This window comes from Marivivens sp. LCG002 (assembly GCF_030264275.1).
Classification (GTDB): domain Bacteria; phylum Pseudomonadota; class Alphaproteobacteria; order Rhodobacterales; family Rhodobacteraceae; genus Marivivens.
Genome location: NZ_CP127165.1, coordinates 2399578 through 2454998, shown reverse-complemented (window position 1 = coordinate 2454998; position 55421 = coordinate 2399578). Strand labels below are relative to the sequence as shown.

The 55421-nt window shown below is 60.4% G+C and carries 57 protein-coding genes (2 of these 57 only partly in view); 30 read left to right on the top strand and 27 right to left on the bottom strand.

All coding sequences use genetic code 11. The annotated features are described in order from the left end of the window. The 3 genes in view from QQG91_RS12075 to QQG91_RS12065 are tightly spaced (at most 60 nt apart) and all read right to left on the bottom strand, a layout consistent with a single transcriptional unit that may run on beyond the window. On the bottom strand, window positions 1-471 hold the 5' portion of the coding sequence (locus tag QQG91_RS12075; RefSeq protein ID WP_285770476.1) for a phytanoyl-CoA dioxygenase family protein. Its footprint begins 429 nt before the window's first position; 471 of the gene's 900 nt are visible here — the first part of the coding sequence; the start codon lies at window positions 469-471; the stop codon falls past the left edge of the window. 60 nt (window positions 472-531) lie between these two features. After that, window positions 532-1452 carry an NAD(P)-dependent oxidoreductase gene (locus QQG91_RS12070; protein WP_285770475.1) on the bottom strand — a complete coding sequence of 307 codons (921 nt, stop codon included), beginning with the start codon at window positions 1450-1452 and terminating at the stop codon, window positions 532-534. A 15-nt stretch (window positions 1453-1467) separates the two neighbouring features. After that, window positions 1468-2229, bottom strand: coding sequence for an SDR family oxidoreductase (locus tag QQG91_RS12065; RefSeq protein WP_285770474.1), 762 nt, complete (start codon window positions 2227-2229; stop codon window positions 1468-1470). Between the two features lie 121 nt (window positions 2230-2350). On the opposite strand from QQG91_RS12065, the gene QQG91_RS12060 reads away from it, so the two are divergent. The 3 genes from QQG91_RS12060 to denD are packed head-to-tail and all read left to right on the top strand — an operon-like array spanning window position 2351 to window position 5755. Beyond that, window positions 2351-3382, top strand: a complete 1032-nt coding sequence (locus tag QQG91_RS12060) for an L-idonate 5-dehydrogenase (RefSeq protein WP_285770473.1) — start codon at window positions 2351-2353, stop codon at window positions 3380-3382. Next, window positions 3379-4755 carry an FAD-binding oxidoreductase gene (locus QQG91_RS12055; RefSeq protein ID WP_285770472.1) on the top strand — a complete coding sequence of 459 codons (1377 nt, stop codon included), beginning with the start codon at window positions 3379-3381 and terminating at the stop codon, window positions 4753-4755. Before QQG91_RS12060 ends, QQG91_RS12055 begins: the two co-directional genes overlap by 4 nt. Before the next feature lie 31 nt (window positions 4756-4786). Further along, window positions 4787-5755: a D-erythronate dehydrogenase gene (gene denD, locus QQG91_RS12050; protein WP_285770471.1), complete on the top strand. Its 969-nt coding sequence runs from the start codon at window positions 4787-4789 to the stop codon at window positions 5753-5755. A 45-nt stretch (window positions 5756-5800) separates the two neighbouring features. On the opposite strand, the gene QQG91_RS12045 is transcribed toward denD, so the two are convergent. After that, window positions 5801-6739 carry a 2-hydroxyacid dehydrogenase gene (locus QQG91_RS12045; protein WP_285770470.1) on the bottom strand — a complete coding sequence of 313 codons (939 nt, stop codon included), beginning with the start codon at window positions 6737-6739 and terminating at the stop codon, window positions 5801-5803. Between the two features lie 235 nt (window positions 6740-6974). Between QQG91_RS12045 and QQG91_RS12040 the strand changes: the two genes are divergently transcribed. From QQG91_RS12040 to QQG91_RS12030, 3 genes are all read left to right on the top strand, one after another. After that, on the top strand, window positions 6975-7721 hold the full coding sequence (locus QQG91_RS12040; protein ID WP_285770469.1) for an SDR family NAD(P)-dependent oxidoreductase: 747 nt from the start codon (window positions 6975-6977) through the stop codon (window positions 7719-7721). Between the two features lie 12 nt (window positions 7722-7733). After that, window positions 7734-8486: an SDR family NAD(P)-dependent oxidoreductase gene (locus QQG91_RS12035; protein ID WP_285770468.1), complete on the top strand. Its 753-nt coding sequence runs from the start codon at window positions 7734-7736 to the stop codon at window positions 8484-8486. Window positions 8487-8547: 61 nt separating this feature from the next. Then, window positions 8548-10239, top strand: coding sequence for a glycoside hydrolase family 3 protein (locus QQG91_RS12030; RefSeq protein ID WP_285770467.1), 1692 nt, complete (start codon window positions 8548-8550; stop codon window positions 10237-10239). Between the two features lie 51 nt (window positions 10240-10290). Here QQG91_RS12030 and QQG91_RS12025 read toward each other — a convergent pair whose 3' ends face one another. After that, window positions 10291-12747, bottom strand: a complete 2457-nt coding sequence (locus tag QQG91_RS12025) for a beta-glucosidase (RefSeq protein ID WP_285770466.1) — start codon at window positions 12745-12747, stop codon at window positions 10291-10293. 220 nt (window positions 12748-12967) lie between these two features. Between QQG91_RS12025 and aroA the strand changes: the two genes are divergently transcribed. The 4 genes from aroA (at window position 12968) to QQG91_RS12005 (ending at window position 15901) form a co-directional block, all read left to right on the top strand. Further along, on the top strand, window positions 12968-14320 hold the full coding sequence (gene aroA / locus QQG91_RS12020; protein ID WP_285770465.1) for a 3-phosphoshikimate 1-carboxyvinyltransferase: 1353 nt from the start codon (window positions 12968-12970) through the stop codon (window positions 14318-14320). After that, window positions 14317-14727 (top strand): GFA family protein, encoded by a 411-nt coding sequence (locus QQG91_RS12015; RefSeq protein ID WP_285770464.1) that lies wholly within the window; start codon window positions 14317-14319, stop codon window positions 14725-14727. The genes aroA and QQG91_RS12015 overlap by 4 nt, the downstream gene beginning before the upstream one ends. Continuing rightward, on the top strand, window positions 14724-15329 hold the full coding sequence (locus QQG91_RS12010) for a (d)CMP kinase (RefSeq protein ID WP_285770463.1): 606 nt from the start codon (window positions 14724-14726) through the stop codon (window positions 15327-15329). Before QQG91_RS12015 ends, QQG91_RS12010 begins: the two co-directional genes overlap by 4 nt. Window positions 15330-15403: 74 nt before the next feature. Next, entirely contained in the window at window positions 15404-15901 is a 498-nt protein-coding gene (locus tag QQG91_RS12005) for a BLUF domain-containing protein (protein ID WP_285770462.1), read from the top strand. A gap of 46 nt (window positions 15902-15947) precedes the next feature. On the opposite strand, the gene QQG91_RS12000 is transcribed toward QQG91_RS12005, so the two are convergent. Further along, entirely contained in the window at window positions 15948-16115 is a 168-nt protein-coding gene (locus QQG91_RS12000; protein WP_285770461.1) for a hypothetical protein, read from the bottom strand. Between the two features lie 16 nt (window positions 16116-16131). Between QQG91_RS12000 and rpsA the strand changes: the two genes are divergently transcribed. From rpsA to QQG91_RS11960, 8 genes are all read left to right on the top strand, one after another. Beyond that, a complete protein-coding gene (rpsA, locus tag QQG91_RS11995) occupies window positions 16132-17793 on the top strand; it encodes a 30S ribosomal protein S1 (RefSeq protein ID WP_285772351.1) in 1662 nt (553 codons plus the stop codon). A gap of 273 nt (window positions 17794-18066) precedes the next feature. Further along, window positions 18067-18348, top strand: coding sequence for an integration host factor subunit beta (ihfB, locus tag QQG91_RS11990; protein WP_285770460.1), 282 nt, complete (start codon window positions 18067-18069; stop codon window positions 18346-18348). A 9-nt stretch (window positions 18349-18357) separates the two neighbouring features. Next, window positions 18358-18705, top strand: coding sequence for a LapA family protein (locus tag QQG91_RS11985; protein ID WP_285770459.1), 348 nt, complete (start codon window positions 18358-18360; stop codon window positions 18703-18705). Then, entirely contained in the window at window positions 18706-19347 is a 642-nt protein-coding gene (locus QQG91_RS11980) for a phosphoribosylanthranilate isomerase (protein ID WP_285770458.1), read from the top strand. Window positions 19348-19415: 68 nt separating this feature from the next. Beyond that, a complete protein-coding gene (trpB, locus tag QQG91_RS11975) occupies window positions 19416-20642 on the top strand; it encodes a tryptophan synthase subunit beta (RefSeq protein ID WP_285770457.1) in 1227 nt (408 codons plus the stop codon). A 174-nt stretch (window positions 20643-20816) separates the two neighbouring features. Then, window positions 20817-21287 carry a hypothetical protein gene (locus tag QQG91_RS11970; RefSeq protein WP_285770456.1) on the top strand — a complete coding sequence of 157 codons (471 nt, stop codon included), beginning with the start codon at window positions 20817-20819 and terminating at the stop codon, window positions 21285-21287. 93 nt (window positions 21288-21380) lie between these two features. Beyond that, entirely contained in the window at window positions 21381-21920 is a 540-nt protein-coding gene (locus QQG91_RS11965) for a hypothetical protein (protein ID WP_285770455.1), read from the top strand. Window positions 21921-21953: 33 nt separating this feature from the next. Further along, on the top strand, window positions 21954-22511 hold the full coding sequence (locus tag QQG91_RS11960; RefSeq protein ID WP_285770454.1) for a helix-turn-helix transcriptional regulator: 558 nt from the start codon (window positions 21954-21956) through the stop codon (window positions 22509-22511). Here the strand turns inward: QQG91_RS11960 and QQG91_RS11955 are convergent. The 4 genes from QQG91_RS11955 to QQG91_RS11940 form a co-directional block, all read right to left on the bottom strand. Further along, window positions 22441-22815: a DUF2237 family protein gene (locus QQG91_RS11955; RefSeq protein WP_285770453.1), complete on the bottom strand. Its 375-nt coding sequence runs from the start codon at window positions 22813-22815 to the stop codon at window positions 22441-22443. The two genes, QQG91_RS11960 and QQG91_RS11955, sit on opposite strands and share 71 nt — an antisense overlap. Before the next feature lie 47 nt (window positions 22816-22862). After that, window positions 22863-23546, bottom strand: a complete 684-nt coding sequence (pth, locus tag QQG91_RS11950; protein WP_285770452.1) for an aminoacyl-tRNA hydrolase — start codon at window positions 23544-23546, stop codon at window positions 22863-22865. Window positions 23547-23718: 172 nt separating this feature from the next. Next, window positions 23719-24327 (bottom strand): 50S ribosomal protein L25/general stress protein Ctc, encoded by a 609-nt coding sequence (locus tag QQG91_RS11945; protein WP_285770451.1) that lies wholly within the window; start codon window positions 24325-24327, stop codon window positions 23719-23721. A 173-nt stretch (window positions 24328-24500) separates the two neighbouring features. Then, window positions 24501-25664, bottom strand: a complete 1164-nt coding sequence (locus QQG91_RS11940) for an alpha-hydroxy acid oxidase (RefSeq protein WP_285770450.1) — start codon at window positions 25662-25664, stop codon at window positions 24501-24503. A gap of 136 nt (window positions 25665-25800) precedes the next feature. Between QQG91_RS11940 and QQG91_RS11935 the strand changes: the two genes are divergently transcribed. After that, window positions 25801-26574, top strand: coding sequence for a ZIP family metal transporter (locus tag QQG91_RS11935; protein ID WP_285770449.1), 774 nt, complete (start codon window positions 25801-25803; stop codon window positions 26572-26574). A gap of 69 nt (window positions 26575-26643) precedes the next feature. On the opposite strand, the gene trpA is transcribed toward QQG91_RS11935, so the two are convergent. Beyond that, window positions 26644-27435 carry a tryptophan synthase subunit alpha gene (gene trpA / locus QQG91_RS11930; RefSeq protein WP_285770448.1) on the bottom strand — a complete coding sequence of 264 codons (792 nt, stop codon included), beginning with the start codon at window positions 27433-27435 and terminating at the stop codon, window positions 26644-26646. Window positions 27436-27579: 144 nt separating this feature from the next. Between trpA and ychF the strand changes: the two genes are divergently transcribed. Both ychF and QQG91_RS11920 read left to right on the top strand, forming a co-directional pair. After that, window positions 27580-28677, top strand: a complete 1098-nt coding sequence (gene ychF, locus QQG91_RS11925) for a redox-regulated ATPase YchF (protein WP_285770447.1) — start codon at window positions 27580-27582, stop codon at window positions 28675-28677. Window positions 28678-28837: 160 nt separating this feature from the next. Then, the gene (locus QQG91_RS11920) at window positions 28838-29947 is read left to right on the top strand and encodes an SEC-C domain-containing protein (RefSeq protein WP_285770446.1); all 1110 of its coding nucleotides are present in this window, start codon (window positions 28838-28840) and stop codon (window positions 29945-29947) included. Window positions 29948-30036: 89 nt separating this feature from the next. On the opposite strand, the gene trxB is transcribed toward QQG91_RS11920, so the two are convergent. Next, a complete protein-coding gene (trxB, locus tag QQG91_RS11915) occupies window positions 30037-30978 on the bottom strand; it encodes a thioredoxin-disulfide reductase (protein WP_285770445.1) in 942 nt (313 codons plus the stop codon). A gap of 188 nt (window positions 30979-31166) precedes the next feature. Between trxB and QQG91_RS11910 the strand changes: the two genes are divergently transcribed. Continuing rightward, the gene (locus tag QQG91_RS11910; protein WP_285770444.1) at window positions 31167-31667 is read left to right on the top strand and encodes an Lrp/AsnC family transcriptional regulator; all 501 of its coding nucleotides are present in this window, start codon (window positions 31167-31169) and stop codon (window positions 31665-31667) included. On the opposite strand, the gene QQG91_RS11905 is transcribed toward QQG91_RS11910, so the two are convergent. From QQG91_RS11905 to lgt, 5 genes are all read right to left on the bottom strand, one after another. Beyond that, the gene (locus QQG91_RS11905; protein ID WP_285770443.1) at window positions 31668-32414 is read right to left on the bottom strand and encodes a Hint domain-containing protein; all 747 of its coding nucleotides are present in this window, start codon (window positions 32412-32414) and stop codon (window positions 31668-31670) included. Window positions 32415-32717: 303 nt separating this feature from the next. Next, window positions 32718-32873 carry a hypothetical protein gene (locus QQG91_RS11900; protein WP_285770442.1) on the bottom strand — a complete coding sequence of 52 codons (156 nt, stop codon included), beginning with the start codon at window positions 32871-32873 and terminating at the stop codon, window positions 32718-32720. Between the two features lie 225 nt (window positions 32874-33098). Beyond that, a complete protein-coding gene (gene pgeF / locus QQG91_RS11895; protein WP_285770441.1) occupies window positions 33099-33854 on the bottom strand; it encodes a peptidoglycan editing factor PgeF in 756 nt (251 codons plus the stop codon). Further along, window positions 33851-34909 carry a class I SAM-dependent methyltransferase gene (locus tag QQG91_RS11890; RefSeq protein ID WP_285770440.1) on the bottom strand — a complete coding sequence of 353 codons (1059 nt, stop codon included), beginning with the start codon at window positions 34907-34909 and terminating at the stop codon, window positions 33851-33853. Before QQG91_RS11890 ends, pgeF begins: the two co-directional genes overlap by 4 nt. Then, window positions 34906-35790 (bottom strand): prolipoprotein diacylglyceryl transferase, encoded by an 885-nt coding sequence (gene lgt, locus QQG91_RS11885; RefSeq protein ID WP_285770439.1) that lies wholly within the window; start codon window positions 35788-35790, stop codon window positions 34906-34908. Before lgt ends, QQG91_RS11890 begins: the two co-directional genes overlap by 4 nt. Window positions 35791-35895: 105 nt before the next feature. Here lgt and QQG91_RS11880 point away from each other — a divergent pair, with 105 nt between their 5' ends. After that, window positions 35896-36135 (top strand): accessory factor UbiK family protein, encoded by a 240-nt coding sequence (locus QQG91_RS11880; RefSeq protein WP_285770438.1) that lies wholly within the window; start codon window positions 35896-35898, stop codon window positions 36133-36135. Window positions 36136-36215: 80 nt separating this feature from the next. Further along, on the top strand, window positions 36216-37262 hold the full coding sequence (locus QQG91_RS11875; RefSeq protein ID WP_285770437.1) for a DUF475 domain-containing protein: 1047 nt from the start codon (window positions 36216-36218) through the stop codon (window positions 37260-37262). Window positions 37263-37266: 4 nt separating this feature from the next. Here the strand turns inward: QQG91_RS11875 and QQG91_RS11870 are convergent, their stop codons facing one another. The 8 genes from QQG91_RS11870 to QQG91_RS11835 all read right to left on the bottom strand — a co-directional run bounded on the left by QQG91_RS11870 (window position 37267) and on the right by QQG91_RS11835 (window position 46935). Then, window positions 37267-39009, bottom strand: coding sequence for a hypothetical protein (locus QQG91_RS11870; protein ID WP_285770436.1), 1743 nt, complete (start codon window positions 39007-39009; stop codon window positions 37267-37269). A 42-nt stretch (window positions 39010-39051) separates the two neighbouring features. Beyond that, window positions 39052-40104, bottom strand: coding sequence for an Mrp/NBP35 family ATP-binding protein (locus QQG91_RS11865; protein ID WP_285770435.1), 1053 nt, complete (start codon window positions 40102-40104; stop codon window positions 39052-39054). Window positions 40105-40175: 71 nt separating this feature from the next. Continuing rightward, a complete protein-coding gene (locus tag QQG91_RS11860; RefSeq protein ID WP_285770434.1) occupies window positions 40176-41561 on the bottom strand; it encodes a glutamine synthetase family protein in 1386 nt (461 codons plus the stop codon). Continuing rightward, window positions 41558-42907 (bottom strand): aspartate aminotransferase family protein, encoded by a 1350-nt coding sequence (locus QQG91_RS11855; RefSeq protein WP_285770433.1) that lies wholly within the window; start codon window positions 42905-42907, stop codon window positions 41558-41560. The genes QQG91_RS11860 and QQG91_RS11855 overlap by 4 nt, the downstream gene beginning before the upstream one ends. Continuing rightward, on the bottom strand, window positions 42904-43722 hold the full coding sequence (locus tag QQG91_RS11850) for an ABC transporter permease (protein ID WP_285770432.1): 819 nt from the start codon (window positions 43720-43722) through the stop codon (window positions 42904-42906). Before QQG91_RS11850 ends, QQG91_RS11855 begins: the two co-directional genes overlap by 4 nt. Further along, window positions 43719-44609 (bottom strand): ABC transporter permease subunit, encoded by an 891-nt coding sequence (locus tag QQG91_RS11845; protein WP_285772350.1) that lies wholly within the window; start codon window positions 44607-44609, stop codon window positions 43719-43721. Before QQG91_RS11845 ends, QQG91_RS11850 begins: the two co-directional genes overlap by 4 nt. Before the next feature lie 16 nt (window positions 44610-44625). Then, a complete protein-coding gene (locus tag QQG91_RS11840; RefSeq protein ID WP_285770431.1) occupies window positions 44626-45783 on the bottom strand; it encodes an ABC transporter ATP-binding protein in 1158 nt (385 codons plus the stop codon). Between the two features lie 66 nt (window positions 45784-45849). After that, window positions 45850-46935: a polyamine ABC transporter substrate-binding protein gene (locus QQG91_RS11835; RefSeq protein ID WP_285770430.1), complete on the bottom strand. Its 1086-nt coding sequence runs from the start codon at window positions 46933-46935 to the stop codon at window positions 45850-45852. 502 nt (window positions 46936-47437) lie between these two features. Between QQG91_RS11835 and QQG91_RS11830 the strand changes: the two genes are divergently transcribed. Beyond that, window positions 47438-48832: an aspartate aminotransferase family protein gene (locus QQG91_RS11830; RefSeq protein WP_285770429.1), complete on the top strand. Its 1395-nt coding sequence runs from the start codon at window positions 47438-47440 to the stop codon at window positions 48830-48832. Then, complete coding sequence (locus QQG91_RS11825) at window positions 48832-50133, top strand: NAD(P)/FAD-dependent oxidoreductase (protein WP_285770428.1); 1302 nt, start codon at window positions 48832-48834, stop codon at window positions 50131-50133. The genes QQG91_RS11830 and QQG91_RS11825 overlap by 1 nt, the downstream gene beginning before the upstream one ends. Here QQG91_RS11825 and QQG91_RS11820 read toward each other — a convergent pair. Next, a complete protein-coding gene (locus QQG91_RS11820; RefSeq protein WP_285770427.1) occupies window positions 50117-50770 on the bottom strand; it encodes a GntR family transcriptional regulator in 654 nt (217 codons plus the stop codon). The two genes, QQG91_RS11825 and QQG91_RS11820, sit on opposite strands and share 17 nt — an antisense overlap. A 72-nt stretch (window positions 50771-50842) precedes the next feature. Then, window positions 50843-51409 (bottom strand): hemerythrin domain-containing protein, encoded by a 567-nt coding sequence (locus QQG91_RS11815; protein ID WP_285770426.1) that lies wholly within the window; start codon window positions 51407-51409, stop codon window positions 50843-50845. 236 nt (window positions 51410-51645) lie between these two features. Here QQG91_RS11815 and QQG91_RS11810 point away from each other — a divergent pair, with 236 nt between their 5' ends. The 4 genes from QQG91_RS11810 to QQG91_RS11795 all read left to right on the top strand — a co-directional run. Further along, the gene (locus QQG91_RS11810) at window positions 51646-53289 is read left to right on the top strand and encodes a peptide ABC transporter substrate-binding protein (protein WP_285770425.1); all 1644 of its coding nucleotides are present in this window, start codon (window positions 51646-51648) and stop codon (window positions 53287-53289) included. Between the two features lie 76 nt (window positions 53290-53365). Beyond that, window positions 53366-54289 carry an oligopeptide ABC transporter permease OppB gene (oppB, locus tag QQG91_RS11805; protein ID WP_285770424.1) on the top strand — a complete coding sequence of 308 codons (924 nt, stop codon included), beginning with the start codon at window positions 53366-53368 and terminating at the stop codon, window positions 54287-54289. Window positions 54290-54298: 9 nt separating this feature from the next. Further along, a complete protein-coding gene (locus tag QQG91_RS11800; RefSeq protein ID WP_285770423.1) occupies window positions 54299-55222 on the top strand; it encodes an ABC transporter permease subunit in 924 nt (307 codons plus the stop codon). 3 nt (window positions 55223-55225) lie between these two features. Next, window positions 55226-55421 carry the beginning of an oligopeptide/dipeptide ABC transporter ATP-binding protein gene (locus tag QQG91_RS11795; RefSeq protein WP_285770422.1) on the top strand. Its footprint extends 773 nt past the window's final position, so 196 of the gene's 969 nt are visible here — the first part of the coding sequence; its start codon is at window positions 55226-55228; its stop codon lies off the right edge, out of view.

The window sequence follows — 55421 nt, the reverse complement described above, 5'->3', positions numbered from 1 at the left end:
CCTATGCGTTCCGGGCACCACCATGAGCGGCCCGTTGTCCTCGTCCACATCCTCAAGCATGAGCCCGAACGCCAGAAGATCGTCGTTCGTGTGCGGATAGAACATCCAGTCCTGATGCCACTCCACCGCCGCCCCGCCACCCGGTGCCTTGGTATTGAGCTTGGACGTCAGGATGGTCGTGTCGGGTCCGAGCAAATCGTTGAGAACCTCGGTGATCCCCGAATTGCGCAAAAGCTCCCAGAAATAGGGGTCGCGCTTATGCGGGATCTTGATGCGGGTAAGACGCGGAGTTTCCGCGCTATGTCCACGGTCGAGATCATAAACCTCGTTGCTCTCGGTCACGCTCCGTGATGCCTCGATCAAAGCGGCCGTAATCTCGCGCAGTTTGGCCAACTCGTCGGGCGTCACCACGTTTTCGACCATGAGATAGCCGTTCGTTTCGTAGAATTCCTTTTGCTCGCTCGTCAGCATGTCGCGCCCTCCCGCCGCGCATATGAAAAAGGCGCGGGCTCCTCTGCCCGCGCCTCCAATTCAGCGTCCCTTTTTGACCTCTTCTTCCATATCGAGGCCATTGAGCCGCGCGATGTGGTCCCCGACCATCGGGACATAGTCCCCGCCGTGGCCCGTCGCTTCGGCGTGGACATAGTATTGCCGCACCGCGCTTGCCATCACCGACGTCACGCAAGCATCCGCCGCCATCGCATTCACATAGCGCACATCCTTCGAGGCATTGGCGATGGTGAACTTATGCGCGTCCCGATCCCGATCCACGGTGTATTTCATAAAGGTCTCGAAGAACCCGTTGTTCAGACGGCTCGACCCGATCACATCGCGCACCTTGTTCGGCGACACGCCGACCTTGGCGGCCAGAACCGTGGCTTCGGCATAAAGAGCGCCGTAGCCCATCGCGATAAAGTTCATGATGAGCTTCATCTTGTGCCCGCTGCCCGTCGGGCCGAGATGGTTGATGTTCCCCGCCCAGCACTGGATCACGGGGAGCACCTTGGCAAAGGTCGCGTCATCCGCGCCGACCATCGCGTCGAGCGTGCCTGCCTCTGCCTCTTTGGGCGTGCGGCCCAGCGGCGCATCGACCAGAGTGACCCCGTGTTCGGCCATCTCGGCGGCAAGCGCCATGGTCGAGGTCGGATCGGCCGTGGTCGTGTCGATCACGATCAGCCCCTTGCGCGCGCCCGCCAAAATCCCGTCCGGCCCCCGCACGATCGCTTCGACCTGAGGCGAATTGGACAGACAGATATGGATGATGTCGCACTGCTCCGCCATCTCCTTGGCCGAAGCGGCTTCCTTTGCCCCCATCCCGACAAGGCTCTCGATCGGCTCGCGGTTGCGGTTGCCCTTGATCCAGAGCGGATAGCCCTTTTGCACGATGTTCTTGGCCATCCCGTGACCCATGAAACCGACGCCGATAAAGCCGATTACCGGTTTTCCTCCCATGCCTTTCTCCTCCTCTTAAAGGCTGGCGGTGATCCCGCCATCGACAAACAATGTGTGACCGTTGACGAAACTCGACGCATCGGAGGCAAGGAAGATACAAGCCCCGACAAGCTCTTCGACCTTGCCCCAGCGCCCTGCGGGGGTGCGCTTTTCGAGCCATGCGCTAAAATCCGCATCCGCGACGAGCGCCGCATTGAGCGGCGTGTCGAAATACCCGGGCGCAATGGCATTACAGTTGAGCCCGTATTTGGCCCAGTCGGTCGCCATCCCTTTGGTCAGATTGGTAATCGCCCCCTTGGACGCGGTATAAGGTGCAATCGCAGGACGGGCGAGTTGGCTTTGCACCGACGCGATATTGATGATCCGTCCCGCCCCGCGTTTGATCATGTGCCGCGCAACCGCCTGACCCACATAGAACGCCGAATTGACGTTGGTCCGCATCAAACGGTCAAAGGCTTCGACGGGGAAATCCTCTAGGGGCGTGCGGTGCTGCATCCCCGCGTTATTCACCAGAATGTCGATCTGCCCCTTTGCGGTTTCATAGGCATTGACGGCCTCTTGCACGGATGCCGCATCCGTCACGTCAAAGACAAGCTTGTCAACCTCGGCGCCCTTGGCCCGAAGCCGATCCGCCGCCTCCCCGAGCCGCGCCGCATCCCGCGCATTGAGCACGATTTTCGCGCCTGCCTCGGCCAAACCTTGGGCCAGAGCAAAGCCGATACCCATCGAAGAACCGGTCACAAGCGCCGTGCGGCCGGTCAGATCGAACAATTTCATGGAACCTCCAAAAGCTATGCGCGCAAGAGTTGACAATCCCTCTCAAACCCGCCTTGATAAAATGGTATACCATTTTCGGACCATTGCAAGCGTAAGGGTCCAAAGGGGAGGGGACCCTATAATGAAAGCGCTCTACGTCCACGGCAAGCATGACCTTCGCCTCACCGAAATCGAGACCGAGGCCCCCGCCGCAGGCGAAGTTCAGGTGACTTTGGCACGGGGTGGAATCTGTGGCTCCGACCTTCATTACTTCAATCACGGCGGCATCAATGCGATCCGTATCCGCGAACCCATGATCCTCGGGCACGAGGTGTCGGGCGTCGTTTCCGCCATCGGCGAGGGTGTCACAAATCTCAAGGAAGGCGACCTTGTCGCCGTCTCGCCCTCGCGTCCCTGCGGGAACTGCGAGGAATGCCATCGCGGTCTTCCCAATCAATGCCTCAACATGCGGTTCTACGGCTCGGCGATGCCGTTTCCCCATATTCAGGGGGCGTTTCGCGAAACCCTCACCGCCATGGCCTCGCAATGCGTCAAGGCCGACGGGATCAGCGCGGCCGAAGCGGCGATGGCCGAACCCCTTGCCGTTGCCCTCCACGGGGCGCGCCGCGCGGGTGAACTCCTTGGCCGCCGCGTCCTCGTGACGGGCTGCGGTCCCATCGGTCTCTTGTGCATTCTCGCCGCCCGCCGCGCGGGTGCGGGCGAGATCATCGCCACCGATGTCTCTGACGGCGTGATCCCCTTTGCCAAGGCCGCTGGCGCCGATGTCGTGATCAACACGCTCAAGGACCCCGAGGGCCTTGCTCCCTATACCGCCGGCAAAGGCACCATCGACGTGATGTTCGAAGCGTCGGGCGTCGAACCTGCCCTTCGCGGCGGCATGGCGACCCTTCGTCCCCGTGGCCGCATTGTTCAGCTCGGCCTCTCCAACGACATGTCCCTTCCGATGGTGATGATCACCGCCAAGGAACTGGAACTCGTCGGCTCTTTCCGCTTCCACGAGGAATTCGCCGTTGCCGTCCGCATGATGCAGCAGGGCCTGATCGACGTAAAACCGCTCGTCACCCACAGCTTTGCCCTTGCGGATTACGAGGCCGCCTTTGCCGTGGCCTCCGACCGTTCGCAAGCGATGAAAGTGCAATTGGAATTCGCATGAGCATCGCGTCAGCCATCGCGGCGATTTCGGAACGTCTCGGGGATCGCCTGAGCACGTCCCGAGCCGTGCTAGACCAGCATGGCCAGAACGAAACCTATTATCCGCATACGCCGCCCGATGCCGTTGCCTTTCCCGAAACGACCGAGGACGTCTCGGCCATCGTCAAAATCTGCAATGACGAAGGCTGCCCCATCGTCGCCTATGGCGCGGCCTCATCGCTAGAAGGCCAGCACCTCAATACCCAAGGCGGCATCTGTCTGGACATGTCGCGGATGAACCGCATCCTGCGCGTCTCGCCCGAGGATCTCTTGGCCGTCGTCCAACCTGGCATCACCCGTCTGGCCCTCAACGCCGACCTTCGCGCCACGGGCCTTATGTTCCCCGTCGATCCGGGGGCCGATGCTTCTATCGGCGGCATGACCGCCACCCGTGCGTCGGGCACCACCGCCGTGCGCTATGGCACGATGCGTGAAAACATCCTCGCTCTCGAGGCGGTCATGGCCGACGGCACGATCATCCGCACCGGCACCGAGGCGCGCAAATCCTCGACGGGCTATGATCTCACGCACCTTCTGATCGGCTCCGAAGGCACGCTCGGGATCATCACCGAACTGACGCTCAAACTCCAAGGCATCCCCGAGGCGATTTCCTCGGCCACCTGCCGTTTCGAGAGCGTCGAGGATGCGGTCAATTGCGTCATTATGACGATCCAGTCGGGTCTCCCCATGGCGCGGATCGAGCTTTTGGACGACATGATGGTCAAAGGTTTCAACGTCTACGCCGATGCGGGTCTCCCCGAGGTGCCGCATATCTTTGCCGAATTCCACGGCACCCCTGCGGGCGTTGCCGAACAGGCCGCGACCTTCGGCGAAATTGCTACCGAATTCGGCGCGACAGGCTGGAAAACCGCCGACACGACCGAGGATCGCAACGCGCTCTGGGCCATGCGTCACAAGGCGCATTACGCCTCTGCTGCGCTCGGCAAGGGCAAGCACCTTTGGCCGACGGACGTTTGCGTTCCGATCTCGAAACTCGCCGAAGCGGTGCTTCAGGCCCAGAAAGACGCGGTCGATCTGGGCCTCACAAGCACGATTGTGGGCCATGTGGGCGACGGGAACTTCCACGCAGGTATCAGCGTCGATCCGACCGATCCCGACGAAATGGAACGGGCCGAGCAGTTCACCAAAGCGCTCGCCATGACCGCGCTGCGCCTTGGCGGAACGGTGAGCGGCGAGCATGGCATCGGGCTTGGCAAGCAGAAGTTCATGGACATCGAACACGGCCCCGCCATCGCCTATATGCGCGCGATCAAAAAGGCGTTCGATCCGAATAACATATTGAATCCGGGCAAGCTTCTGCCGCCCGAAACCTAGGAGGAGACGCGTTCCGCGTCAGGAGGACCACATGAATATTCTCATCATCGGCGGCGGCGGTGTCGTCGGCCAGAAACTGGCCCGCAAATTGACCGAACGCGGCACCCTGCGCGGTCAGGCGATTTCCAAAATCACCCTCGCCGATGTCGTCGATCCCGCGATGATCGAGGGTGCGCCTTTTGCGATCGAGACCACGACTTGTGACATCTCGGACGCCGCATCCGTGGCCAAGGCTGTGACGGCAGAGACCAACGTCATCTACCTTCTGGCCGCCATCGTCTCGGCCCATGCGGAACAGGATTTCGACGCGGGCTATGCGATCAACATGATGGGCACCCTCAATGTGCTCAACCGCTGCCGCGAGCTTGGAACCAAGCCCGTCGTCGTCTTTACCTCGTCCATCGCGGTCTATGGCGGCGAGGTCCCCGATCCGATCATCGACCACACGTTCCTCAACCCCCAGACCTCGTACGGCGCGCAAAAGGCCATCGGCGAATTGCTCATCAACGACTTCTCGCGCAAGGGCTTTGTGGATGGGCGCGGCTTCCGTCTCCCGACGATTTCCGTCCGTCCGGGCAAGCCCAACCGTGCGGCCTCGTCCTTTATGTCCTCGATCCTGCGCGAGCCGCTTAACGGCCAAGAGGCCGTTTGTCCCGTGGACGACGATTACCTCCACTATTACCTCTCGCCGCGCAAATGCGTCGAGAACCTGATCAAAGCCGCAGAGATCCCCGCCGAAGATCTGGGCATGAACCGCTGCATGATGATGCCGGGTCGCATGTGGTCGATCCGTCAGCTTGTCGACGCGATGACCGCCGTCGCAGGCCCCGAGCCGGCCAAGCTGATCCGCTGGGACGCGCAGCCCGAGATCAAGGAAATCGTCAAAGGCTGGCGCTTCGATCTTCGCCCCGAAAAGGCGCTCAAGCTCGGTCTCACGGCGGACGAAAGCTTCGAGGACAACATCCGTTACTACCTCGAAGACGACAAACCCCAAGCCTGATAAAAAAGCCCCCGACATCGGGGGCTTTTCTTTTGGGTCGGTGTCTTAGTTGACCGCCGTCAAAAGCGGCTTGCCCGCGTGGAAGGCCGCCACATTGTCCCGCTGAAGCTGACCCATAGCGGCGCGGGTTTCCACGGTGCCCGAACCTTGGTGCGGCTGGATCACAACGTTGGGAAGCTCATAGAACCGCGGGTCGATGTTCGGCTCGTTCAGGAACACATCAAGCGCCGCCCCCGCGATCTTGCCTTGCTCGAGCGCATCGAGAAGCGCGGCTTCATCAATGGTCGTGCCGCGCGAAATATTCACGATGACCCCGCGCGGACCAAGCGCTTCGATCATCTCTTTGGTGACGAACTTCTCGGTGCTCGCCCCGCCGACCAGAGCGATGACGAGCACATCAACCGCCTTTGCAAGCGCGACAGGATCAGAGTGATATGTCCAACCCGGCGTCTCTTTTTCGCTGCGGGCGTAATAGTGCAGGTCCATCTTGAAGGCCGCCAGTCGATCCGCAATCTCGCGCCCTATACGGCCAAGCCCGACGATGCCGACCGTGCTCCCCGAGGCTTTTCGGTTCAGGCGGTATTCCCCCTTGGATTTCCAGTTCCCCGACCGCGCCCAAGCCGAGGCATGTTCCATCTCGCGCATCTGCATGAGGAGCATCGCAACAGCAAGATCGGCCACATCGTCATTCAGGACGTCAGGCGTATTCGTGACCTTGATCCCGCGTGCATCGGCTGCAGTCACGTCGATCGCATCATAACCCACACCGAAATTCGCAACGATCCCGAGGTTCGGGAGCAAATCCATCTCTGCCGCGCCAAAGGGGGCATGTCCCTTATAGGTCACGGCCTTGATCCCTTTGCGGACCGCTTCGGAAAGCCCCACAAGATCGGCAGGCCCCGCGATAAAGACGGGATCGAATTCCGCCCTAAGAGCGCTGAGATCGTTTTCGGCATAAGAGCCGATGGCAAGGGTCGCGGACATAGTAACGCCTCCAAGGTTCGCAGTGGGCTTGCTCGTCATCCATAGGCGATTATCGCCATTGTGCCGAGTCAAATTTGGTATACCATCTGGCGTGAAACCTACACGGCTTGACCAAAGGCGCAAGAGCAAGGGCAGGAGTTTCTTTAGGCACGATTGCAGAAGTGCTTAGGAGAGCTTGATTTTTTCCCGCGTCTCGCGCCCCTAGGCTGCACGGTGTCCTGAGGGGGAGAACACGATGAATGTCTACGATCTGAACGGCCAAGTCGCCGTTATCACGGGCGGTGCCCAAGGGATCGGACGCGCCGTTGCCGAACGTATGCTCGCCTCTGGGGCCAAAGTCGCGATCTGGGACCGTGACGCCGCTCTGGCTGAACGGACCGCCGCCGCGCTGGGCCCCGACGCCTTTGCTTATGCCCTTGATGTGCGCGATCTGGCCCAAGTCACCGCCACGGCGAACCGCACCGCGTCCGAGCTTGGCCGCATCGACGTTCTCGTCGCCAGCGCAGGCATCGCAGGCCCCAACCACAAGATCACCGATTATCCCGCCGAGGATTGGCAAGCGATCATCGACATCAACCTCACGGGCATCTTCAACACCTGCAAGGCGATCCTGCCGCATATGGTGAACGGCGGCTATGGCCGTGTCGTCAACATCGCCTCCGTCGCAGGTAAAGAAGGCAATCCGGGCGCAGGCCCTTACTCCGCGTCCAAAGCAGGCGTCATCGCCCTCACCAAGTCGCTCGGAAAAGAGCACGCGGGTCAGGACATCGCGGTCAACTGCGTGACCCCTGCCGCTGCCCGAACCGCCATTTTCGACCAGATGAGCCAAGAGCATATCGACTTCATGCTCTCGAAAATCCCCCGCGCACGGTTCCTTGAAACCGACGAGGCCGCCGAGATGATCACTTGGCTGTGCACCAAAGCGAATTCCTTTGCCACTGGGGCGGTCTTTGACCTCTCGGGCGGCAGAGCCACCTATTAACCCGAGGATTTCATGACCCAAAAAGTAGCACTCGTCACAGGCGCGGCCCGTGGCATCGGCCTCTCCGCCACCAAGATTTTCATTGAAGAGGGCTGGAAGGTCGCCATGATCGACCGCGACGCGGACGAGCTTCATGCCGCCGCCGCGGGTCTCTCAGAGGCCAAGCCCTTCATCTGCGACGTCTCGATCCCCGAGCAGGTGGAGGCGATGATCGCCGCCGTCCTCGCCGAATTCGGTCGCATCGACGCTGTGGTGAACAACGCGGGCGTAGCCGATTTCGGCCCCATCGAAGGCACCACCTTCGAGCGTTGGCGCCGCATCATGGACACCAACCTCGATGGCGTCTTCCTCGTGTCCCAAGCGGCCACGCCTGCGCTCAAGGACACCAAAGGCGCGATCGTGAACATCGGGTCCATTTCGGGCCTGCGTGCCTCGACCCTTCGTGTGGCCTATGGCACCTCCAAGGCCGCCGTGATCCAACTCACCAAACAACAGGCCGCCGAGCTTGGCGAATACGGCATCCGCGCGAATTGCGTCTGTCCGGGTCCCGTCAAAACCAAGCTCTCGATTGCGGTCCACAGCCCCGAGATCATCGCGGCCTATCACGACGCTATCCCGCTCAACCGCTATGGCACCGAACGCGAGATTGCCGATGTGATCTGCTTCCTCTGCTCGGACAAAGCCTCCTATGTCACGGGCCAGATCATCGCCAGCGACGGTGGTTTCGAAAGCACGGGCGTAGGGCTTCCCGCGCTCCGCGTTTGAGCCTAAGCTTCGTGCAATAGAACAGGAGCGGTCATCAGGCCGCTCTTGGAAAGAGGATAATATGACACCCGATTTTCCCCCGATGGACCATTTGTCCAAGGCTCCGTTCCATCTTAACGCTGCCTCGCTTGAATGGGTCAAAAACACATATTCAAGCCTTCAATCCGATCTTGATGTCAAATTAGCACAGCTTTTCATCATCGGGCTTCATGGTCCCGCCCACCTCTGGGCCGACGAGATCAAGCGTCTGCGTCCGGGCGGTGTCACCCGTTTCTTCGCCTCCTCCGCAGAAGAGGAAATGACCCTTCTCGACACGCTTCAGGATCAGGCCGATATCCCGATGTTCGTTTCTGCCGATCTCGAAGGCTCGCGGATGTCCTTCACCTTCGGCGCACAGGTTCCGAACCCTCTCGCGCTTGCCGCCGTTGATGACACCGACCTCACCCGCCGCGTTTATGGCGTCCTCGCGGACGAGGCATTGGCCGTGGGTGCCAACTGGTCCTTTACGCCCGTCGTGGACATCAACGCCGCCTTCCGTTCGGCCATCGTCGCCACGCGCGGGTTCGGCTCGGACCCCGACCGCATCGCCCGTCACGCTATGACCCAAGTCGACGTGCTTCAGGACAAAGGTATCGCCGCCTGTCTCAAGCATTGGCCGGGAGAAGGCTACGACGACCGCGATCAGCATCTCGTCACCACCGTCAATCCGCTCTCGGTCGAGGACTGGAACGCCACCTTCGGGCGGCTCTACCGCGACGGCATCGACCGCGGCGTTCTCTCGGTGATGTCCGCGCATATCGCGCTGCCCGCCTATGTGCGCGCGGTCAAACCCGATGCAAGTTTGGAAGAGGCCTATTGCCCTGCCTCCCTCTCGCCCATTCTGACGCAAAAGCTTCTCCGCGAAGAGCTCGGCTTCAACGGTCTCATCATTTCGGACGCTTCAGAAATGGCAGGGGCAACGTCGGTGATGGACCCCCGCGACGCCAAGGTCCAGATGCTCCGCGCAGGCTGTGACATCGTGCTTTTCACGGGCGATATGCTCGCCGATATCGAAGCGATCAAAGCCGCCCTTGCCGACGGGAGCCTCAGCCACGACCGCATCAACGACGCCCTGATCCGTGTCCTCGGTCTCAAGGCCGCGCTCAAGCTGCACCGCGCCGAACGCAAGCCTGTTGCCGAACGGCTCAAGGCTCTGGCAACGCCAGAGTCCCTCGCCATCGCGGACGAGGCCTTTGCCCGTGCGCCCACCTTGGTCAAGGATGTGAACGACCTCTTCCCGATCACGCCCGAAAGCCACAAGCGGGTGCTGATCTTGACCACGGGCATTGCCTCGCCGATCCATCCCCAGCCGATCCCGCTGGCACTCCCCGATATGATGCGTGCCCGCGGCTTCGACGTGACGGTCTATGAAAAAGGCACGCCCTACGCGCCCGAGACCTTCGACCTTGTGCTTTATGTGATGGCCGAAGAAACGCTCCTGACCCGAAGCCACATCTTCCTTGATTGGGCGCGGCTCATGGGCGATTTCCGCTTCTCGATGAAGCGCAGTTGGCCCGCGACCCCGACCGCGCTCGTCTCCTTCGGCTTCCCCTATTACCTCTATGACGCCCCGCGCATGCCTGCGGTCATCAACGCCTATTGTACCTCGGATGAGATGCAAAAGGCGGCGCTCGATTGCATGATGGGGGATCGGCCCTTCAATCGGGCAAGCCCTGTTGATCCCTTCTGCGGGCAAGAGGACGCCGTGCTTTGAAACAAAAAGCCCCGCCAAAGAGCGGGGCTTTTTCTTGCCGTGTCGGTCGGGTCACACCGCCAGCTCTTGTGCTGCGATCTGCACCGTTGCGCGGGCGGTGATATCCTCGGCCGATGTGCCGATCCAAAGCTCATAGTCCCCTTCGGCGACGACCCACTTCTGGCCTTCGACATCGAAATAGGCAAAATCACGCGGCTTGAGGGACATCTCGGCCTGAGCAGAAGCGCCCGCCGCAAGGATCACCTTTTTGAAGGCCTTGAGCTCTGCAATCGGGCGATCCACGGGCGCAGCCTTGGGCGCGACATAGAGCTGGACAACCTCGCTCCCCTCGCGGTCGCCCGTGTTGGTCACGGCAACCTTGACCGTGCCGACACCATCCGCCCCGACAGCCACCTCGGGCGTGCCAAGCGCAAAGCTGGTATAGCTCAGCCCAAAGCCGAAGGGGAACAGCGGCTTGATCCCCGTCTTGGCATGGTGGCGATAGCCGATTTCGAGCTTTTCGCGATATTCCACGCGGCCATTGAGACCGGGATAGACCCCGTCATCCGTGCCGTTGAACGTCGGCGCATCCTCAAGCGTCACAGGGAAACTCTGCGGCAGCTTCCCGCCCGGCGTGCGTGCGCCTGTGATGACATCGGCAATCGCATGTCCTGCCTCTTGCCCCGCATACCAGCACTGAAGCACGGCATCGACCTGATCGAGCCAAGGCATCTCGACGGGGCCGCCCGTCTGGAGAAGCACCACGGTCTTTTTCGCCTTTGCCGCAACCGCTTCGACCAATGCGTTCTGGTGTCCGGGAAGCGTCATATTAGGGAGATCCCAGCCCTCGGTGTCCCATTCCGCCGACCGCCCGACGCACACCACAGCCACATCGGCCGCGGCGGCAAGCTCGACCGCCTCGGCGATTTCCTTTTCGCCAAGAACGCGGTCCACACCCACCTGATAGGCATGGAAGTGGAGATCGAATGTCGGCTTGGTCGCGAACTCAAAGGTGACCTCGACTTCCTCCCCCTCGTGAAGCGCGATGTCATGCTCGATCGGATCACAGCCCTCTTCAAAGAAGGTCGAGCCGCGCACCCAAGTGTCCCAAGCCTCGATCACCTCTTCCCCATTGAGGAACAGACGACCCTTGCCGGTGCAATTCATCCCGAAGCGCCATGTACCCGCCTGATCGGCCTTGAACGCTCCGCGCACGCGGCACGAATGGTTCGTCGGATCAATGCCCTCGGGCGCGTCCATAAAGAAGTATTGGAACTGCTCCAGCGTATCGACAAGCACTGGTTCGCCGCTCAGGCTGTCATTGGTGAACCATTCGCGGGTGAATGTGCCGTTCAGGTTCGGCTGGAAACGGGTGTTGGTCACGCCTTGGGCAAAGCTGACGCGGTTTTCCCCCAGCGCCTCCACCATCCCCGCAAAGGCCGACACCTGACGATAGGCGTTGAGCTGTGCCGAACCGCCCCCCATTGCGCGCGGCGCATTGGCATTGGGGCCGACCATCGCAATCGTTGCATCGGGCGCCACAGGAAGAACCCCGCCTTCGTTCTTGAGAAGAACGGCGGACTGGACACCTGCTTCGCGGATGATGGCGCGGGTGCTGGCCCGCTCGTTCTCGACCTCGACCCGCTCGGCCATATTATGAAGATCGCCCGTCCGCTCAAGGAGCCGCAGCACGTTCAAAGCCGCCGCGCGGACAAGCTCCGCAGGCACAAGCCCCTCCTGAACCGCCTTCAAAAGCTTCTCGCCGCGCGAAATCGCAGGCCCCGGCATTTCAAGGCTCAGGCCCGAATTCGCGCCTTCGACCGTCGAGCGAAGCCCGAACCAGTCCGACATCGAAAGCCCTTCAAAGCCCCAGTCCTCGCGCAGAACCTTGGTCAAAAGCCATTGGTTGTCGGCGGCATAGGTCCCGTTGATCTTGTTATAGGACGACATGATCGCCCAAGACCCCGCCTCTTTGATCGCCCGCTCGAACGGCACAAGGTAAAGCTCGCGCAGCGTCCGCTCGTCCACATCCGACGAATTCACCGTGCGGCGGATTTCGCTCTCGTTCGCGGCAAAATGCTTGAGCGTCGCCGCCACGCCATTGGCCTGAAGTCCGCGCACATAGGCAATCGCAAGTTCGGCGGTCAGGATAGGGTCCTCGGAATAGCACTCAAAGTTCCGCCCGTTGAGCGGCCCGCGCTGGATGTTGATCGTCGGAGCCAAAAGGGTCGAGGCCCCCTTGTCCCGCGTCTCGAGCGCAAGCGCCGCGCCGATCTTCTCGATCAACTCGGGGTTCCACGTCGCCCCGATCGCGATCCCGACGGGAAACGCCGCAGAGCGCGCACCGCCGACGAAATGGCTCCCGCGTGCCCCGTTGGGGCCATCCGTCACCCGAAGACAGCCGATCCCGAGCCGATCAATGGAACCGACGTTCCAGAAATCCTTGCCCGCCATAAGGCTGATCTGTTCCTCAAGGGTCAGCTGATCGACCTGACGGTCAGCCTCGGGCGTTGCGGGATATACCGACATCTCAGTCCTCCAATGGGTCGAAACGGGCGCGCCGCCCTGAAAATTGCGCACAGTGTTAGCGCCTGAACCAAGCGGCGTCGAGGGTCGCCGTAATCGTTTACGTCGAATTACGTAGACCGTGCACAATCCCTGCAAACCATGGCCGTTTTTTGCGCTTTGGGTGATGGACGCTAACAGCCTAACGCGGTATGACGCGTGCCGAAGCTTTAGGAGATTGCCCATGTCCGGTCACGGCACCCCGATTCCCATGACATCCCGCAAATGTGGCCCCCTCAAGGGCGAGGCCAATGTCCCGGGGGACAAGTCGATCTCGCACCGCTCGCTGATCCTTGGTGCCATGGCCGTGGGCGAGACGAAAATCTCGGGCCTGCTCGAAGGCGAGGATGTGCTCGACACCGCCAAGGCGATGCGCTCCTTCGGGGCAGAGGTGATCAATCACGGCGGCGGCAATTGGTCGGTGCACGGCGTCGGCGTCGGCGGCTTTTCCGAACCTGACCACGTGATCGACTGCGGCAACTCCGGCACGGGCGTGCGTCTCATCATGGGCACCATGGCAACGACCCCGATCTCCGTGACCTTCACGGGCGATGCCTCGCTCTGTTCGCGCCCCATGGGCCGCGTCACCGATCCGCTTGCGCTCTTCGGCACCAAATCCGTCGGTCGCAAGGGCGGCCGTCTCCCGATGACCCTCGTCGGGGCGGCGGACCCTGTGCCAGTTACCTATACCACGCCCGTGCCTTCGGCTCAGGTGAAGTCGGCGGTTCTTCTTGCGGGCCTCAACGTGCGCGGCAAAACCGTCGTCATCGAAAAAGAAGCCACCCGCGACCACACCGAGCGGATGCTTGTCGGTTTCGGCGCAGAGCTGACGGTCGAAGAAACCGCCGAAGGCCGCGTGATCACCCTCACAGGTCAGCCCGAGCTCAAGCCGCAAACCATCGTCGTGCCGCGTGATCCCTCGTCTGCGGCCTTCCCCGTCTGTGCGGCGCTGATCACCGAAGGCTCCGATGTCCTTGTGCCGAACATCGGCCTCAACCCGACCCGCGCGGGGCTCTTTACCACGCTGCGCGAAATGGGCGCCGACCTCCAATACGAGAACCTGCGCGAAGAAGGCGGCGAGCCTGTTGCCGATCTGCGTGCCAAGTTCAGCCCTAACCTCAAGGGCATCGAAGTGCCGCCCGAGCGTGCGGCCTCCATGATCGACGAATACCCCGTGCTTTCGGCCGTGGCCGCCTTTGCCCAAGGCGACACCGTCATGCGCGGCGTCAAGGAACTCCGCGTCAAGGAATCCGACCGCATCGACGCCATGGCCAAAGGCCTTCGCGCCGCAGGGGTCGAGGTGGACGAAGGCGAGGATTGGTGGATCGTCAAAGGTCGCGGCTTCGGCAATCTTGCGGGCGGCGTCACGGTCGAAAGCCGTCTCGATCACCGCATCGCCATGTCCTTCATGGTCATGGGCATGGCCACCGAAAAGCCGATGTCCGTCGATGACGGAAGCCCGATCGCGACCTCTTTCCCGATCTTTGAAAAGCTGATGGCCGATCTGGGCGCGGACATCACACGGTCGGCCCAATGACGGAGTTTCGCGGCTCCTGCCTCTGCGGTCAGATCCGCTACGAGGGGCAGGGACCGCTGCGTCCCGTCGTTGCCTGTCATTGCACCCAGTGCCGCAAAACGACGGGACACTACCTTGCCGCCACATCCGCGCTGCGTGATGCGGTCACCATCACGGGCGAAGTGAGCTGGTATGTCTCCTCCCCGACCGCGCGGCGCGGCTTTTGTGGTATCTGTGGCTCCAACCTTTTTTGGGACGGGGCAGGGCGCAATCTCTCCATCCTTCCCGGAACTCTGGATAGCCATCCGCCGCTGAGCCTTGTCGGGCATATCTATTGTCGCGACAAAGGGACCTATTACGAAATAACCGATGATCTGCCACAAGCGGAGCAGAACGATCCGAACCTAACGACAATGGTGGACCCATGAGTTTTACGGTCGCAATCGACGGGCCCGCAGCCGCAGGCAAAGGCACGATTTCCAAGGCCATCGCCTTTGACTTCGGCTTTGCCCATCTCGACACGGGTCTTCTTTACCGCGCCGTCGGTGCTCTTGTGGCCGAGGGCAAGGACCCCATCCTTGCCGCCCGCGAGCTCAAACCCTCCGACCTCGAACGCGGTGGTTTGCGCACAATGGGTGCAGGTCAGGCCGCCAGCCGCGTCGCCGCCATCCCCGAAGTGCGTGCGGCTCTTGTCGATTTCCAGCGCAGCTTTGCCCGCAAAGAGGGCGGCGCCGTGCTTGACGGACGCGACATCGGCACCGTCATTTGCCCGCAAGCCGAAGTGAAACTCTTCGTGACCGCCTCGCCCGAGGTGCGCGCCCATCGTCGTTGGCTCGAGGTCGGCGGGGACGAAGCCGAAGTGCTCGCTCAAGTGAAAGAGCGCGACCGCCGCGACAGCGACCGCGCCACCGCCCCCCTGATCCCTGCGGATGATGCGACCATCATCGACACCAGTTTCATGTCCATCGACGACGCTGTCGCCAAAGCCTCTGCTTTGATCCGCGAAGCGATACGGAAAATGAATAACTGATTGACTTTACTGGGTCCGATGCGCTCACATAGGGGGAAACGTCCCCTTTGAATGACGCTTGGAGTTGAAGTCGGTTGGGCTATCGCAAAATCCTCTATCGCAGCATTCCGCTCCATGAAGACTACCACCCGTCCGACCTCGGGATTCTTCAGGCGTCCATGCAGTATAACAAGAGCGTGGGCGTCACGGGCTACCTCTGGCGCGCCAATGGCCAGTTCGTCCAAACCCTCCACGGCAAGGTTGATGCGATCAATCTGGTGCTTGAACGCGTCGTTGCGGACAAGCGCCACAGCCAGATCGAAATCCTTCTGGACGATGATGCGTCTCCAACTTCGCCCTTCAGCGGCTTTTCGATGGGCTATGACCACTTCTTTCCCGCGCGTCACGGCATTGATTTCATAGAGGAAAACCATCTTCCTCGCGTCGATCGCGCCCAAGCCGAGGTGGTGTTCGACGCGCTCGTCCGTCTGGCGGGCGAAGCGCTCGAAAAAGGCGGCGGTTTCGTCTTTTCAAGACAGGCAGGCGAGTCCGAGGCCGACTATGAACGCCGCCTTGCCGCCGCACGGAGCTGATCGGCACCAAAGGGCGTAAAGCCCTTGCTAATCTGGGCTTCTTGGCCTATACGCGCGCCAGTCGAAGCAGCGCCCAACAGCTGTGACCAAGATCGAGAGCAGGGTCGGCAAAACCGGCCCTCTTTGTTTTGAGGTCCTCGACGCCCGTAACCAAAAGACCTGCGGAGACAACCGCACGGCCCGTATAAACGCTGAAAAGGAAACTGTGACGCATGTGCGCTAAGAACACGATGGAGGAATTCGAAGCCCTCCTTAACGAAAGCTTCGAAGTCGACACCCCGGACGAAGGTTCGGTTGTCAAAGGCAAGGTCATCGCGATTGAAGCAGGCCAGGCCATCATCGACGTAGGCTACAAAATGGAAGGCCGCGTTGATCTGAAAGAATTCGCAAACCCCGGCGAAGCTCCCTCGATCCAGGTTGGCGACGAAGTAGAAGTCTTCCTTCGCGCTGCTGAAAACGCTCGTGGCGAAGCTGTCATCTCGCGCGAGATGGCCCGCCGTGAAGAAGCTTGGGATCGTCTCGAGAAAGCCTACGCTGCTGAAGAGCGCGTTGACGGTGCGATCTTCGGTCGCGTCAAAGGCGGCTTCACTGTTGACCTCGGCGGCGCTGTTGCGTTCCTTCCGGGCTCGCAGGTTGACGTTCGTCCGGTGCGTGACGCTGGTCCGCTCATGGGCCTCAAGCAGCCGTTCCAGATCCTCAAGATGGACCGTCGTCGTGGCAACATCGTTGTTTCGCGTCGTGCAATCCTTGAAGAGTCCCGTGCAGAACAGCGCGCTGAAGTCATCGGCAATCTCTCCGAAGGTCAGTCGGTTGACGGCGTTGTCAAGAACATCACCGAATACGGTGCGTTCGTTGACCTCGGCGGCGTAGACGGTCTTCTCCACGTGACCGACATGGCATGGCGCCGCGTCAACCACCCGTCCGAGATCCTCACCATCGGTGAGACCATCAAGGTTCAGGTGATCAAGATCAACAAAGACACCCACCGCATCTCGCTCGGCATGAAGCAGCTGCAGGATGATCCGTGGGATGCTGTTGAAGCCAAGTATCGTCCCGAAACCGTCCACACCGGCCGCGTTACCAACATCACCGACTACGGTGCATTCGTTGAGCTCGAAGCTGGCGTTGAAGGTCTCGTTCACGTCTCCGAAATGTCCTGGACCAAGAAAAACGTCCACCCCGGCAAGATCGTTTCGACCTCGCAGGAAGTGGAAGTCATGGTTCTCGAGATCGACTCGACCAAGCGTCGCGTTTCGCTCGGCCTCAAGCAGACCCAGCGCAACCCGTGGGAAGTTTTTGCCGAGACCCATCCCGAGGGCACGCAGGTTGAAGGCGAAGTCAAGAACATCACCGAATTCGGTCTGTTCGTTGGCCTTCAGGGCGACATCGACGGCATGGTTCACCTCTCCGACCTGTCGTGGGACGAGCGTGGCGAAGACGCGATCCAGAACTACCGCAAGGGCGACATGGTCAAGGCCGTTGTCACCGAGGTCGACGTCGAGAAAGAGCGTATCTCGCTCTCGATCAAGAACCTCGATGGCGATCCCTTCGCTGATGCCGTTGGCGGCGTAAAGCGTGGTTCGGTCATCACCGTTGAAGTCACCGCGATCGAAGACGGTGGTATCGAAGTCGAATACGAAGGCATGAAGTCCTTCATTCGTCGTTCGGACCTCTCGCGCGACCGCGCTGACCAGCGTCCCGAGCGTTTTGGCGTAGGTGACAAGGTCGACGTTCGCGTCACCAACATCGACTCCAAGACCCGCAAGCTTGGTCTCTCGATCAAAGCCCGTGAAATCGCAGAAGAAAAAGAAGCAGTCGAGCAGTACGGTTCGTCCGACTCCGGCGCTTCGCTCGGCGATATCCTCGGCGCAGCCCTCAAGGGCGACAACTAATATCCACACCCTTTTTGGGTTGGACAGGCTCCGGCGTGCAAGCGCCGGAGCTCTTTTTTTGCCGAATCGTTCAAGGCTCGGATGCGGGCACACGTCTCTGGGTTGTTATATTTGTCACGCCACCTGCATAAATAATGTAAAAACCGTCCCGATTAGGCCCGAAACCGCCTCCCAAGGACAACGAGCCTATTTCCCGAAAGGATTTAGCCGCTATAGTTGGTCCCAATGTAAGTGAGCTTACGCATAATAATCTCTTCGGGGGGACTGCTGGCCATGATCAGGTCGGAACTGATTCAGAAAATCGCTGACGAAAATCCGCATCTATATCAGCGCGATGTCGAAAAAATCGTGAACACGATCTTTGACGAGATCACCAATGCAATGGCCAATGGCGATCGTGTAGAGCTTCGCGGCTTTGGCGCCTTCTCGGTCAAGAAAAGGGACTCGCGTACAGGACGGAACCCGCGTACGGGTGAATCCGTTGACGTCGATGAAAAACACGTGCCCTTTTTCAAAACCGGCAAGCTTCTTCGCGACCGTCTGAACGGCGAATAAGAGAAGTCTATGAAAACCATCCGCTACGCTTTTTGGGCCGTGATTGGCCTTGTCTTGATTATCGTCGGCCTTGCCAATCGTGACCTCGTCACGCTCCGCGCCATGCCGCAGGCCTTTGCCGATCTGCTCGGCATTTCGCCCGATATCCAGATCCCGCTCTTCATGGCGATTTTCGGCGGCGTGGCTTTGGGTCTTTTGATCGGTTTCTTCTGGGAATGGCTCCGCGAGCGTCAGTATCGGAGCGAAGCCTCCCGCAGTGCCCGCGAGAACAAGCGCCTCAAGGCGGAAATGGCTCGCCTGCGCGACAGCGACGGAGACGGACGCGACGACGTCCTCCAGATCCTCGAAAGCAAATAAGTGCCTGACGTCCGTGTGAAAATCTGTGGCCTGCGCGACAGCGCAGGGATCGAGGCCGCCGCCAAAGCAGGGGCCGCCTATGTCGGCTTTGTGTTCTTTCCCAAAAGCCCGCGCAACATTTCGGTGGCCGATGCCGCCATGCTCGCCGTTCAGGTCCCGCTTGGAGTGGCCAAAGTGGCGCTGGTGGTGAACCCCGACAACGCGCTTCTGGACGAGATCACCGCGCACGTGCCCCTCGATATGATCCAGCTCCACGGCTCCGAACCCCCCGAGCGCGTGACCGAGGTCCGTGCCCGCTATGGTCTCCCCGTGATGAAGGCTCTCGGCATCGCCACCCCCGAGGACACACATCAGATCGACATCTATTCCCAAGTCGCCGACCAGCTTCTTGTCGATGCCAAGGCCCCCGTCGCGTCGGATATCCCAGGTGGCAACGGTCACGCCTTCGACTGGAAACTGGTGCGCCGCAAATACTGGACCCGCCCTTGGATGCTCGCAGGGGGCCTCACCCCCGAGAACGTCGCCGCCGCCGTCGATGTCACGGGCGCCCGTCAGGTCGACGTCTCTTCGGGTGTCGAATCCGCTCCGGGGATCAAAGACGCTGAAAAAATCGCCGCTTTCATCGCCGCAGCACAGGCCTAAAGCCCCGCGCCCCCTTTACCGTCCCGCTACAGAGCGCTACTTGGAATGCAACACGTGGGGAGGCCAAGATGGCAGACGATCTTTTCAACAGCTTCATGAACGGTCCTGACGAAAACGGCCGCTTTGGTATCTTCGGCGGGCGCTTTGTGTCCGAAACCCTGATGCCGCTCATTCTCGACCTTCAGGAACAATACGAGTTCGCCAAGACCGACCCGACCTTCTGGGCCGAGATGGATGACCTCTGGACGAACTACGTCGGCCGTCCCAGCCCGCTCTACTTTGCAGAGCGCCTGACCGAACGCCTCGGCGGTGCCAAGGTCTATATGAAGCGCGACGAGCTGAACCACACCGGCGCGCACAAGATCAACAACGTGCTCGGCCAGATCATCCTTGCTCGCCGCATGGGCAAAACCCGCATCATCGCCGAAACGGGCGCAGGTCAGCACGGCGTTGCCACCGCAACCGTCTGTGCGAAATTCGGCCTGAAATGCGTTGTCTACATGGGCGCGCACGATGTCGAACGTCAGGCCCCCAACGTCTTCCGCATGCGCCTTCTCGGGGCCGAAGTCGTGCCCGTCACCTCGGGTCGCGGCACGCTCAAAGATGCGATGAACGACGCGCTGCGCGATTGGGTCACCAACGTGCGCGACACCTTCTACTGCATCGGCACCGTCGCAGGTCCGCACCCCTATCCCGCCATGGTCCGCGACTTCCAGTCGATCATCGGCAAAGAAGCCAAAGAACAGATGATGAAGGCCGAAGGCCGTCTTCCCGACACCATCATCGCCGCCATCGGCGGTGGCTCCAATGCCATGGGGCTCTTCTATCCGTTCCTCGACGACAAATCGGTCGAGATCATCGGCGTCGAAGCAGGCGGCAAAGGCGTCGACGAAAAGATGGAACACTGCGCCTCGCTCACGGGCGGGCGTCCGGGCGTGCTTCACGGCAACCGTACCTATCTGCTTCAGGATGACGACGGCCAGATTCTCGAAGGCTTCTCGATTTCCGCAGGTCTCGACTATCCGGGAATCGGTCCCGAACATGCTTGGCTCCACGATGTGGGCCGCGCGAAATACGTTGCGATCACCGACAAAGAGGCGCTCGCCGCCTTCCAGCTCTGCTGCGAGACCGAAGGAATCATCCCCGCGCTCGAACCGAGCCACGCTTTGGGCCATGTGATCAAGATCGCGCCCACGCTTCCCAAGGACCACATCATCATCATGAACATGTGTGGTCGCGGCGACAAAGACATCTTTACCGTCGCCAAACACCTCGGGTTCGACATGAAAGTCTAAGGATTACAGGCCCTTCGGGGCCTTTTTCTTTGCCCTAAACTTTGGTTTAGGCCCATAAACCGACGGTTTACGCGCCCCGCAATAAACCCGCGTCCAATATCTTCTCCTCGCTTGATCCCGCCATCTGGTGTCACGACCCACAACGGTCGAACACACATAGTGAGGAGACTTCAAATGCGTAAATTCATTCTTTCAGCCGTATTCGCTACTCTGGCCGCCACCGCTCATGCGGATGCCCTGACGGACAGCATCATTCAGGTCTGGGGCGACGCGGGCTATACCAACCTTGAAATCAAGCGCAGTGCGACCACCACCAAGGTCGAAGCCTATATGAACGGCACCAAGGTCGAGGTCATCTATGACAACGCCACCGCCGCCGAGCTCAAGCGCGAGGTCTATCCCGCCGGTGCAAGGAGCTCGAGCAGCAGCTCGTCGTCGAGCACCACAGGCCTGTCCGATGACAGCAGCAGCCACCACTCGGGCTTTGACGACAGTGGCCACCACGGCGGCGAGTCCCGTTCCTTCGACGACAACGGCGACGATGACGACCGTGGCCGTGGGCGCGGACGCGGCGGCGATGACGACGACAGCGATCACGACGACGACCACGGCGGCGACCGTGACCGCGACAGCGACGACGATTGATCCTCAAAACAGGTGACATCGAGCAGAAGCCAAAGCTAAACTGGCTTTGATAAGAGCCCCGCGCTTCTGGCGTGGGGCCAAACTGGATTGAACATGATCTCATTTCAAAACACGCTCAAAGCGATACTGACGCTCGCCGCTCTCGGCCTTTCCGCGCCTGTCTTTGCCGAAACGGTAGAAGAGTCGGTTGTCCGCCAACTCCGCGCCCAAGGGTTCACCGAGTTCGAGGTCGAGCGCACGCTTCTCGGTCGCCTCAAGATCGAGGCCAAGAACGCCACGATCGAGCGCGAGATCGTCATCAACCCCACCACGGGCGAGATCCTGCGCGACTATTGGGAATACCGCTCGGGCAACAAGCGCAGCTCGAACAACATCGTGATCCCCCAAGTCGGGAGCACCACCGCTGCCGCGCCCTCGGGCTCCTCGTCCTCGGGAGGCACCACGGCCGCCGTTCAGAGCACGACGACAACGACCAACGTGTCGAACTCCGGCTCGGGCTCGCACAGCGACGACGACGATGACGATGATGATGACGACCGCTCTTCGAACTCGGGCAAAGGCAGCGACGACAGCGACGACGACAAGGATGACGACCGCGACGACGACAAGGGCGACGACAAAGATGATGACTAAACCCTTATCGTCTTTGCCCGCTTGGCCTGCCGTATGAGGCGCTCGTTCCCCATCGCCTTTGCCCTTGTGGTGCAGGTCATCTGCGCCGTGTTTTTCGTGTCGAATATCCTTGGTTCGGTTCTCGGTTTCGCCCCCATCGCTTGGCAATTGAGCGAGTTCATCGAGCTTGGCGCCGCCCTCGGTCTTCTGATCGGGATCACCCTCGGCGGCGTTGCCCTTCGCCGCACCCACAAACGCGCCACGCTGGCCGAGGATCGCCTCCGCATGGCCTCAAGCGCCTTTCACGAAATCCTTGACGAGCATTTTGCCGACTGGGGCCTGACCCCCGCCGAACAGGATGTCGCGCTCTTCGCGATCAAGGGCCTTCCGCTTGCCGACATCGCCGCCGTCCGCGCCACTTCCGAAGGCACGGTCAAAGCCCAGATGAACGCCATCTATCGCAAGGCAGGCGTGACGGGCCGCCCCCAGCTTCTCAGCCTCTTCATCGAGGATCTGATGGATGACCGTCTCTTGCCGACCGCTAGTCCGTCGAATGCAGCTTCAGAACTGCAAGAGGCACCACTTCCAGCGCCCGCCGATGCGTCGCCCTAAGGTTCACGCGCGGGGCGCATCCCTCGTCATGGGCCTGTAGGAACCGCGCCGCGCAGAGACACCAGCGATCCCCCGCCTTGAGACCTTCAAAACCGTATTGCGGGGCAGGTGTCGAAAGATCGTTGCCGACATACTTCGAAAAAGCCAGAAACTCGTCCGTCATCACCGCACAGACCGTGTGGCTGCCCCGATCCTCGGCGCAGGTGTCACAGGCCCCGTTGCGGAAGTATCCCGTCATCGGGTCCAGCGAACAGGCCTCAAGCGCGCCTCCAAGCACGTTTTCGGACGGGTCTTTCTCGAACATGCCGCTCTCCTCTTTTGGGCTATCCTGCCCAGAGAACGGCATTTTTCCTAGCGAAATTTATCGGCCAGCTTTTGCAGCGCGCTGCGCTTGTCCTCTGGCGCGGCTTCGGGCTCGACCTTGGCTTTGGGCGCGGTCTCGGCCTTGGTTCCCGTCGAGGAACGCGGCGGCGCAACGCGCAGCGCAACCGCATTCATGAACTTGGCGCCATCCCCATCGGCCAGAGCCGCCGCGCCATCGGCAATCCCGCGCATCATATCGTCAAGCCAGCCTTCTTCGGCCTTGGCGAATTCGTGGAGCACATAGCCCGACACGCGGTCCTTGTGGCCGGGATGCCCGATGCCGAGCCGAACACGGTCATAGGCCTCGCCGATGTGTTGATGGATCGAGCGAAGCCCGTTGTGCCCCGCATGACCGCCGCCCGTCTTGAGCCTGCATTTGCCGGGCGCAAGGTCAAGCTCGTCATGGAACACCACCACATCTTCGGGTGACAGCTTGTGGAACCGCATCGCCTCGCCGACGGATTGCCCCGAAAGGTTCATGAACGTCTGCGGTTTCAAAAGGATGACCTTTTCCCGCCCGAGACGGCCTTCGCTCATCTCGCCTTGGAACTTCGATCGCCAAGGGGCAAAGCCGTGCTCTTCGGCAATACGGTCAACCGCCATAAAGCCGATGTTGTGACGCGTGCGGGCATATTTGCTGCCCGGATTTCCAAGTCCGACAAAGAGTTTCATATCAACATCTTACCTGCGGGAGACCGCGCTTTCCAGACCCTGCGTGCGCTGCGTTATATTGTTGTAAGTAATTGTTAATAAACAATAAATCTTCCCCGCGGGGAAGATTGTCCCCCAAATGCAAACGGGGCCCGAAGGCCCCGCGCAAATCCGTAGAAGGATGGGAAGAGACTTACTCTTCGCCTTCCTCTTCGTTGTCGGACGAACGAAGACCCGACGGAGCCGAGATGTTCGCAATAACGAAGTCACGCTCGATGGTCGGCTTGACGCCTTCGGGAAGGGTCACGTCCGAAATGTGGATCACGTCGCCGATATCGCGACCGGTGAGGTCAACAACGATCGACTCGGGGATGTCACCGGCAAGAACGTTGAGTTCGACTTCGGCGCGAACAACGGTCAGAACGCCGCCCTTCTTGATGCCGGGGGAAGCTTTGTCGTTGATGAAGTCAACGTGGACAAAGAGGTTCACGCGGCTGGTGCGCTTGAGGCGCATAAGATCGACGTGGGTCGGAAGGTCCTTCACAACGTGACGCTGCACGCCGCGGCAGATGACGCGAACGTCGTCGTGGCCTTCGACTTTGAGGTTGAAGAGCGTCGACATAAAGCGGCCAGCGCGAAGTCTGGTCAGCAGCTTGTTGAAGTCGAGGTTGATCGGAAGCGGATCTGCGCCACCACCGTAAACAACGCCCGGTACCATTCCATCACGACGAGCTTGACGAGCGGCCCCCTTGCCTGTCCCCGAACGTTCCGTGGCGATAAGATCAGGAATCTCACGTGCCATTTGTATTCTCCATAAATAATGGGGCCGCCCTCCAAGGGTGTGCGGCCCGATGAAGCCGTGCCTATACGACCGATTCTGCGTTTTGGAAAGGGTAAAATCGCCCTCAAGCCCAATAAAACAAGGGCAGCCCCCTCTGGTGCTGCCCTGATTTGTCTCGCGTTTCGGGGCGGGGCTTACTGCCAGCGGCCCTCGAAATCTTCGGGCACGAGAAGCACGTCACGCCCAAGATCTTTGACGTCCCGTTTGCCGCAAAGCGCCATCGAGATATCAAGCTCTTTCTGGAGCACCTGAAGCGCGGTGGTCACGCCCTTTTCGCCCATCGCGCCAAGTCCATAGACATAGGCGCGCCCGATCATCGTGCCCTTGGCCCCGAGCGCCAGCGCCTTGAGAATGTCCTGACCCGAACGGATACCGCTGTCGAGCCAGACCTCGGTCTGGTCGCCCACAGCCGCCACGATAGACGGAAGAACGCGGATCGACGAGAGCGCCCCGTCAAGCTGACGTCCGCCGTGGTTCGACACGATGATCGCATCGGCCCCGACCTCGACGCATTTCTTGGCGTCCTCGACGTCGAGCACGCCCTTGAGGATCACCTTGCCGCCCCATTTCTCGTTGAGACGGGCAATCATCGACCAGTCGAGACGCGGCTCGAACTGCTCAGCGGTCCATGACGACAGGCTCGACATATCGGTCGCGCTCTTGGCATGGCCGACGATGTTGCGGAAGGTGCGGCGCTTGGTCCCGAGCATCTCGAGCCCCCAAGCCCATTTGGTCGAAAGGTCGATCATGGTCTTGAGCGTCGGCTTGGGCGGTGCCGAAAGCCCGTTCTTGAGGTCCTTGTGCCGCTGCCCGAGGATCTGGAGGTCAAGCGTGATGACCAGTGCATCCACACCCGCGTTCTTGGCCCGCGCGATGATGTTGTCCACGAACTCCTCGTCCCGCATCACATAGAGCTGGAACCAGAACGGCGCTTTGGTGTGCTCGCGCACATCCTCGATCGAACAGATCGACATGGTGGAAAGCGTATAGGGCACCCCGAACTTCTCGGCGGCCTTTGCCGATTTGATCTCGCCGTCCGCGTTCTGCATCCCGAGGAGCCCGACAGGGGCCAGCGCCACAGGAAGCGACACCTCGCGCCCGATCATGGTCGAAGCCGTGGTGCGGTTCGACATATCCACCGCCACCCGCTGTCGCAGTCGGATCTTTTCAAAGTCCGAGACGTTCTCGCGGAAGGTCTGCTCGGTCCACGACCCCGACTCCGCATAGTCATAGAACATCTTGGGCGCACGGCGCTTATGAAGCCGCTTGAGGTCGTCGATACAGGTGATGACTGGCATGATAAAACCGCAAATTATCTAAATTGGTAGTGAACCCTTACCAATCCGTGCGGTATTGCGCAACAAAACTCTGGGCTTTCCGCTTGCCTTCTCCCGCATTTACAGAGAGCTTTCCCCAGAAATTCTGGGGACAGTGATGGATACCATTCTTCACGGCACGCTCGGCGGTGTCGTTGCTTTTCTTGCGACCACCCTCGGCGCTGCCTTTGTTCTTGTGGGCAAACCGCTCTCGCAGCGGGCGAGCGATACCATGCTCGGCTTTGCGGCGGGGGTCATGCTCTCGGCCTCCTACTTCTCGCTCATTATACCCGGCATCGCCGTGGCCGAAGACATCTGGAACAGCACCGCAATCGCAGCCCTGATCGCGGCGGTCGGTATCGCGCTCGGGGCGGGCTTTGTGGCGTGGCTCAACTCCACGCTCCCGCACGAGCACTTCGAGATGGGGCAAGAGAACGCGGACTCCACCTCGCTGGCGCGTATCTGGCTCTTTGTGATCGCGATCACGATCCACAACTTTCCCGAAGGCATGTCGATCGGCGTCTCCTTCGGCGGCGACGACATCACGCGCGGGCTTTCCGTCATGACGGGCATTTCGCTTCAGGATCTTCCCGAAGGTCTCGCCGTTGCGGTCGCTTTGATGAGCCGCGGCTACGGCAAGTGGAAGTCCTTTGCCACCGCCGCCCTGACAGGCGCGGTCGAGCCCTTGGGCGCTTTGATCGGCGCAAGCGCCGTTTCGCTCTCGACAACGATCCTGCCCCTTGGCCTTACCTTCTCGGCGGGTGCGATGCTCTATATCATCAGCCACGAGATCGTCCCCGAAACCCACCGCTCGGGCCACCAGAACCGCGCCACCACAGGCCTCATCTTCGGCCTGATCCTGATGATGTTCCTTGATGTGACTCTGGGGTGACTTGCTAGCGCCATTGAAAACAAAAAGCCGCCCGAGAGGCGGCTTTATCTATGGGCAGGTCAAAGGGCCTTAGGCCGAGTGTGCGCCGTCGGCCAAGGTTTTTACAAAGGCGAGCACGTCCGCGACGCTTTCGCCGTCACCGATCTTGCCGACGATGGCCGAACCGACGACTGCGCCGTCCGCGATGGCGGCGATATCGCGCGAGGCTTCGGGGGTACGGATACCAAAGCCGACGATGATCGGAAGATCGGTCTTGGCCTTGATGCGGGCGACCTCGGGGCCGACCTCGCCTGCGACGGCGGCGGCGGCACCGGTGATGCCCGTCACCGACACGTAGTAGACGAAACCGGAGGTGTTCTGGAGCACTTTGGGGAGGCGCTTGTCATCGGTGGTCGGGGTCGCGAGACGGATGAAGTTGATCCCTGCGGCCTGCGCGGGGATGCAAAGCTCGCTGTCCTCTTCGGGGGGAAGGTCCACGATGATAAGACCGTCGATCCCTGCCTCTTTGGCGTCCACAAGGAACTTGTCCACGCCATGACTGTAGATCGGGTTGTAATAGCCCATGAGCACGATCGGGGTGGTCTGATCGGTCTCGCGCAGGGCGCGGGCGACGTCGAGCGTCTTGTTCAAGGTCATGCCGCCGTCAAGCGCACGCTGGCCCGCGAGCTGGATGGTCGAGCCGTCTGCCATCGGATCGGTAAAGGGAAGGCCGAGCTCGATGATGTCGACGCCTGCCGCGGGCAAGCCTTTGACGATTTCGATCGAGGTCTCGAGGTCGGGATCGCCCGCCATGACATAGGCGACAAAGGCCTTCTTACCTGCGGCTTTGAGTTCGGCAAATTTCGCGTCGATCCGAGTCATCGGGACCCCCCTCACAATAGTTCCAAAGGGGTTTCGCCCAAAAGACGCGCCGTTGCAATGGGGCAGGGGCCTCGGCGGGCAAGGATTGCTTGAATATGTGCCTCTTGCGTCCTAGAAGCGCCCAAGAGTTTTCAGGAGGGTCCTATGGGCTTCAAGATGGGTATCGTTGGTCTGCCGAACGTCGGCAAGTCCACCCTGTTCAATGCATTGACCAAAACCGCTGCGGCGCAGGCGGCGAACTTTCCGTTCTGCACCATCGAGCCGAACGTGGGCGAAGTGGCCGTGCCCGATGCGCGTCTGGACAAGCTGGCCGCGATCGCAGGCTCCAAGCAGATCATCCCGACCCGTATGACGTTCGTGGACATCGCGGGTCTGGTCAAGGGCGCGTCCAAGGGCGAAGGCCTCGGGAACCAGTTCCTTGCCAACATCCGCGAGTGTGACGCCATCGCCCATGTGCTGCGCTGTTTCGAGGATGACGACATCACCCACGTCGAAGGCCGCGTGGACCCCGTGTCGGACGCCGAGACCATCGAGATGGAGCTGATGCTGGCGGACCTCGAGTCCATCGAGCGCCGTCTGCAGAACATCGTGCGCAAGGTGCGCGGCGGCGATAAGGAAGCCATCGATCAGGAGCGCCTCCTCAACCTTGCCAAAGCGGCGATCGAGGACGGCAAGCCTGCCCGCACGGTCGACGTGGCAGAGGACGACAAGAAGGCGTGGAAGATGCTCCAGCTTCTGTCGACCAAGCCCGTGCTCTATGTCTGCAACGTGGAAGAGGAGGCCTCGGCCACGGGCAACAGCCAGTCGGCCCGCGTGGCGGAAATGGCGGCGGCGCAGGGCAACAGCCATGTGGTGATCTCGGCACGCATCGAGGAAGAGATCAGCCAGCTCGACGCCGAAGAGGCCGAGATGTTCCTCTCGGAAATGGGGCTGGAGGAGGCAGGTCTCGACCGTCTTATCCGCGCAGGCTACCAGCTTTTGCACCTTCAGACCTATTTCACCGTCGGTCCCAAAGAGGCCCGCGCCTGGACCATCAAGGAAGGCACTGCCGCACCGCAGGCCGCAGGGGTCATCCACGGCGACTTCGAACGCGGCTTCATCCGCGCCGAGACCATCGCCTATGAGGACTATGTCACCTTGGGTGGCGAGACGGGCGCCAAGGAAGCGGGCAAGATGCGCGCCGAGGGCAAGACCTATATCGTCAAGGACGGGGACGTCATGCACTTCCTGTTTAATACTTGATTTTACAGGAAAATTTTAGGGAAAGCGCCGCTCCTGATGGGGGCGGCGTTTTTGTTTTTTTGGGGGGGGAGAAGATCTGCAATTTATGGTGGATAAGATGGTTATTCATGCTATTTTTTGGTGATTTGCATTTGGTTTTGTTTAGTTCGGGGGTTCGAAGATGAAAGGTAGAGATAGGAACGCTCGCTGTTGGTGTGGTTCAGAACTCAAGTATAAGAAATGTCATTTGGCGCGAGACGCACAAAAACCAGAAAACCTGTGGAATGCTGTTTCAGCTAACAAGAAAGCATTTTCTGAGCGAACTTGTTTTGCCCGTGATGTTGGATTGGGCCCCTGTGAAGGTAAGATCATTAGGGCTCATAGCGTCTCACGTGGACCTAATTTGAATAGAATAGCAGTCGATGGGCACGTGCTGACTTATCAGGTCGATCCACGGCTCAAGAGGACCAACGGATCTCTAATTAACATCAAAGAAGTTGGCATAAATCAGGCTTCTGCTTTTTATGGGTTCTGTGGTTTACATGATCGCGTCCTTTTCTCGTGTCTTGAGAACGAGATATTTGCGGCGACCCCGTTGCAGTGCCTTACAGTTGCTTATCGAACTATAAGTCGGGAACTCTATGGCAAAGACGCCTCGGCACACTTGAGAACAACCTTGCACGGTGCCGATAAAGGTCGGTCACTTTCAGATCAGTTCCTTTTCCAAGCGAAGCTAAGCGAAATAAGTCTAGGAAATGAGGCAGCCCGTCGCGAGTTAAGAGCGACCTTCGACTGTTTGACTTCGGCGCTTGTCCATCGACAGGTTAATTTGATTAGCTCCATGATCATTGAATTCGACGGTCAATTACCCTTTATGTTCGCGGGAGCTTGGTCACCATTAACCGACTTCTATGGCAGGCAACTTCAGGACGTTTGTTCTGATCAGCTTTTGGAGCAGATTATAGTCTCTTCTTTTGCGGCAGAAAGTCGAGCGATCGTTTGTATATCTTGGCGGGAAATTGAAGGTGCCCCAGGAAGGATAGTTGCTGAGCAGATTTCAATGTTGCCTTCTGAGGAACAGGCTTCCGCGGTTTTACAGTTTGTTGTCAAACACATTGAGAATATTTTCTTCAATCCGGACTGGTATCGTGATCTTGAAGAAACTCATAAGAAACATTTGCAATACTTAGCTGAGGACGGGTTGGATTTCATGGGTAGTCCGCCGTCCGCATTAATTCGTCGCGAAATTGGGTTTGATCTCCCGCCTAGTCTATCCGTTACTTGGCAATAGGTATTGCCCTCAAGCCCAAAGCCCCCAAAAACAAAAACCGCCCCCGAAGGGGCGGCTTGCGTTGCTCTAGGAGTGGTCCGAAGGGTCGCTTAGTGCTCTTCCGCGAGGAAGCGTTCGGCGTCTAGGGCGGCCATGCAGCCCATGCCTGCGGAGGTGATGGCTTGGCGGTATTTGTGGTCGGTGAGGTCGCCTGCAGCAAAGACGCCGGGGATCGAGGTTTCGGTCGAGCCGGGTTTCACCGAGACATAGCCGCCGTTGTGCAATTCGAGCTGGTCCTTGACGAGTTCGCTCGCGGGGGCGTGGCCGATGGCGATAAAGACGCCCTTGGCGGGAATGTCCGTGATTTCGCCCGTTTTGGTGTGCTTGACCTTGACGCCTTCGACGCCGAGCGGGCTGTCTGTGCCGTAGACCTCGTGGATTTCGTGGAACCAGAGGGTCTCGATCTTGGGGTTCTTGGTGAGACGGTCGATGAGGATCTTTTCGGCGCGCAGCTCGTCGCGGCGGTGGATCAGCGTCACTTTGGAAGCGAAGTTGGTGAGGAAGAGCGCCTCTTCCACTGCGGTGTTGCCGCCGCCGACCACGACGATTTCCTGACCGCGATAGAAGAAGCCGTCACAGGTCGCACAGGCCGACACGCCGAAGCCGCGGAATTTCTCTTCGGTGGGAAGGCCGAGCCATTTGGCCTTGGCCCCTGTGGCGAGGATCACGGCATCGGCGGTGTAGGTGGTGCCGCTGTCGCCCTTGGCGGTGAAGGGACGCTTGGACAGGTCCAGATCGGTGATGATGTCCATGATGATCTCGCAGCCCATGGCCTTGGCGTGGGCTTCCATGTTGACCATCAGTTCGGGGCCTTGGATTTCATTGACGCCCGGCCAGTTCTCGACCTCGGTCGTGGTGGTGAGCTGGCCGCCCGGCTCCATCCCCTGCACGAGGATCGGGGAGAGCATGGCGCGGCTGGCGTAAACGCCTGCGGTATACCCTGCGGGGCCGGAGCCGATGATCAGAACTTTGGTGTGGCGCGAGTCAGACATGTCAGCCCCCTTTTCATTATCAATCCGTCCCGATATAGCGCCGCCGCGACCCAAGTGAAAGGGCCGCCCATCGTCACAATAGATGCAAATCGCCGCAACTCTTCGAAAGGAAGTTGCGCGTTTGTGAAATATTGTTGCGCTCCCGAGGGCGTTGACGTAAAGAACATTGAAAAACTACGAGGTGGCAAATGCCCGGCACGAAGCTTGATGAAATTGACCGTATGATCCTTGCCGAACTTCAGGCGGACGGGCGGATGACGAATGTCGAGCTGGCAAAGCGCGTGGGGATTTCCGCGCCGCCCTGTCTGCGCCGTGTGCGCACGCTTGAAGAGCAGGGGTATATTCGCGGCTATCACGCGGATGTGGATGCGCGCGAGCTGGGCTTTGAGGTTCAGGTCTTTGCGATGGTCGGGCTTCAGAGTCAGGCCGAGGTCGATCTTTCGGCTTTTGAGGGGCGCTGTCAGGAATGGCCGCTTGTGCGCGAGTGTCACATGCTCAACGGCGAGGTGGATTTCATCCTCAAATGCGTGGCTCCCGATCTTCGGACGTTCCAGCGGTTCTTGACAGAGGATCTTCTCAAGGCGCCGAATGTGTCGAGCGTGAAGACGTCGCTCGTCATTCGCGGGGCCAAGGACCAGCCCGGCGTCCCGTTCGACGTGCTCGAAGAGCGGCTGGCCCGCGACGCCTGATCAGGCGGCGCTGAACAGATCCAGATCCCTGAGACTCACCCGAGGCCGCGAAAGCGGTCCGAAGTCGCTCAGCTCTTTGATATGCGGGAACATCGACAGGAACAGGTCGAGCATATTGCCGCGAATGGAGACGAGATGCTCGGGTCCGGGGTGGTAGCTTTCCAACTCGATGCCGCCGACGTTCAGGATTTCGTGACGGTCGAAGGCGATGTGGAAGACCTGAACAGGAGCGATGGGACGCATTTCGGTGATCGTGACGCCGTCGCTGAATTCGGTGGCCAGCGTGAGGGCTTTGTCCTGACCTGTGAGCTGTTTGACGCCCGAGGCGCGGTGGAGAATGCGGGCCGAGGGGCCGAGCACGACGTCCATCTGGGGCCGCATCATGCCCAAGGCATCCGCACCGATCCGCACGAGCGGCGTGTCGTTGCCCGCGTTCGGGACGATGAGCATCGTGCCTTTCCAGCGCAGTTCGGTCAGACCGTTGGCGGTTTCGATACGATCGCCGGGGAGAAGGTCTTCTACCGCGCGGGGGCCCATGTCGGTGCGTAGGATCGCGCCACGGGCAAAGGCCGAAAAGGCGCTCTCGAAAAGCGGCGTGGACGGCGCGAGGCGGGTGGTTTCGACGATGTCCCCGCGTTGATCGAGATGTATCGTTTCGAACCTTCGCAGGCTCGGTGCACGCCGCTTGACGTCGGAAATGGCGGTTTGTGTGGCGCGGTCAGCAGCCACATTGGGGGTGTCTTTCATGCAATGCCCTTGCGGTTATTGCACCGTTCGTCGGCCCCCACCGACAACGTGCGGCGCACGTAAATCTCAACGCAGGGTTAAAGCAAAACGCGTTGCCGTCAAATTTTAGCGGATTTTGGGAGGCTGGTGGCGGTCAATCCTGCGGGGTCGGGCGGGACTGTTCCTTGATCCGCAACTATGGCGAGAATCGGGGACACATTCTGGAGGGTTTGTTCTGGAATGAATCAACTAAAAAAGGCGACCCCGGGAGGAAGGGCCGCCGTTTTAGGTGGAGTGTCAAACACTCGAGGGGAGGTAATAGGGTCAGGCCGCTGCTTTGGCTTGGGCTGTTTCGGCGGCTTTGCGGCGGGCGATCATTTCCTGACGGCGTGCTCCGCGTGCCCAAGGCATTTGGGTGTCGCATTTGGCAACTTCGGCCATGAGATTGGTCATCCAGCGCTTTTCAATGGTCTTTGTCATGATCTGCCTTCTTTCGTTGTCCTGTTGCCGCTTTCGGCCTTGGGATCACTTTCACCCAGCATCACGGCAAGAGTTGGGCCAAAGCGCAAAAAATGCGGCTATTGTTTCCAGTTTTTCACAAGGCATTGAAAATATTTGGAAATTTTCGGAATAGCGATACGGTAACGCCGCAATTCGGGGCTTTGTTTCCGAAAAATCGGGCAGGAATGCGGCAGGATAGGCGGCCTAAAGGCGGATCGCTGCGATGAGTCGACCGTAGTCGGCCTCTTGTTTGTGGACGCTTCTGCGGAAGCTGAAGAATCGCTCTGCGTCCCCATAGGTGCAGTGGCGCGTCCATTCGGCATCCTTGATGCCCGCTTCACGCAGGCGATAGAGGCCAAAGGCAGGCAGGTCGAAGAGCGAACGATCGGCGTTCCCGTTGGCAAAGAAGCGGGCGTAGCCGTGGTCTTCATCCAGAAACTGTTCGACGAACTCGGGGCCGACTTCATAGGCGCGTTGGCTGATCGTGGGGCCGATGGCGGCGGTGATCTCGGAGCGTTCCGCGCCGATCTCGATCATGGCGTCGACCGTGGCTTCGAGAATGCCCGAGATTGCGCCTTTCCAGCCTGCATGGGCGGCACCGATCACGCCGTTTTTTGTGTCGGCAAAAAGAACGGGTTGGCAGTCGGCGGTCAGAACCGAGATGGCAATGCCTTGGGTCGCGGTGACGAGCGCATCGGCTTTGCCTGTGTCTTGTCCTGCTTGGGTGACATGCACGACATCGGCGGAATGGGTCTGGTGCACTCCGACGAGGGCTGCGTGGTCGACGTCGAGCGCCTCGGCCACGCGGGCGCGATTGATCGAGACGATCTCGTGCTGGTCCGAGCTTCCGAAGCCGCAATTCAGCCCTTGGAAGATACCCGAAGAGGCACCGCCGCGCCGCGCAAAGAACCCGTGTTGCACGGGGCCGAGGAGGTCGGAAGTGATAATGTCGAGTGTCATGCTTGAAGACCCGGTGGCGGGGTGGCGGTCGAGGGATAGAGTCCCATCACTTTGAACAAGTCTCCCATTTCCGCGGGATGGGTCAAGCGTCTATGCGCGGCAATGTGGGATTCGAGTGCCTCTCCGCCGAGACGGGTGGCGAGCGCTTGGGCCCGCTCGGTAATGCCGAGCCGCTCCAAAAAGACGCCTTGGGGGGTGAGGCGGGTGAATTTGGCGGGCGCGGCGGCGCGTGCCACGGCTTCGAAATCCACATGGGCGGTCAGATCGGCGGTGCCCGGCGCGGCGAGCGGGTCGGTCTTTTCGTGGGCACGAAGGGCCTGAAGCGTGTCGCCCAGAGAGCGCCAGTCGCCATAGTCGATGAAGATCGCCGCGCCGCCCTTGGTTTCGATCCGTGCGCCGATCTCGCCGATAAAGGCGGGAAGAGCGGGGCAGGTTTCGACAAGGTCGCCGTCTTGGGTGTCTTCGAGCCTGTGGGTCAATGCGGTGATGGGGGCGGGCGCCGAGAGGCCGAAGGTCAGCCCGCCCTGATCCATGCCGACCATCCGTTCGCGCCATGCGGTGCCGTCCCGCACGAATTGGCGGATGGGGAGCGCGTCGAGGAATTCATTGGCGACGAGGTAGACCGGCAGATCGGGGAGATCCGACAGGCGGTCGATCCAGCGCGCATCGGGAACGCGCTTGGCCTGTTCGGCGCGAAGGGTGGGCGAGGCTTCGAGGAAATAGACCTCGGCGGCGGCATGGAAATTCGGCACGGCGCGGGTGGCACGGAGAATATCGGCCATCAGCGTGCCGCGACCGGGACCGGGTTCGACAAGGGCGAAGCGGGACGGCGCGCCTTGGTCGAGCCACGTCTGTGCAAGGCAAAGGCCCAGCAGCTCGCCGAACATCTGGCTTATTTCGGGGGCGGTGATGAAATCCCCAGCGGCTCCGAGGGGGTCGCGGGTCGCGTAATAGCCGTGCTCGGGATGCAAGAGCGCCTCGGACATGTAATCGGCCAGCGAAATCGGGCCCGTCGCGGCGATCCGCGCGGTCAGGATATCGAGAAGTGCAGTCATTTGGAGCGGGTCGAATACAGGACGAAGACAAGACCGAGAAGGAGCATCGGAAGGCTCAGGATCTGGCCCATGGTAAGGCCATAGTCGCCGAACTGGACCGCAAGGCCGAGCGGGTTCGTCGGGGTAACGAATTGGGCATCGGGCTGGCGGACGAATTCGACGATAAAACGCGAGAGGCCGTAGCCGGCAAGAAAGACGCCCGTGGCGCGCCACGGGGCTTTGAACGCATTGGCGCGGAAGACCAGAAAAAGGAGGACCGTGCCGAGGATGAGACCTTCGAGAAGGGCCTCATAGAGTTGCGAGGGGTGGCGGGCACAATAGAGCTGAAGCGTCATGCAGTTCTGGGCGGCTTCCCCCGGAAAGACGACGCCCCAAGGAAGATCGGTCGGACGGCCCCAGAGCTCGGCATTGATGAAGTTGGCGATACGGCCGAAGAAAAGCCCGATGGGGGCCGCGATGGCCATCATGTCGAAGAGTTTGCCAAGCTCGATCCCGTGGCGTTTGGCAAAGACGGCCGAGCCGATGGCCACCCCGAGGAAGCCGCCGTGGAACGACATCCCGCCGAGCCAGACCATGGGGATTTCCATCGGATGGGCGAGGTAATAGGCGGGCTGATAGAAGAGCACATAGCCCAGACGCCCGCCGATGATCACACCGAGGATGATCCATGTCAGAAGGTCTTCGAGCATCTGTTTGCCGAGCGGTGGGGTGTCGTTGCGCCACAGGGTCGGACGGTTCAAGGTCGCGACCGCCAGACGCCAGCCCAGCAAGATCCCGACGATATAGGCCAGAGCATACCAGCGGAGCGAAAAATCGCTGCCGAAGAGGTGGATGGTGAAAATCTCGGGGGAGATATCGGGGAAAAAGATGGGTCCGGTCATGGCAAAAGGTCTGCTGTGCGCCACGCGCGTTGTCAACAGGTCTTGGCCTTGCGATTTCGGGCCTCAAAGCCCATATAACGGTTAAGCACCGAACTGGAGGGCCTTATGCAAACCCGTAACAAGATTCTCGACGATCTTTCGCAGCTTATGACCAACGCGATGGGCGTCGCACAGGGCGCCAAGACCGAAGCCGACAATGCGTTCAAGTCGCTGCTTGATCGCTGGCTGGCCGAACGCGACTTTGTCACCCGCGAAGAATTCGACGCGGTGCGCGCGATGGCCCAGAAGGCCCGCGAGGAAAACGAAGCGCTCAAAGCGCGGCTCGACGCTCTCGAATCCAAGTAAAATCAGGCGGTCCTTTGGGGCCGCTTTTTCTATGGCCACACATGCGGTGTGGCCGTTTTGCGTTCAGCCAAGGGGACCACATGGCCGACACCAATTGCTCGAAATCCGTTGCGAGCTATTTTACCTATGCTATCGGCTTTACCGTTGTCGGGCTTGGGCTGAGTGCGTGGCTTGGATGGGAGACGCATCACACGATCGGCGGGATGCTCAACATCCTCTTTATCGCGAGCGTTCTGGCGGTTCTCGAAATTTCGCTTTCGTTCGATAATGCGATTGTGAATGCGAACAAGCTTCGCACCATGACGCCCGAATGGCAGCACAGGTTCCTGACTTGGGGTATTCTGATCGCCGTGTTCGGGATGCGGATCGTTTTTCCTCTGGCGATTGTCGTGGTGGCCGCCGATCTTGGACCCATCGAAGCGCTTCGTCTGGCGTCTAATGATCCCCAGGGCTATGCCGAGATCATCGAAGGCGCGGGGCTGTCGATCAGCGCGTTCGGGGGCACGTTCCTGATGATGGTCGCGCTCGATTTCTTTTGCGACGACCAAAAGCATGTTCATTGGCTGGGCGGGGTCGAGCGGATGGTGTCGCGCGTGTCGGGGGCAAAGTTCCTGACCGTTGCCATTGTGCTCGGGGTTGTCGCTCTCATTGCGGGATCATTCGAAGGACGCGAGGCATTCACCTTTCTGACGGCGTCGGTCTGGGGGCTTTTGACGTTTCTCGTCGTGGATGTGGTGAGCGATTACCTAGAAGGGGACTCCTCGACAGCCACGGCGCAGGTCGGGCTGAGCGGGTTTCTCTATCTCGAGGTGCTCGATGCCTCGTTCAGTTTCGACGGGGTGATCGGGGCTTTTGCGCTGACGCAGAACCTTTATGTGATCGCGATCGGGCTTGGGATCGGGGCGATGTTCGTGCGCTCTATGACGATCCTTTTGGTGGATCGCGGCACGCTCACCGAATACCGCTTTCTGGAGCATGGGGCGTTTTACTCGATCCTTGTTCTGTCGCTGATCATGTTCACCCATGTGCATCTTCATGTGCCTGAAGTCGTCACGGGGTTGATCGGTGCAGCCCTGATCGGTGCGTCGTTCTATAGCTCGCTCCGCTATAAGCGGCTGCACGGATGATGGCTTAGGCCAGACCCAGATCGCAAAGCGCAAAGGCTTCGGCCCACGGGCTTTGTTCGGTGAGAATGGCGATATGTGTCGAGGACGCGAGCGCCTCTTCCTCGGGCAACTGCGGGAGCGGGATGAAGCGTTCCCCGTCGCGGGTGCCGAAGACCAAGCCGCTTTGATCCTGTGACGCGACCCTGAGCATTTGGGGGCGAAGCGTGACGTTCTCGCCGCCGAGACTTCGGACCAAGGGGCCGAGCACCAGACCGAGAAAGAGCGCATCGCTCCCACCGCTTTCGGGCAGGATCACGAGCGGCGTGCCCTTCCACAGGATCACCCTCAGCGGGGCGAGGGGCGGCTTGGTGAAGGCGATTTCAAAGAGCGGTTCGTCTGTAAGAAGCGGTTCGAGGGCAGGCACGCCTTGGGTGGGACGGCAGATGACGAGATCATGTTCGAGCGCCAAGGCGGTCAGGCGGGCCTTGATCCTGCTGGCGGTCGGGGGCAGCGCCGCGCATTGGCCGATGCGGGCATGATTGGCGCCGAGCACATGGCCCAGCAGCGCGTCCGAAGGCCCCGCGATAGCAACGCATAGCGGGGCAAAGGTCGGGGTGGCCCCAAGACCCGCGCGGATCAAGAGCGGCAGGGCCTTGGGCGGCACACGGGTCTTGGCCTTGAGCGATCCGGCAGAGAGGTCCTGCGCCAGAACGCGGCCGATGAGGTCGGTTGCGGCGGTTTTCTCGACTTTCGGACGGGGAAGGTCCAGCGCGGCGATGGCAGAGGGCAAATCCGTCAGGGGAATGCGCCGCGCCTTGGGGGCGCTCTTGGGCGCGGGCGCTTTGGGGAGCGCGGCGCGCAGGAGGTGGCCCTGACCTGCGCCGAGTATCGCACCATCGGTGGGCACGCCCTCCATCAATCCCGCAAGGCGGCCCGTCGATGAGAGGTGAAAGAGTGCCTTGGACAGAAGCGCGACCTGTAGCTGGTCGGGCACGCTGTCCTTGTCGGTCGCGGCGCGGACCTCTTCGGCGATGAGGCTGGGATAGACTTCGGCAACGGTGATCAGGTCCGGCGCTTCAAAGGGCCAGACTTTGATCTCGGGCTGCACCGCCTTGAGCCGCGAGAGCATGGCCATGCCAGTGAGCGACTGGGCTCCGACCGCGCCTGCGCCTGCCAGCTGCCAGAGGGTCTTGGGCATTGCGCCTTCGTGGCGGGCAATGACTTCGGTCCTGCGATAGGTCTCGATCCCTTGGGGGAGCGGCGGTTTTGTGCGGGGCAGGCCGAGGATGTCCTGACATGTGGTGTTGCCCCAAAAGGGGCCGTCCTCGTCAAAGGCGGCGTTCATCTCTGCCGCTACATCACGGTAGTTGGTGAAATTGTCGGGGCCTTCGATGATCCGCTCGCGCAAAAAGGACCAAAGCGCAAAGGGGTGGGCCGCGCCTGTCACCCTCTCGGTAAAGCCCTTGGGGGCGGAGAGCGCGAAATCCACACCGATCAAGAGCCGTTTGCCCGTGTTCAGGCACTCCTCGATGAGCTGCGAGAGCGCGCTTTCGGCAAGAAGGCGCGTGGGAATATTCTCGGTTTCAGTGCCGAAGGCGTCGGTGATCCCGAGCCAGATCGAGTCCCGCCCTGTTTTGGGTTTTCCTGCGGCGGACCAGTCCAGAATAGCGATGCGGTCGAACTGCATTGGGACATTCATCGCTTGAGCAAAGACTTGGGTGATTTGATCATGCACGGGAGTTTGCAGCGCCGATGCACGGCGTTGCAAGCCGGATTTCACCATCCCCCGAATTGGGCGATGGTGCGCTGATCAGACGATGCCACCCGCAATGAAACGCTGGGCCAATTGGCGGAAGCTTTGCGCCTGCGGGCTGTCGGGCTTGGCGACGACCACGGGGGCACCGCTGTCCGAGGTGGTGCGGATGTCGATATGCAGCGGAATCTCGGCCAGAAGCGGAGTGCCGAGCGCCTCGGCTTCGGCGGCGACACCGCCGTGACCGAAGATATGCTCGGCATGGCCGCAGTTCGAGCAGACGTGCACGGACATATTCTCGATCAGACCAAAGAGCGGCACGTTGAATTTGCGGAACATGTCGATGCCTTTGCGGGCGTCGAGAAGGGCGATGTCCTGCGGGGTGGAGACGACGATTGCGCCGTCCACAAAGGTTTTCTGCGCAAGGGTCATCTGAACGTCACCGGTTCCGGGCGGAAGGTCGACGATGAGGGCGTCAAGCTCGCCCCACTGCACCTGAAACAGCATTTGTTGCAGGGCGCCCATGAGCATCGGGCCGCGCCAGACGACCGCTTCGCCGTCCTTGGTCATCATGCCCATCGACATAAGGGTCACGCCGTGGTTCGACACGGGGATGATCATCTTGCCGTCGCCCGTTGCGGGGCGTTTGGTGATGTTGAACATGCGGTGCTGAGAGGGGCCGTAGACGTCGGCATCAAGTAGGCCGACCTTTTTGCCTTCGAGCGCGAGCGCGGCGGCAAGGTTCGCGGAGACGGTGGATTTGCCAACGCCGCCTTTGCCCGAAGCCACGGCGATGATTTTCTTGACGCCCGGCACGCGCTCGGGGCCAGCGGGGGCGGGGCGTGCTGCGGGTTTGAGGTCGGGGGCCTTGGGCGTGGAATGCGCGGTCATCACGACCGAGATGGAGGCCGCGCCGAGCGCTTTGATTTTGGCCTCGGCCTGTGATTTGGCGGCGGTCATCGCCTCGGCCATCGCGGGGTCGATTTCCAGCACGAAGCGCACGGTATCGCCGTCCACCGTCACCGCGCGGGCCTGACCCGTGAGGTCGCCGCCCGCAGGCGAGGGGATCGATTTGAGGACGTCGAGAACGGTTTCGCGGGTGAGGGACATGACTTGGCCTTTGTCAGAGAGTTGGCCCATAGGTCTGACTTTGGGCCGCAAAGGTCAAGGGGCAGTGCCGCTCAAACCGTGTGCAAGTAGAGATCGAAGTCCACATCCGCGACCGTGCGGGCGACACGCGCATATTCCGCCGCTTTGATCGCGGTAAAGGTGCGGTGCATGTCCTCGCCCAAAGCGTCCTTGAGGAAGGTGCTTTTCTGGGCGGCGCGGATCGCTTCGTGCCAGTCGGTCGGGAAATTGTGATCGCCCGCGTCGTCATAGCCGTTGCCTGTGGTTTCGGGGCCTGGGTCGATGCGGTTCTCGATCCCGTGGCGGAGTGCGGCAAGGACGGTCGCCCCGACGAGATAGGGGTTGGCGTCCACCCCTGCGGGGCGGTGCTCGATGCGACGGGCCTTGATCGAGCCTGCGGGAATACGGAGCGCAACGGAGCGGTTGTTGACGCCCCAAGTCGGCGAGACGGGCGCATAGCTCTGGTTGGAAAAGCGCCGCCAGCTGTTGGCATGGGGCGCAAAGACAAGCATCGCTTCGGCCATTGTGGTGCTCATCCCGCCGATGGCGTGGCGGATGAGGTCGTTCCAGTCGCCTTCGGTCTCTTCGATAAAGACGTTCTTGCCGTTTTCATCGCAGAGGCTCACGTGGAAATGCATCCCCGAGCCTGCATAGGCTTCGATCGGCTTGGCCATGAAACAGGCGGTGACGCCGTGGGCGCGGGCTTGGGCGCGGACGATCCGCTTGAGCCGCATGAGATCGTCTGCGGCCTGCATCACATCGGTGCGATAGTCGAGGGTGAGCTCGTATTGGCCCGGTGCATATTCCGAGATCATCGTTTCGGCACGGATGCCCGCAAGCTCGGCGCCTTTGTAGATGTCGTTGAAGAGCGGGAGCATGCCGTGGAGGTGGTCCACCGAATAGACCTCGGTCTTGGACGAAGGACGCCCATCAAGCACATCGCGGGCGGGACGGGCTTTGCCGTATTCGTCGCGGTCCTTGTCGAGGAGGAAGAATTCCAGCTCGAAAGCACCTGCGGGGTGATAGCCCATCTCGGCCAGTGCGTTGACCTGACGCTGGAGCGCGTGGCGCGGGTCCGACGTCATCGGGTTCCCGTCCAGATCATAGAGCGACATGAACACTTCGGCGCGGGGCGGTGTCGTGTTGTGCAAGGGAACAAGCGTTCCGGGGATCGGCCATGCGCGCAGGTCGCCGTCGCCCTGATCCCAGATGAGACCCGTTTCGTGCACATCCTCGCCGCAGATGTCGAGCCCGAGGATCGAGATCGGCATATGGCGGCCCGAGGAATAGAGCGCCAAGAGCTCGTGCCGACGGATGATCTTGCCGCGACCGATGCCGTTGGCGTCATGGAGCACGATGTCCACGGCTTCAATTTCGGGATGGGCGGCGAGAAAGGCTTCGGCCTCGGAGGGCGTCGCGCCAGAGGGGCAGGAGGTCATTGGGTCAGGTCTTTCGTAACGTCGGTAAAGGCCGCGACAAGGCGGTCGATCTGGGCATCCGTGGTAACGGGGGACACCAGCATCATGTTGTGGAAGGGCGCGATGAGAACGCCCCTGTTCAAAAGGGCCGCGTGAACGGCGGCTTCGAGTTCGGAGGCGTGGGCCTCGGCCGCTTCGGCGCCGTTGCGGAGAGGTTCGGGCGCACAGATGAACTCTACACGCGCCCCCACGCGGACGGCATGCCACGGAAGACCTGCGGCGGTGATTGCCCGCGAGAGGCCATCGACGAGCCGCGCTGCTCCGCGCTCCATATGAGCGTAATTGGCGGGGGTCATCACCTCGGAGAGGGTGGCGCGCAGGCAGGCGAACTGCATCGGGTTGGCCGAGAGCGTGGTGCCCATGCCCGAATGTCCCGCATCACGGGTTTTCTCGGTTTCGGCAAAGGCGTGGGCGACATGGGGGGCAAGGCCCCAAACGGCGGTGGGCATACCGCCCGCGACGCATTTGCCGACCACAAAGATATCGGGATCAAGGCCATGCACACGGGTATAGCCGCCCAAACCCGAAGAAATCGTATGGGTTTCGTCTATGATCAAAAGCGCGCCAAAGCGGGTGGCAAGCTCGCGCAGACCTTCGTGGAAGCCCGCATCGGGAAGGACCATACAGGAATTGGTCATCACGGGTTCGGTCAGAATGGCGGCAATGTCGCCTTGGGCCAGAGCCTCTTCGACCATGGCGAGATCGTTGAACTCGCAAGAGACGGCGGTTTGCGAGAGGTCGTTGACCTGACCCACGAGGCCGGGACGGTTGACGGTTTTCCCGTCTGTGCGGACCACCATCGCGTCGTCGATCGTGCCGTGATAGCAACCGTTGAACACGAGGACCTTGGCCCGTCCCGTCACGGCGCGAGCGACGCGCAGGGCAAAGCGGTTGGCATCGGTGGCGGTCGTTGCGATCTGCCAGCGCATGTCGCCGAAGGTGCGGGACAAGAGGTCCCCCACTTCGAGAGCGGCGACGGTCGGGAGCATATAGGTCAGGCCGTTGGTTGCCTGTTCCATGATCGCACGGGCAACGGGTTCGGGCGAGTGGCCGAACATGGAGCCGGTATCCCCCAGACAGAAATCGTCGAGCGTAATGCCGTCGATGTCGGTGAGGTTTGCGCCTTGGGCCTTCGCGACGAGCATGGGAAAGGGCTGGGGCCAGTCCTTCATCCAGTGCATCGGCACACCGTCAAGGAAATGCGTTCCCTGTTCCAAGGCTGCCCGCGTTTTGGGGCGGGCCTTGGTATAGATTTCGGTTTCGCGTTCCCGAAGGGCCGCGATCTGCGCTGGGGAGACGCCGGTCATGCTGAAGCCTCTGCCGCTTTTTCGTCGCGCAGGCGCTGGGCGACTTGACGTTTGTTAAGGAGCGAAAAGCCGATCACGCCGATCGTCACGATGCCGATCATGATGGTCGAGAGCGCGTTGATCTCGGGCGAAACGCCGAGGCGCACAGCCGAGAAGATCTTGATCGGGAGGGTGGTCGCGCCCGGACCTGTGGTGAAGCTCGCGATGACGAGATCATCGAGCGACAGGGTAAAGGCAAGAAGCCAGCCCGACACCACAGCGGGGGCGATGTTGGGGAGCGTCACCGATTTGAACGCGTCAAAGGGCGTCGCGCCGAGATCGAGCGCCGCTTCTTCGAGCGATTTGTCAAAGGAGACAAGGCGCGAGGAGACCACGACCGACACATAGCACATGGTAAAGGTCGTATGGGCGAGGATCACGGTCATCATGCCTGCCGAGGAGAACATCACCTTGAACAGGAGGAGAAGCGACAGGCCGAGGATCACATCGGGCATAACCAGCGGTGCAACGACCATGCCCGAGAAGAGCGTGCGGCCGAAGAAGCGCCCGCCGCGGATCATCACATAGGCCGCAAGCGTTCCGAGGATCGTGGCAAGGGTCGCCGTGGCAAGGGCCACGCGGATCGTCACCCAAGCGGCGTTGAGGAAGTCCTCGTTCGAGAGCAATTCGCCATACCATTTGGTCGAAAAGCCCGCCCAGACGGTCACAAGGCGACCCCCGTTGAACGAATAGATCACGAGGATGATCATCGGGATGTAGAGAAAGGCAAACCCGAGGGTCAGCGAAGTGATGTTGAACCAGCTGAAGCGTCTCATTGGTCGGCCTCCAATTGCTTTTGCTGGTTGCGCTGGAACAGGATGATCGGGATCACGAGGATCAGCAGCAGCACAACCGCCACCGCCGAGGCCACGGGCCAGTCGCGGTTCGAGAAGAACTCTTCATAGAGCACTTTGCCGATCATCAGCGTATCCGAGCCGCCAAGGAGCGAGGGGATCACGAATTCGCCGAGTGCGGGGATGAAGACGAGGAAGCAGCCTGCCACCACACCCGGTCGCGAGAGGGGGAGGGTCACGCTCCAGAAGGCCGACGTGCGGGTGCAGCCGAGGTCTTCTGCGGCTTCGAGAAGGCTGTCGTCGAGCTTTTCCAGCGTCGCGTAGATCGGCAGGATCATGAACGGCAGATAAGTGTAGACGATGCCGATATAGACGGCGGTATTGGTGTTCAGGATCGTCAGGGGCTCGTCGATGAGGCCAAGCCAGAGCAGCGCGGCGTTGAGAAAGCCTTCTTTGCCGAGGATACCCATCCACGAATAGACGCGGATCAGGAACGAGGTCCAGAAGGGCAGGATCACCAGCATCATCAGGGTTGCACGCCATTCCTCGGGGGCGCGGGCCATGCCGTAGGCCATGGGATAGGCCACAAGAAGGGTCAGCGCGGTCGAGATGAACGCGATCTGGAGCGAGGACCAATAGGCTTTGACGTAAAGCGGGTCGGTCGTCAGGAAGGTGAAATTGTCGATGTCGAGCTGGGCGAAAAAGCTCTTGATCCCTTGCCAACCTTCGGAAAGTTCGAGGGTCGGGGTATAGGGCGGGATCGCAAGGGCGATGTCCGAGAGCGAGATCTTGATCACGATCACGAAGGGCACAAGGAAGAACACCAAGAGCCAAGCGTAGGGAATCCCGATCAGAAAAAAGCGGCGCAGGTTCATCAGGCCGCCCTCACTCGGTGAGGATGACGCCGGCCGTGTCTGTCCATGACAGCCACACCTCGTCTTCCCAAGTGAAATCGCGCCGTGCGAGGCGGCGGGAGTTGGTCATCTGTGCCGACATCATCTGGCCCGAGGGCAGGCGCACGTGATAGGTCGAAACGTTGCCGAGATAGGCGATGTCGATGATCTTGCCGCGTGCATGGTTGGCGCGGTCGGCCATCGGTTCGGTCGAAACGGCGATCTTTTCGGGACGGATGGCGAATGAAATCGACTGGCCTTCGGTCACGGTCGCATCGGTGGTTGCCTTGATCGGCTCTGCGCCTTCGGCGTAATGCAATTCGAGCGTGCCGCTTGCGACCTTGGCCGCTTTGCCTTCGATGATGTTCACGTCCCCGATGAAGTCGGCGACATAGACAGACGAGGGGTTTTCATAGATGCCGGCGGGGGTATCCACCTGAATCATTTTGCCGTGGTCCATGACGGCCACGCGGGACGCGACGGTCATCGCCTCTTCCTGATCGTGGGTGACGATCACAAAGGTGGTGCCCGTCTTTTCCTGAATATCCATCAGCTCGAACTGGGTCTCGTTGCGCAGCTTTTTGTCGAGCGCGCCGAGGGGTTCGTCGAGAAGGAGCAGTTTGGGCGCTTTGGCGAGCGAGCGGGCGAGGGCCACGCGCTGACGCTGGCCGCCCGAAATCTGGTGGGGTTTGCGCTTGGCGAATTTGTCGAGACGGGTCAGGCGCAGCATCTCGGCGACGCGGTCCCCGATCTGGTCCTTGGGCATATCCGAGCGCTTGAGGCCGAAGGCGATGTTGTCCCAGACCGAAAGATGCGGAAAGAGCGCATAGCTCTGGAACATCATGTTCACGGGGCGCTTGTTCGGGGGAACAGGAACGATGTCCTTGCCGCCCAGAAGGATCTGGCCTTCGCTCGGGTTTTCGAAACCTGCAAGCATCCGCATGAGCGTGGTCTTGCCGCAGCCCGAGGGGCCGAGAAGGGCGAAGAACTCGCGCTCGTAAATGTCGATAGTGAGATTATCGATCGCGACAAAATCCCCGAAGCGCTTGGTCACATTCTTGAACTGGATCAGCGGTTGGGCATTCGGGTCGTTCCACGGGGCAAAGGCCGTGGCCGCATGGGAGAACGAATTGCGTGGGGATTGCGCCATCGAAAAGGGCTCCGTCAAATAGAGTGCCCCGCGCCAAAGCATATGGCGCGGGGCATTGAGGTTTGATTACTGGCCGGACTTCACTTTGGTCCAAAGACGGGTCACGGTCCGCTGCACCCCAGCGTCAAACGGGGTCACGGTGTAGAGGTTCGCCAGAGTGGCTTCGTCGGGATAGATCGCGGTGTCGCCGATCACATCCTCGATGAGGAACTCTTGCGAGGCCTTGTTGCCGTTGGCGTAGTAAACATAGTTCGACGCAGCCGCCATGTTGTTCGCATCCATGATGAAGTTCAGGAACGCATGGGCGCCTTCGACGTTCGGAGCATCGACGGGAACGGCCATCTGGTCGAACCACATCAGAGCGCCTTCGGTCGGAGCGTTGTAGGCCACTTCGACGCCGTTGTCGGCTTCGGCGGCGCGGTCACGTGCCTGAAGGATGTCGCCCGACCAGCCGAAAGCAACGCAGATCTCGCCGTTGGCAAGCGCGTTGATGTATTCGGAGGAGTGGAACTTCTGGATGTAGGGACGAACCGCCATCAGAGCTTCTTCGGCTTTGGCGAGGACTTCGGGGTCCTTGGAGTCGGGATCTTCACCGATATAGGCCAGAGCGGCGGGGATGATCTCGGTCGGAGCGTCGAGGAAGTGCACGCCGCAAGAGGCCAGCTTTTCCATGTTGGCAGGATCGAACACGAGCGCGAGCGAGTTGATCGGAGCGTCAGCGCCCAGAACTTCGGCGACTTTGCCGACGTTCACACCGATCCCCGTGGTGCCCCACATGTAGTTGATCGAATAGGCATTGTCGGGGTCATACTGGGCGGTGCGGTCCTTGATCACGTCCCAAAGGTTGCCTGAGTTCGGCAGTTTGGAATAGTCGAGGGGCTGGAAGGCACCAGCCTGAATCTGGCGCTGGAGGAAGGTTCCCGTCGGCACGACGACGTCGTAGCCCGAACCACCTGCAAGAAGTTTGGTTTCGAGGACTTCGTTCGAGTCGAACACGTCATAGACAAGATCATAGCCGGTTTCGGCTTCGAACTTGGCGAGGAGCTCTTCGTCGATATAGTCCGACCAGTTGTAGACGCGGACTTCTTCAGCAGAAGCGGCAACCGCGCCAAAGGCGAGTAGAGCGGCCATTGGCAGCCAGGACTGTTTCATGTTTTTCTCCCGTGTTGGTCCAGGGCGAGGCCCCGACCCTTAGAATTTGATCAAAAGTTGCGACTAAAGCAACGTTTTCGCGCCCAGTGCTGCAAATATCCCCACATAGGCAACAGGAAAAAACAAGGGGGAGCGTGAAAAAAACGCGTGAGACGAAGAGACTAGCCGCAATGAAGGGGGAAATGGAGCATTTGCTGCGCGTTTCCACAACAGTTTTGAAATCACAGTGCGCAGACGGTGTTGGCTCGGGGGCAGGTGTCGAATCATGCAGGGTTTGTGATGCGGCCGAGTCCGAGTCGAGACGCGGCGAAACGAGGGGTGGAGGAGGCGCCACCCGCAGTTGCTCAAAGCGGGTTTCGAGAGGTGCTTGAATGGGGCGATAAAATTTGATCAAATATATTGACACCGCTTCGTTGCCCCATATCCTTGGGCCAAATCCACGGCCCGAAGGTCGGGCGCGGACCGTTTCCGAATTTGCCAGCCGTCCCAGAAGGAATGTGCGATGAAAAAGATCACGAACAACACCCCCACCGCCGAGCTTCAGGCTCTTGATGCGGCGCACCACATGCACCCGTTCACGGCGGCTGCGGCTCTTGCCAAAAAGGGCGCGCGCGTCATCACCCGCGCCGAGGGCGTGTGGCTCACCGATAGCGAGGGGCACCGCATTCTTGACGCCATGTCGGGTCTTTGGTGTGTGAACATCGGCTATGGCCGCGACACGCTGGCGGATGTCGCCGCGCAGCAGATCCGCGAGCTTCCCTATTACAACACGTTCTTCCAGACCTCGCATGTGCCCGCGATTGCGCTTGCCGCCAAGCTGGCCGAGATGGCGCCCGGTGATCTCAACCACGTGTTCTTTGCGGGGTCGGGGTCGGAAGCGAACGACACGAACCTGCGTCTTGTGCGCCAGTATTGGCACGCCAAGGGCAAGCCCACAAAACAGATCGTGATCAGCCGCAAGAACGCCTATCACGGCTCGACCATGGCGGGCATGAGCCTTGGCGGGATGGCGGGGATGCATGCGCAGGGCGGCATCATTCCGGGTATCCACCACATCAACCAGCCGAACTGGTGGGTCGAGGGTGGCGATATGGACCCCGAAGAGTTCGGCGTCGCCCGTGCACAAGAGCTTGAAGCCGCGATCCTTGAACTCGGCGAAGAGAACGTGGCCGCCTTTATCGGTGAACCCGTGATGGGTGCGGGCGGTGTGATCGTCGCGCCCGACAGCTATTGGCCCGAAATCCAGCGCATCTGCGACAAATACGAAATCCTTCTGATCGCGGACGAGGTGATCTGCGGGTTCGGACGCACAGGCAATATGTTCGGAAGCCAGACGGTCGGCATCCGTCCCCATATCATGACCATCGCCAAGGGGCTTTCGTCGGGCTATGCGCCGATCGGTGCTTCGCTTGTCTGTGACGAGGTGGCGAATGTGGTCGGTGAGGCAGGTGACTTCAACCACGGCTATACCTATTCGGGTCACCCCGTGGCGGCGGCTGTCGCTTTGGAAAACCTGCGTATTCTCGAAGAAGAGAATATCGTCGATCACGTCAAGAACGACATCGGGCCGTATCTGGCCGAGCTGTGGCACAGCCTTGGTGATCACCCGATGGTGGGCGAGACCAAGATCGTCGGTCTTATGGCCTCGCTTGCTCTGACCCCGAACAAGGCGACCCGCGCACCGTTCAAGACTGCGCCCGGTGTTGTGGGGTATCGCTGCCGCGAGAAATGTTTCGGCAACGATCTTATCATGCGCCATGTGGGCGACCGTATGATCATCGCTCCGCCGCTCGTTCTTACCCGTGCGGAAGCGGACGAGTTGATCAAGCGTGCCCGCAAGTCGCTTGATGAATGCTATGCCGATCTCGTCAAGGACGGGATGTTCGAGGCTCCGTAATGGACCTTTTGACGGCCAACGACCGGCTCGGCGCTTATCCGTCGAGCTGGTATGCCGCGAGCGCGGATTTGCCCGAGGTGGAGCCGCAGCTTGCGGGTGACCTCACCTGTGACGTTTGTGTTGTGGGCGGCGGCTTTACGGGGCTGTCTTCGGCGCTCCATCTGGCCGAGATGGGCTATGATGTGGTGCTGATCGAAGCGCAGCGCGTGGGCTTCGGCGCGTCCGGTCGCAACGGCGGTCAGGTCTCGGGCGGTCAGCGGCTCGAGCAGGACGAGCTTGAAGCGATGATGGGCAAGGCCGATGCGCGCGCCCTTTGGGATCTGTCTCAGGCTTCGGTGACGTTGATCCACGATCTCGCGGCGCGCTACGGCATCGATTACGAATGGGTCGCCGGTGTGATCCATGCGGATCATCGTGCGCGGTTCGTCAAACATAGCCATGCAGCGGTCGACAAGCTCCGCGAGGAATATGGCTATACGCAGGCCGAAAAGCTGTCGCGCGATGACATCCGCGCCCGTGTCGGGTCGGATTTCTACCATGGGGGCAGCGTGGATTACGGCTCGGGGCATATCCACCCGCTGAAATTCGCTCTGGGATTGGCGCGGGCTGCCAAGTCCAAAGGCGTGCGGATTTTCGAGCAAAGCCGCGTGACCGAGGTTGTGCGAGGGGACCCAGCGACCGTCAGAACGGAACAGGGTTCGGTCAAGGCGCGCTTTGTCGTTCTTGGGGCGAATGGATACCTTGGAGGGCTTGAGCCCAAGGTTGCGGCGCGGGTGATGCCGATCAACAATTACATCGTTGCGACCGCGCCGTTGACCGATGCGCAGCTTGGCCAAGTGCTCCCGATGAAAGAGGCCGTTGCGGATTCCAAGTTCGTGATCAACTACTTCCGTCTTTCGGCGGACAATCGCATGCTTTTCGGCGGCGGCGAGACCTATGGCTATCGGTTCCCTGCGCGGATCGACGCCTTGGTGCGGCCGTGCATGGCCGAAGTCTATCCGCAGCTTGCCGATGTTCCGATCGATTACGCATGGGGCGGCACGTTGGCGATCACGCTGAACCGTATGCCGCATTTCGAGCGGCTGGCGGGGAATATCCTGTCGATGTCGGGCTATTCGGGGCATGGTGTGGCGATGGCGACGCTCGCAGGGCAGCTTGCCTCGGAGGCGATTGCGGGTCAGGCCGAGCGGTTCGATCTCATGGCCAAAGTGCCCACGCCCGCGTTTCCGGGAGGGGCGTTGCTGCGCGCGCCTTTGCTGGTGCTCGGGATGCTCTGGTTCTCGCTCAGAGACCGTTTGTAGCTTCGAGCAGCGAGGCGCGGACCTGATCGATGCCTTGTTCAAGGTCGGCTTTGATGGCGTCCATCACCGCTTGGGCATCGCCGCGCTTCATCGCCGAAATCGCCCCCGCATGCATGTCGGGAAGGTTCGTCGTGCCGTAGCGCCCGCAAATCACCCGAAGGCTTGGCCCCATGCGGAGCCAGAGGGAATCCGCAATGGAGACAAGGATATTCGCGCCCGACACCGCATAAAGTTGGGCGTGGAACTGGTAGTTGAAGTAGAGATAATCGCGCACATCGCCGCGCGCGATGGCCTTGTTCAGATCCTGATCGATCTGTTCCAACTGGCCGATCTGGGGCACGGTGAGCTTGGAAGCCGCCCAATAGGCGAGCTTGGGTTCGATGGCGAGCCGCGCAAAGGCGAGTTCGTTGACTTCATCGAGCGTCAGCACGGGAACGCTCACGCGGCGATTGCCCTGAAAGACCAGAGCGCTTTCGGCGGTGAGGCGGCGGATCGCTTCGCGCACGGGGGTCATGCCCGCTTCGAGATGGGAGACAAGCCCCTGGATCGTGACGGCCTGACCCGGCTCCAGCTCGCCGCACAGGATCATGTCACGGATCTGGCGATAGACCAACTCGTGGGTCGGAATCTTGGCCATGTGTTCGTTCAATTTCTGACCCTCATGCGGTTTCATGATCCTTTTAGCCCAAGTTCTCGGACATGATCAAATTCAAAGACCATGGGTGCCGTATTTGAGGATCACAGGCACGATGAGATCTTCCTCGTCGGTGAGATGGCGGTCGATGAAACCCGTCAGGCGCACGACATCGCGGCGGAAATTTTCGGCAGCGGGCAAAAGGGCGTTCTTGTCGTCGAGTTTGGTCAGCGCGGCGTTGGCGCTGCCTACAAAGTCGTTCAAAAGCCCGTCGAGCGCATGGTGATCCTTGTCCAGAATGTCGAAGCCGCGCTTGAGGCGGATGTCGCGTGCCGAGAGCACGGGGAAATAGTGGTGATCCTCGATCTGGTGGTGGCCGTGGAGCTGTTCCACAAAGATGCCGCCATAGCGCGAGATGCGCCCCGCAAAGCGCCGCTCGTCGGATTTCTTGTCCAGCAAGCTCATGGTTTCATTCGTCATTTCGTCCAAAAGCCGACGAAAGGTCAGATGCCGTTCCAGCCAGAAGCTGATGAGGCCGTTGTATCCGGGATCGTTTTGCCAGTCTTCACGGGGGAAGGTTTCCAAGAGGACACGGAGCGCATCGGGAAGCCCTTTGCGTTCGGTGAGGTCAAGCAGGTCCATCGGCGGCTCTTTCGGTTGGGTTCGGTCGTTTCGCCGCACTATGGCGCAAAAAACAGCAGACCTAAAGGAACTTGGTGCTCGGTAAGCTGTTGAACAGGTGACGCAACGGAAAGATCGCTAATCCCGCTTGCGTTTTTGATCAAAGAGTAAAAAAGTTTTGATCAGAGGTCCACGGTTGTGGGCATCGTTTAAACAAGAGTGCGGGTTCGAACTCGCTCCAGTCAGGGAGATTATTCATGACACTGAAAAATACGTTGAAAGCGACTACTGCGGCGGCTCTCGTTCTGATCGGGACGGCTGTCTATGCCGAGGGCCATGGCGCCACGCACCCCGTGACCGGCGAGGCTTTGGCCGCCGAACAGGTGTTCACCTATTCCACCATCGACGAAATTCCCTCCATTGATCCGGGTCTTGTCGAGGATGTCGAAGGCTCTGCCGTTGTGCGCGATCTCTTCGAAGGTCTGTTGAACCAGGACCCCGACGGCAACCCCGTTCCCGGTGTTGCGACGGGGTATGAGGTATCCGAAGACCAGATGACCTATACCTTCACGCTGCGCGACAATGCGGTGTGGTCGGACGGCACGCCCGTCACCGCCGGTGATTTCGTCTATGCATGGCAGCGTGCGGCGAACCCCGAGACCGCCTCGCCCTATTCGTGGTATATCGAGCTGATGAGCATCGAGAATGCCGCCGCCGTGATCGCGGGTGAAAAGCCTGTGACCGAGCTTGGCGTCAAAGCGATCGACGACAAGACGCTCGAAGTCCGCATCACCCAGCCGCTTCCTTATTTCCCGCAGATGGTGACGCATGGCACCACATTCCCCGTGCCGCAGCATGTGGTTGAAGAGTTCGGCAACGACTGGGTCACGCCCGAGCATTTCGTCGGCAACGGTGCTTATGTCCTCACCGAGCGCGTTCTTCAGGAGCGTCTTGTCCGCGAAAAGAGCCCGACCTATTGGGATGCGGACAATGTGCTGATCGACAAGGTCGTGATGCTGATCATCAACGACTCGACCCAAGCGCTGACCCGTTGGCAGGCAGGCGAGATCGACAAGACCGCCCAAGGGCTCCCGCCGGGGCAATACCCGAGCCTCGTTCAGGAGTATCCGAACGAAGCCATCGCGGTGCCGAGCCTTTGCTCCTATTACTACAACATGAACATGCGTGACACCGCGCCCGAGTGGGCCAAGGATGTGCGCGTGCGTCAGGCTCTGAGCCTTGCCATCGACCGCGACATCATCGTCGAGGACGTTCTGGCCGCAGGTCAGTTCCCCGCCTATACCTTTACCCCCGGCGCGACTGCGGGCTTCGAGGTGCCGATGGTGGAAGCCGCAGGCATGACCCAAGACGAGCGCAACGAAAAGGCCAAGGCTCTGCTTGCCGAGGCAGGCTATGGCTCGGATAACCCGATCAGCCTTGAAATCCTCTATAACACCTCGGAAGCGCACAAGTCGGTCGCTATCGCCGTAAGCCAGATGTGGAAGCAGACGCTCGGCGTTGAAACCACGCTAGCGAACATGGAATGGCAGACCTTCCTTGAAGAGCGGGGCAACGGCAACTTCGACGTTTCGCGTGCGGGCTGGTGTGGCGACTATAACGAAGCCTCGACCTTCCTCGATCTGATGAACTCGAGCTCGGGCTATAACGACGCCGGCTATAACAACCCCGAAGTCGATGCGCTTTTGGCCGAGTCCAAGACCCTTGCCGATCCGAGCGCGAATTACACCAAGGTGGAAGAGATCATCGCGGCTGATGTTCCGATCATCCCGATCTATCACTACACCGAAAACTTCATGCTGAACGATGCGATCAAGGGCTGGCCCTTGGAGAACGTCCAGCAGACCTGGTATTCCCGCGAACTCTACAAAGTCGCCGAATAAAGCGACGTTTGCTTAACGGTTCCGCGCCCCTGTCATGGGGGCGCGGGCCTTTGGCATTTCTGCAAGAGGTTTCGAGATGCTGTCTTTTATCGCCCGCAGATTTGCGGTCGCCATTCCGACGATCCTTGTGCTGATCGTCATTTCCTTTGTTCTGATGTTCGCCGCGCCCGGTGGTCCGTTCAACGCAGAGCGTCCTTTGCCGCCGCAAGTGCTTGCCAATATCGAGGCGAAATACGGGCTTGATCAGCCTTATTGGAAACAGATCTTCGACTATGTCTGGAACGTCGTGGTGCATTTCGATTTCGGCCCGTCGTTCAAATACAAGGACCGCAGCGTCAACGACATCATCGCTCAGGGGTTCCCCGTCACGCTTACCTATGGCTTCTGGTCGTTCGTTTTAGCCGTGATCGTCGGTGTGACCTTGGGCGTTGTGGCCGCCATCCGCCACAATACGTGGCTTGATTATCTTGCCGTCGGGATTTCCATCGGCGCGCAGTCGCTTCCGAACTTTGTCATGGCCCCGATGCTGGTGATTGTCTTTACGCTCTGGCTTGGTTGGCTCCCCGGTGGGGGATGGAACGGCGGGCAGCTCCAGTATCTCATCCTGCCTGTGATCGCGCTCTCGACCTCCTATATGGCGTCGATCGCGAGGATCACCCGCTCTTCGATGCTCGAGGTGCTCAATAGCGGGTTCATCCGCACCGCGCGGGCCAAGGGGCTTTCGGATCGGCGGATCATTCTGCGCCACGCCCTCAAGCCTGCGATGCTGCCTGTGCTTTCCTACCTCGGGCCCGCCTTTGTTCTTATGGTGACGGGGTCCGTGATTGTGGACAGCTATTTCTCGACCGGCGGGATCGGCGTCTATTTCGTCAACGCCGCCTTTAACCGTGACTATTCGGTGATGATGGGGATCACGATCCTCATGGGGGCGCTGACCATTCTCTTCAACCTGATTGTCGACCTGCTCTATGCGTGGATCGACCCCAAAATCCGTTACTGAGGGGGCAGCATGTTCAGTCGCACTACAGCAGACCAGCTCGCGGGTGTTGCCAATGCCCAAGCGATCAAGGGGCGGAGCCTCTGGCATGATGCCTTTCGCCGCTTTGTCCGCAATCGCGCCGCTTTGATCAGCCTTGTTCTTCTCGGCTTTGTTCTCGTTTTCGCATTCTTCGGCCAGTATCTGAGCCCACATGAACCCGATTTCGTGGACTTCTCGCTTCGCCGCGATATCAAGAACCTTGGCGCTCCGAGTATCGAGAACGCGCATTTCTTCGGGCTCGAACAGGAGGGGCGGGATCTTTATACCCGCGTCGTTCAGGGCACGCGGATTTCGATCCTCGTCGGTGTGATCGGCAGCCTTGTCGCCGTTGTCGTCGGCACGCTCTATGGTGCCTTTGCAGGCTATATGGGCGGGCGGATCGACAGCGTGATGATGCGGATCGTCGATATCCTTATCGCCATTCCGTTCATGTTCGTGATCATTCTGCTGCTTGTGGTCTTTGGCCGCTCGATGGTGATGCTCTTTGTCGGGGTCGGGCTGATTTCATGGCTTGATATGGCGCGCATCGCGCGGGGACAGACGCTGACCATCAAGAACAAGGAGTTCGTCGAGGCGGCCGTCGCAACCGGGGTGAAACCCTTTACCGTGATCCTGCGTCACATCGTTCCGAACCTTGCGGGGATCGTGATCGTTTACGCAACGCTCCTCATTCCGCAGCTGATCATCACGGAAAGCTTTATCAGCTTTCTCGGGCTCGGGATTCAGGAACCGATGACCTCGCTCGGGGCGCTGATTTCCGCCGGTGCGAGCCAGCTCGGCTTCGGCACGCCGTGGATGATCGGTTTCCCGCTCTTCTTCTTTCTCATCACGCTTTATGCCTTCTTCTTTGTGGGCGATGGCCTTCGTGATGCACTTGATCCCAAGGACCGCTGACCCATGAGCCTTTTGCAGATCAAAGACCTTAGGGTCGAATTCCAGACCGGCGACGGCGCGGTCAATGCCGTCAACGGAGTGTCCTTCACCGTCGAAAAGGGCGAGACCCTTGCCATCGTAGGCGAGAGCGGATCGGGCAAGAGCCAGACCGCCTTTGCCGCGATGGGCCTTTTGGCGCGGAACGGCAAGGCCACGGGGC

Bases quoted from the DNA above. Each gene is read 5' to 3' on its own strand.
- QQG91_RS11955 (WP_285770453.1), bottom strand. From the start codon at position 22,815: ATGTTCGAGAAAGACCCGTCCGAAAACGTGCTTGGAGGCGCGCTTGAG.
- QQG91_RS11935 (WP_285770449.1), top strand. From the start codon at position 25,801: ATGGATACCATTCTTCACGGCACGCTCGGCGGTGTCGTTGCTTTTCTT.
- QQG91_RS11965 (WP_285770455.1), top strand. From the start codon at position 21,381: ATGATCTCATTTCAAAACACGCTCAAAGCGATACTGACGCTCGCCGCT.
- QQG91_RS11890 (WP_285770440.1), bottom strand. From the start codon at position 34,909: ATGACTGCACTTCTCGATATCCTGACCGCGCGGATCGCCGCGACGGGC.
- ihfB (WP_285770460.1), top strand. From the start codon at position 18,067: ATGATCAGGTCGGAACTGATTCAGAAAATCGCTGACGAAAATCCGCAT.
- pgeF (WP_285770441.1), bottom strand. From the start codon at position 33,854: ATGACACTCGACATTATCACTTCCGACCTCCTCGGCCCCGTGCAACAC.
- QQG91_RS11905 (WP_285770443.1), bottom strand. From the start codon at position 32,414: ATGAAAGACACCCCCAATGTGGCTGCTGACCGCGCCACACAAACCGCC.
- QQG91_RS12045 (WP_285770470.1), bottom strand. From the start codon at position 6,739: ATGTCCGCGACCCTTGCCATCGGCTCTTATGCCGAAAACGATCTCAGC.
- aroA (WP_285770465.1), top strand. From the start codon at position 12,968: ATGTCCGGTCACGGCACCCCGATTCCCATGACATCCCGCAAATGTGGC.
- QQG91_RS11985 (WP_285770459.1), top strand. From the start codon at position 18,358: ATGAAAACCATCCGCTACGCTTTTTGGGCCGTGATTGGCCTTGTCTTG.
- QQG91_RS11820 (WP_285770427.1), bottom strand. From the start codon at position 50,770: ATGGCCAAGATTCCGACCCACGAGTTGGTCTATCGCCAGATCCGTGAC.
- QQG91_RS12030 (WP_285770467.1), top strand. From the start codon at position 8,548: ATGACACCCGATTTTCCCCCGATGGACCATTTGTCCAAGGCTCCGTTC.
- oppB (WP_285770424.1), top strand. From the start codon at position 53,366: ATGCTGTCTTTTATCGCCCGCAGATTTGCGGTCGCCATTCCGACGATC.
- QQG91_RS12025 (WP_285770466.1), bottom strand. From the start codon at position 12,747: ATGTCGGTATATCCCGCAACGCCCGAGGCTGACCGTCAGGTCGATCAG.
- QQG91_RS11880 (WP_285770438.1), top strand. From the start codon at position 35,896: ATGCAAACCCGTAACAAGATTCTCGACGATCTTTCGCAGCTTATGACC.
- QQG91_RS12055 (WP_285770472.1), top strand. From the start codon at position 3,379: ATGAGCATCGCGTCAGCCATCGCGGCGATTTCGGAACGTCTCGGGGAT.
- QQG91_RS12070 (WP_285770475.1), bottom strand. From the start codon at position 1,452: ATGGGAGGAAAACCGGTAATCGGCTTTATCGGCGTCGGTTTCATGGGT.
- QQG91_RS11940 (WP_285770450.1), bottom strand. From the start codon at position 25,664: ATGCCAGTCATCACCTGTATCGACGACCTCAAGCGGCTTCATAAGCGC.
- QQG91_RS12015 (WP_285770464.1), top strand. From the start codon at position 14,317: ATGACGGAGTTTCGCGGCTCCTGCCTCTGCGGTCAGATCCGCTACGAG.
- QQG91_RS12060 (WP_285770473.1), top strand. From the start codon at position 2,351: ATGAAAGCGCTCTACGTCCACGGCAAGCATGACCTTCGCCTCACCGAA.
- pth (WP_285770452.1), bottom strand. From the start codon at position 23,546: ATGAAACTCTTTGTCGGACTTGGAAATCCGGGCAGCAAATATGCCCGC.
- QQG91_RS11960 (WP_285770454.1), top strand. From the start codon at position 21,954: ATGAGGCGCTCGTTCCCCATCGCCTTTGCCCTTGTGGTGCAGGTCATC.
- QQG91_RS11865 (WP_285770435.1), bottom strand. From the start codon at position 40,104: ATGTCCCTCACCCGCGAAACCGTTCTCGACGTCCTCAAATCGATCCCC.
- QQG91_RS11910 (WP_285770444.1), top strand. From the start codon at position 31,167: ATGCCCGGCACGAAGCTTGATGAAATTGACCGTATGATCCTTGCCGAA.
- trpB (WP_285770457.1), top strand. From the start codon at position 19,416: ATGGCAGACGATCTTTTCAACAGCTTCATGAACGGTCCTGACGAAAAC.
- QQG91_RS11830 (WP_285770429.1), top strand. From the start codon at position 47,438: ATGAAAAAGATCACGAACAACACCCCCACCGCCGAGCTTCAGGCTCTT.
- ychF (WP_285770447.1), top strand. From the start codon at position 27,580: ATGGGCTTCAAGATGGGTATCGTTGGTCTGCCGAACGTCGGCAAGTCC.
- QQG91_RS11825 (WP_285770428.1), top strand. From the start codon at position 48,832: ATGGACCTTTTGACGGCCAACGACCGGCTCGGCGCTTATCCGTCGAGC.
- QQG91_RS11860 (WP_285770434.1), bottom strand. From the start codon at position 41,561: ATGACCTCCTGCCCCTCTGGCGCGACGCCCTCCGAGGCCGAAGCCTTT.
- QQG91_RS11835 (WP_285770430.1), bottom strand. From the start codon at position 46,935: ATGAAACAGTCCTGGCTGCCAATGGCCGCTCTACTCGCCTTTGGCGCG.
- lgt (WP_285770439.1), bottom strand. From the start codon at position 35,790: ATGACCGGACCCATCTTTTTCCCCGATATCTCCCCCGAGATTTTCACC.
- denD (WP_285770471.1), top strand. From the start codon at position 4,787: ATGAATATTCTCATCATCGGCGGCGGCGGTGTCGTCGGCCAGAAACTG.
- QQG91_RS11815 (WP_285770426.1), bottom strand. From the start codon at position 51,409: ATGGACCTGCTTGACCTCACCGAACGCAAAGGGCTTCCCGATGCGCTC.
- QQG91_RS11945 (WP_285770451.1), bottom strand. From the start codon at position 24,327: ATGGCACGTGAGATTCCTGATCTTATCGCCACGGAACGTTCGGGGACA.
- QQG91_RS11855 (WP_285770433.1), bottom strand. From the start codon at position 42,907: ATGACCGGCGTCTCCCCAGCGCAGATCGCGGCCCTTCGGGAACGCGAA.
- QQG91_RS11850 (WP_285770432.1), bottom strand. From the start codon at position 43,722: ATGAGACGCTTCAGCTGGTTCAACATCACTTCGCTGACCCTCGGGTTT.
- QQG91_RS11810 (WP_285770425.1), top strand. From the start codon at position 51,646: ATGACACTGAAAAATACGTTGAAAGCGACTACTGCGGCGGCTCTCGTT.
- rpsA (WP_285772351.1), top strand. From the start codon at position 16,132: ATGGAGGAATTCGAAGCCCTCCTTAACGAAAGCTTCGAAGTCGACACC.
- QQG91_RS12065 (WP_285770474.1), bottom strand. From the start codon at position 2,229: ATGAAATTGTTCGATCTGACCGGCCGCACGGCGCTTGTGACCGGTTCT.
- QQG91_RS12035 (WP_285770468.1), top strand. From the start codon at position 7,734: ATGACCCAAAAAGTAGCACTCGTCACAGGCGCGGCCCGTGGCATCGGC.
- trxB (WP_285770445.1), bottom strand. From the start codon at position 30,978: ATGTCTGACTCGCGCCACACCAAAGTTCTGATCATCGGCTCCGGCCCC.
- QQG91_RS12000 (WP_285770461.1), bottom strand. From the start codon at position 16,115: ATGCGTCACAGTTTCCTTTTCAGCGTTTATACGGGCCGTGCGGTTGTC.
- QQG91_RS11800 (WP_285770423.1), top strand. From the start codon at position 54,299: ATGTTCAGTCGCACTACAGCAGACCAGCTCGCGGGTGTTGCCAATGCC.
- trpA (WP_285770448.1), bottom strand. From the start codon at position 27,435: ATGACTCGGATCGACGCGAAATTTGCCGAACTCAAAGCCGCAGGTAAG.
- QQG91_RS11920 (WP_285770446.1), top strand. From the start codon at position 28,838: ATGAAAGGTAGAGATAGGAACGCTCGCTGTTGGTGTGGTTCAGAACTC.
- QQG91_RS11840 (WP_285770431.1), bottom strand. From the start codon at position 45,783: ATGGCGCAATCCCCACGCAATTCGTTCTCCCATGCGGCCACGGCCTTT.
- QQG91_RS11900 (WP_285770442.1), bottom strand. From the start codon at position 32,873: ATGACAAAGACCATTGAAAAGCGCTGGATGACCAATCTCATGGCCGAA.
- QQG91_RS12040 (WP_285770469.1), top strand. From the start codon at position 6,975: ATGAATGTCTACGATCTGAACGGCCAAGTCGCCGTTATCACGGGCGGT.
- QQG91_RS11970 (WP_285770456.1), top strand. From the start codon at position 20,817: ATGCGTAAATTCATTCTTTCAGCCGTATTCGCTACTCTGGCCGCCACC.
- QQG91_RS11875 (WP_285770437.1), top strand. From the start codon at position 36,216: ATGGCCGACACCAATTGCTCGAAATCCGTTGCGAGCTATTTTACCTAT.
- QQG91_RS12010 (WP_285770463.1), top strand. From the start codon at position 14,724: ATGAGTTTTACGGTCGCAATCGACGGGCCCGCAGCCGCAGGCAAAGGC.